This window comes from Microcoleus sp. PH2017_24_DOB_U_A, from assembly GCF_020738205.1.
Classification (GTDB): domain Bacteria; phylum Cyanobacteriota; class Cyanobacteriia; order Cyanobacteriales; family Microcoleaceae; genus Microcoleus.
In genome coordinates this window covers 1-44,597 of sequence record NZ_JAEQCT010000038.1, presented here as the reverse complement: position 1 = coordinate 44,597, position 44,597 = coordinate 1, and the positions used below count along the sequence as shown (strand labels likewise).

At 45.6% G+C, this 44,597-nt stretch carries 38 protein-coding genes; 21 read left to right on the top strand and 17 right to left on the bottom strand.

Annotation, left to right across the window (positions count from 1 at the left end; translation table 11 throughout):
* Positions 1-133 precede the first annotated feature (133 nt).
* The 4 genes from JGK07_RS11285 to JGK07_RS11270 all read right to left on the bottom strand — a co-directional run bounded on the left by JGK07_RS11285 (position 134) and on the right by JGK07_RS11270 (position 9,036).
* Positions 134-538: a four helix bundle protein gene (locus tag JGK07_RS11285; protein ID WP_293183875.1), complete on the bottom strand. Its 405-nt coding sequence runs from the start codon at positions 536-538 to the stop codon at positions 134-136.
* A gap of 73 nt (positions 539-611) precedes the next feature.
* Positions 612-3,626, bottom strand: a complete 3,015-nt coding sequence (locus tag JGK07_RS11280) for a peptidase domain-containing ABC transporter (protein WP_293191404.1) — start codon at positions 3,624-3,626, stop codon at positions 612-614.
* A 610-nt stretch (positions 3,627-4,236) separates the two neighbouring features.
* On the bottom strand, positions 4,237-4,986 hold the full coding sequence (locus tag JGK07_RS11275) for a peptidylprolyl isomerase (RefSeq protein WP_293183871.1): 750 nt from the start codon (positions 4,984-4,986) through the stop codon (positions 4,237-4,239).
* A gap of 126 nt (positions 4,987-5,112) precedes the next feature.
* Entirely contained in the window at positions 5,113-9,036 is a 3,924-nt protein-coding gene (locus tag JGK07_RS11270) for a glycosyltransferase (protein ID WP_293191402.1), read from the bottom strand.
* A 486-nt stretch (positions 9,037-9,522) separates the two neighbouring features.
* Here JGK07_RS11270 and JGK07_RS11265 point away from each other — a divergent pair, with 486 nt between their 5' ends.
* Positions 9,523-11,196, top strand: a complete 1,674-nt coding sequence (locus tag JGK07_RS11265; protein ID WP_293197815.1) for a methyltransferase domain-containing protein — start codon at positions 9,523-9,525, stop codon at positions 11,194-11,196.
* A 241-nt stretch (positions 11,197-11,437) separates the two neighbouring features.
* Positions 11,438-12,307, top strand: coding sequence for a calcium-binding protein (locus tag JGK07_RS11260; RefSeq protein ID WP_293197816.1), 870 nt, complete (start codon positions 11,438-11,440; stop codon positions 12,305-12,307).
* A gap of 127 nt (positions 12,308-12,434) precedes the next feature.
* Here JGK07_RS11260 and JGK07_RS11255 read toward each other — a convergent pair whose 3' ends face one another.
* The 3 genes from JGK07_RS11255 to JGK07_RS11245 all read right to left on the bottom strand — a co-directional run bounded on the left by JGK07_RS11255 (position 12,435) and on the right by JGK07_RS11245 (position 14,877).
* Positions 12,435-13,238, bottom strand: a complete 804-nt coding sequence (locus JGK07_RS11255) for an MOSC domain-containing protein (protein WP_293224584.1) — start codon at positions 13,236-13,238, stop codon at positions 12,435-12,437.
* A 217-nt stretch (positions 13,239-13,455) separates the two neighbouring features.
* Positions 13,456-13,755: a putative quinol monooxygenase gene (locus JGK07_RS11250; protein WP_293183860.1), complete on the bottom strand. Its 300-nt coding sequence runs from the start codon at positions 13,753-13,755 to the stop codon at positions 13,456-13,458.
* A gap of 444 nt (positions 13,756-14,199) precedes the next feature.
* Positions 14,200-14,877 carry a hypothetical protein gene (locus JGK07_RS11245; protein WP_293183857.1) on the bottom strand — a complete coding sequence of 226 codons (678 nt, stop codon included), beginning with the start codon at positions 14,875-14,877 and terminating at the stop codon, positions 14,200-14,202.
* Between the two features lie 263 nt (positions 14,878-15,140).
* On the opposite strand from JGK07_RS11245, the gene JGK07_RS11240 reads away from it, so the two are divergent.
* Entirely contained in the window at positions 15,141-15,623 is a 483-nt protein-coding gene (locus JGK07_RS11240) for a hypothetical protein (protein ID WP_293191394.1), read from the top strand.
* Between the two features lie 145 nt (positions 15,624-15,768).
* Here JGK07_RS11240 and JGK07_RS11235 read toward each other — a convergent pair whose 3' ends face one another.
* Positions 15,769-16,272 (bottom strand): hypothetical protein, encoded by a 504-nt coding sequence (locus JGK07_RS11235; protein ID WP_293183853.1) that lies wholly within the window; start codon positions 16,270-16,272, stop codon positions 15,769-15,771.
* 166 nt (positions 16,273-16,438) lie between these two features.
* Positions 16,439-16,588 carry a hypothetical protein gene (locus JGK07_RS11230; protein WP_293191391.1) on the bottom strand — a complete coding sequence of 50 codons (150 nt, stop codon included), beginning with the start codon at positions 16,586-16,588 and terminating at the stop codon, positions 16,439-16,441.
* 127 nt (positions 16,589-16,715) lie between these two features.
* On the opposite strand from JGK07_RS11230, the gene aroA reads away from it, so the two are divergent.
* Positions 16,716-18,071 (top strand): 3-phosphoshikimate 1-carboxyvinyltransferase, encoded by a 1,356-nt coding sequence (aroA, locus tag JGK07_RS11225; protein ID WP_293183851.1) that lies wholly within the window; start codon positions 16,716-16,718, stop codon positions 18,069-18,071.
* A gap of 216 nt (positions 18,072-18,287) precedes the next feature.
* Here the strand turns inward: aroA and JGK07_RS11220 are convergent, their stop codons facing one another.
* A complete protein-coding gene (locus JGK07_RS11220; RefSeq protein WP_293197819.1) occupies positions 18,288-18,722 on the bottom strand; it encodes a CAAD domain-containing protein in 435 nt (144 codons plus the stop codon).
* Positions 18,723-18,918: 196 nt separating this feature from the next.
* Positions 18,919-19,923 (bottom strand): 2-hydroxyacid dehydrogenase, encoded by a 1,005-nt coding sequence (locus tag JGK07_RS11215; protein WP_293197821.1) that lies wholly within the window; start codon positions 19,921-19,923, stop codon positions 18,919-18,921.
* Between the two features lie 244 nt (positions 19,924-20,167).
* Here JGK07_RS11215 and JGK07_RS11210 point away from each other — a divergent pair, with 244 nt between their 5' ends.
* Positions 20,168-21,172, top strand: coding sequence for an ion transporter (locus tag JGK07_RS11210; protein ID WP_293241855.1), 1,005 nt, complete (start codon positions 20,168-20,170; stop codon positions 21,170-21,172).
* Positions 21,173-21,310: 138 nt separating this feature from the next.
* Here JGK07_RS11210 and JGK07_RS11205 read toward each other — a convergent pair whose 3' ends face one another.
* From JGK07_RS11205 to JGK07_RS11195, 3 genes are all read right to left on the bottom strand, one after another.
* On the bottom strand, positions 21,311-22,045 hold the full coding sequence (locus JGK07_RS11205) for an ABC transporter ATP-binding protein (protein WP_293183842.1): 735 nt from the start codon (positions 22,043-22,045) through the stop codon (positions 21,311-21,313).
* Between the two features lie 147 nt (positions 22,046-22,192).
* A complete protein-coding gene (locus tag JGK07_RS11200; RefSeq protein WP_293183840.1) occupies positions 22,193-22,849 on the bottom strand; it encodes an energy-coupling factor transporter transmembrane protein EcfT in 657 nt (218 codons plus the stop codon).
* Entirely contained in the window at positions 22,842-23,768 is a 927-nt protein-coding gene (locus JGK07_RS11195) for an energy-coupling factor ABC transporter permease (protein ID WP_293197823.1), read from the bottom strand. Before JGK07_RS11195 ends, JGK07_RS11200 begins: the two co-directional genes overlap by 8 nt.
* Before the next feature lie 521 nt (positions 23,769-24,289).
* Here JGK07_RS11195 and JGK07_RS11190 point away from each other — a divergent pair.
* The 11 genes from JGK07_RS11190 to JGK07_RS11135 all read left to right on the top strand — a co-directional run bounded on the left by JGK07_RS11190 (position 24,290) and on the right by JGK07_RS11135 (position 36,784).
* A complete protein-coding gene (locus tag JGK07_RS11190; protein WP_293191387.1) occupies positions 24,290-24,922 on the top strand; it encodes a hypothetical protein in 633 nt (210 codons plus the stop codon).
* 196 nt (positions 24,923-25,118) lie between these two features.
* The gene (locus JGK07_RS11185) at positions 25,119-25,592 is read left to right on the top strand and encodes a hypothetical protein (protein ID WP_293191385.1); all 474 of its coding nucleotides are present in this window, start codon (positions 25,119-25,121) and stop codon (positions 25,590-25,592) included.
* A gap of 54 nt (positions 25,593-25,646) precedes the next feature.
* Positions 25,647-26,342 (top strand): hypothetical protein, encoded by a 696-nt coding sequence (locus JGK07_RS11180; RefSeq protein WP_293191383.1) that lies wholly within the window; start codon positions 25,647-25,649, stop codon positions 26,340-26,342.
* 202 nt (positions 26,343-26,544) lie between these two features.
* A complete protein-coding gene (locus JGK07_RS11175; RefSeq protein ID WP_293183830.1) occupies positions 26,545-28,443 on the top strand; it encodes a DUF3466 family protein in 1,899 nt (632 codons plus the stop codon).
* A gap of 303 nt (positions 28,444-28,746) precedes the next feature.
* The gene (locus tag JGK07_RS11170) at positions 28,747-29,181 is read left to right on the top strand and encodes a ferritin-like domain-containing protein (RefSeq protein WP_293153590.1); all 435 of its coding nucleotides are present in this window, start codon (positions 28,747-28,749) and stop codon (positions 29,179-29,181) included.
* A 391-nt stretch (positions 29,182-29,572) separates the two neighbouring features.
* Entirely contained in the window at positions 29,573-30,523 is a 951-nt protein-coding gene (locus JGK07_RS11165) for an FTR1 family protein (RefSeq protein WP_293183827.1), read from the top strand.
* Positions 30,524-31,818: 1,295 nt separating this feature from the next.
* Positions 31,819-32,556 carry a response regulator transcription factor gene (locus tag JGK07_RS11160; RefSeq protein WP_293153650.1) on the top strand — a complete coding sequence of 246 codons (738 nt, stop codon included), beginning with the start codon at positions 31,819-31,821 and terminating at the stop codon, positions 32,554-32,556.
* 524 nt (positions 32,557-33,080) lie between these two features.
* Positions 33,081-34,118, top strand: a complete 1,038-nt coding sequence (locus JGK07_RS11155; protein ID WP_293241858.1) for a chlorophyll a/b binding light-harvesting protein — start codon at positions 33,081-33,083, stop codon at positions 34,116-34,118.
* Positions 34,119-34,247: 129 nt separating this feature from the next.
* Positions 34,248-35,723, top strand: coding sequence for a chlorophyll a/b binding light-harvesting protein (locus JGK07_RS11150; protein ID WP_366516584.1), 1,476 nt, complete (start codon positions 34,248-34,250; stop codon positions 35,721-35,723).
* A 106-nt stretch (positions 35,724-35,829) separates the two neighbouring features.
* Positions 35,830-36,183, top strand: coding sequence for a hypothetical protein (locus JGK07_RS11140; protein ID WP_293186984.1), 354 nt, complete (start codon positions 35,830-35,832; stop codon positions 36,181-36,183).
* An 85-nt stretch (positions 36,184-36,268) separates the two neighbouring features.
* A complete protein-coding gene (locus JGK07_RS11135) occupies positions 36,269-36,784 on the top strand; it encodes a transcriptional repressor (protein ID WP_293186983.1) in 516 nt (171 codons plus the stop codon).
* Positions 36,785-36,816: 32 nt separating this feature from the next.
* Here the strand turns inward: JGK07_RS11135 and JGK07_RS11130 are convergent, their stop codons facing one another.
* Together JGK07_RS11130 and JGK07_RS11125 are read right to left on the bottom strand one after the other, a co-directional pair.
* The gene (locus JGK07_RS11130; protein ID WP_293186982.1) at positions 36,817-37,668 is read right to left on the bottom strand and encodes an Npun_R2479 family HD domain-containing metalloprotein; all 852 of its coding nucleotides are present in this window, start codon (positions 37,666-37,668) and stop codon (positions 36,817-36,819) included.
* A gap of 176 nt (positions 37,669-37,844) precedes the next feature.
* Positions 37,845-38,048 carry a hypothetical protein gene (locus JGK07_RS11125; RefSeq protein ID WP_293153605.1) on the bottom strand — a complete coding sequence of 68 codons (204 nt, stop codon included), beginning with the start codon at positions 38,046-38,048 and terminating at the stop codon, positions 37,845-37,847.
* 457 nt (positions 38,049-38,505) lie between these two features.
* Here JGK07_RS11125 and rpsL point away from each other — a divergent pair, with 457 nt between their 5' ends.
* The 5 genes from rpsL (at position 38,506) to rpsJ (ending at position 43,952) form a co-directional block, all read left to right on the top strand.
* On the top strand, positions 38,506-38,889 hold the full coding sequence (gene rpsL / locus JGK07_RS11120) for a 30S ribosomal protein S12 (protein ID WP_106150480.1): 384 nt from the start codon (positions 38,506-38,508) through the stop codon (positions 38,887-38,889).
* 272 nt (positions 38,890-39,161) lie between these two features.
* Positions 39,162-39,632, top strand: a complete 471-nt coding sequence (gene rpsG / locus JGK07_RS11115; RefSeq protein ID WP_006632196.1) for a 30S ribosomal protein S7 — start codon at positions 39,162-39,164, stop codon at positions 39,630-39,632.
* A gap of 339 nt (positions 39,633-39,971) precedes the next feature.
* Positions 39,972-42,044 (top strand): elongation factor G, encoded by a 2,073-nt coding sequence (fusA, locus tag JGK07_RS11110; RefSeq protein ID WP_293186980.1) that lies wholly within the window; start codon positions 39,972-39,974, stop codon positions 42,042-42,044.
* A gap of 101 nt (positions 42,045-42,145) precedes the next feature.
* The gene (gene tuf / locus JGK07_RS11105) at positions 42,146-43,375 is read left to right on the top strand and encodes an elongation factor Tu (RefSeq protein WP_293186979.1); all 1,230 of its coding nucleotides are present in this window, start codon (positions 42,146-42,148) and stop codon (positions 43,373-43,375) included.
* Positions 43,376-43,643: 268 nt separating this feature from the next.
* On the top strand, positions 43,644-43,952 hold the full coding sequence (gene rpsJ / locus JGK07_RS11100) for a 30S ribosomal protein S10 (protein WP_202798556.1): 309 nt from the start codon (positions 43,644-43,646) through the stop codon (positions 43,950-43,952).
* Positions 43,953-44,122: 170 nt separating this feature from the next.
* On the opposite strand, the gene JGK07_RS11095 is transcribed toward rpsJ, so the two are convergent.
* Complete coding sequence (locus JGK07_RS11095) at positions 44,123-44,494, bottom strand: PIN domain-containing protein (RefSeq protein WP_293186978.1); 372 nt, start codon at positions 44,492-44,494, stop codon at positions 44,123-44,125.
* Positions 44,495-44,597: the final 103 nt, after the last annotated feature.

Here is a 44,597-nt window from a genome sequence, read left to right as displayed (position 1 = left end):
GAATTGGGAATTGGGAATTGGGAATTGGGAATTGGGAATTGGGAATTGGGAATTGGGAATTGGGAATTGGGAATTGGGAATTGGGAATTGGGAATTGGTAATGGGAATTGGTAATGGGAATTGGGAGTTTTTTTTATTTACGATCGATATCAGATATTTTATCAATCATTTTTTCTTGCTTACCACCTATTGAGTTTAGATAAGCATTTAGCTTTGGCGACAAGTCATCAATTATTGGTTGGAATTTATTTACCTGTTCTATTCCCAACAATTTTCTAGCATATGCCAGTCTCAACAAACTGATTGTTTCATACAAAGAGCCTCTGGCAATCTTCACAAAACGCCGATTGTCTTGATAATTATACCTGCCCCGTCCTTCTGCAATATTAGCACAAACACTATCGGCTGCACGTACAAGTTGTTTCCCCATAGTATCTTTCGTAAAAAAGTCCCACTCTTTGACAATAAACCAAACCTGATTTGCTAGTTTTTCAGCCAACTTGTAAACATCCAAATCTTCAAAATCCGGTCTACTCATATCCCAACCCTCTATTACCTATTACCCATTACCTATTACCTATTACCTATTACCTATTCCCCATTCCCCATGATTATGTGTTCGATGACTCTTGTTGTTGGAATAGGCAGTAGTAACGCCCTTTCAGAGCCATTAATTCTTTATGAGTTCCGCGCTCGACTACAGAACCTTGATCCATCATAATTATTATGTCGGCGTTTTGGATTGTAGTCAGGCGGTGAGTAATGAAAAACACCGTGCGGCCGGCGAAAGATTCTGCTAAGTTGTTGCAAACTTGGCGTTCGGAATGGTAGTCCAAGGCGCTTGTAGCTTCGTCCAAAATCAGCAGTTTCGGGTTTTGCAAAATCGTCCGGGCGATCGCCAAACGCTGCCGTTGACCCCCAGAAAGCGACGCACCACGTTCTCCCACCACCGTATTGTAACCAGCGGGCAAGCCCATGATAAAATCGTGAGCTACAGCTAATTTCGCAGCTCGTACAATCTCATCCGTACTCGCATCGGGATTGCTCAGAGCAATATTTTCTTGGACAGTACAGTTAAACAGCAAAGTATCTTGCAGTACCACGCCAAGCTGACTGCGGAGCGAATATAATTCCACCTTGGCAATGTCATAGCCGTCAATAAAAATCCGGCCCGAAAGCGGGGCATAAAGACGCTGCAACAGCTTCATCGCCGTACTCTTACCGGAACCGCTTCCCCCCACAATTCCCACAAAACTGCCCTGGGGAAATTCCAAGTTCACATTCGCCAATTGCAGCGCGCCGCTCTCTAGGAATCGGAAGGAAACCTCTTCATAGGTAACCTGCCCTTGAATTGCCGGCAGCGGGATATTGCTCCGGTCTTCCTCGCTGGTTTCCGTGGGTTTGTCGATGATATCCTTGAGCATATCGATCGACATCGAGACCTCTTGGAAACTCTGCCACACGCTCACAAACCTGAGGAGCGAACCAGTCACGTTACCGGAAATAATTCGGAAAGCAATCAACTGACCCAAAGTAATGTCATTGCTCAGTACCAAATAAGCTCCCACCCACAACTGAGCCAAGTTACCCACTTGGTTTAAAAAACCACTAATCGTACCTGCCGTAGTCCCGGTCAGAATTGTTTTAAAACTGGCTGTAATATATTTTGCGTAACGGCTAGACCACTCCCAGCGGGATTTCAATTCAATATTTTGAGCCTTAACAGTTTGAATTCCGCTGACTACTTCCACTAGATAGGATTGAGAGTCAGCAAAACGCATATTTCTTTGTTTGATCAGGCGCAGCACCAGCGGATTGATCAGAACAATCATCAGCGCTAGTACCGGGACAACTGCCAAAGATACGAAGGTTAGTTTCACACTGTAGGAGAGCATCACGGCGACGTAAACCACCGAAAATACTGCATCGAGAACCACTGTCAGAGCGGTACCTGTCATGAATTCCCGAATCTGGCCCATCATGCTGAATTTGTAGACCAGATCTCCGACGCGCCGGTTGTCAAAATAACTCTGGGGCAGCCGGAGCAAGTGGTCGATTACCTCCGCACTCAATTTGACATCAATGCGGTTGGAAGTATCTACAAATAAGAAGGTACGCAAACCGTTGAGGAGTCCTTCAAATAGGGCAACACCTAACAGAAACGCACCCAAAATATCCAAGGTGTCGATGCTGCGCTGACCTAATACTTTATCAATAATTACTTGGCTGATTAAAGGGTTGGCAAGACCAAATAGTTGCACAAAAAACGAGGCGAGCAATACCTCAATAAATACTGTTTTGTGTTCCATCAGCGCCGGCACAAACCACCAGAAGCTGAACTGCTCTTTTTGTTCGACTTGCGGCTCTTGCAGCAGCAGGACTTCTCCCTGTTCTCCCCAGTCTTCTCTAAACTGAGGTACCCGCATCCGCATCAGCCCCTTTTCTGGGCTGGCTAGTACCAATTCTTGCTCGGTGATGCTGTAAACAATGGCAAAGCTATCTAGGAATTTAATCATGACCGGAGCTTTGATCCGGTTGATCGCATCTGCTGGCACTTGCGCCAATTGAGGGGTCAGGCCGATGCTTTGGGCGATCGCCCCACAGGCTTGCAGATTGATAACACCAGCGGTTTTTAACTGATTTTCTAGAACTTTGCGGATGATATCCCGACGAAATTTGATACCAAAATACTTGCTCAACATTTGGAAGCAAGCTAGCGGGGCATCTATTTGCCCTTTGGCGGGGAAAACTGGATATTTCCCCGCATCCTTTGGTGCGTCGATTTTGGATTCTGGGGGACGAGGTGGGGCGATGGGTACATCATCAAAAATGATGCCTCGCTTTTTCCCTAAGCCTCCTGTTCCTGTGTCTGTCTCGCCAGTTAAGGGATCTTCTAGCTCTGATGGTGATGCTGAGGGTTGCCGGAAGCCTACCAAGCGGGCACCGGCGCTGCCTTCTACTTTTAAGGATTTGGCTGCCTTTTCAACAGAGAAGCGGCTGCCGGTGGGAAACTCGCCCAAGACGCCGCTGCTGACTAGCCAAATTCGATCGGCATCTAGTTCGTTAGCGAGGTCTTGAGTTTTTTTGTTACCCTTTGGGACGTTGACAACTGTCGCGTCTTCCCAAGCTTGCCGAGTTAGTTCCTTGAGATCCGAAGTGCCGTCGGCTTGGCGCTGCAATTCCAGGCTCAACAGTTCAAACACTTCGCTCAAGGAAGAGTGAGCGTGAAAAGCTTCTCCAAATGTCGGCTGTTTTTCCAGTACACTCAGGAAATCTTCAGCAGGTAGGACGATCGCGATTACATCTGTAGAGGCGATCGCAGTTTCGCAGGGAACTCCCCTGAGCAAACCCGCCCAGCCGAGAATTTCCTGCGACTGCACCAACCGCAAACTGACGTGGCGTTGCGATCGCTGGTCAAAGCCCAGCAGCCGGGCCTGACCTTGATAGATAATTGCCACCTGAGTCGGCATTTTTTCGCGTTCAAACAGGGGTTGCCCCGTCCGGTAGCCCAGGAGTTGGCATTTAGCCACCAAGGCTGTTAGATCCGTCTCTGACAGTCGGTCAAAGGGAGGTGTTTGAGCTAAGAAATCCTGAATTTGGGTGAGGGAAACAGCGGAAGAAGTCATCCAATTTTCGATTTTTGATTTTTGATTTTTGATTGAAGAATTGAGCCTACAGCCTTTACCGTTCAATTACAGACGCGGATGAGAGGGGCTGTAGCGGGCATAAGTCATCCAATTTTCGATTTTTGATTGAAGAATTGAATCCACACATCAATCCAGAGTGTTTTTGTGACGATGCCAAGGTTTTTAAAGTCTCCAAGGATAAATCCGGGGGCCGATCGCCAAATTAGTTTCGGTCATCGGAAAATGTGCGTGGAAACCCCGTCCTTGTACAACTGCTCTATATTTGATACAATTTTAGTGGTCAACGACCCACCCGCGACGATGGAGACATAAACCCTAACACCAAAGTTTGCGAACAATCGCAACGGGGCAGAAAAATCGGTAGACCGGGAAAAGAGGACGGGGCAATGGTAAACATCCCTAGAATCAAAACAGTCAATCAGAATTCCTTTTGGGTTTTCGACACATAAAAACCGCTGGACTAGCGGGGTTAGTCTGGGGAGCGAACATAAGACCATAAAACTCCTTGTGGGTAGAGGCAGTTGCATTGAAGCAGAAACTCAAATCGTGAGGTTTGGGAATCCCCACGCCTTCAGGCGGGGGGAGGATGTCAAGATATTGAAGAGACGGAAGAGAGCGGCTGTAGCGGGCCTATTTGCGATATTTGTTCGGCGAGCCAGCTTTCAAAGAGTTCGTTAATCAGGTGCAGCCGCATCGATTCGTCGAGCTGGGCCGGCATGAACTTTTCTAGTCGAATAATTACCATCCATTCTGCCAGAGGACGCGGCGTCCAGAGTTGATTTGGCTGGCTGACTGATAAAAGTTTACTGATTGCCGGGTGAGGCTGACTGAGGGGTACTGGACCCAACAGGCCGCCAGACTTGGATTCGGGGCCTTCGGAGAAGTCGCGAGCTACTTCAGCAAAGGTTTGTTCCCCTTCGAGGATGCGGAAGTAAAGTTCGTTTGCCAGTGCTGGATTTTTGGTGCGTACCAGGGAATAGACTACGTGGTCTAGACTGGCTTTGCGGGTTAAAAAATAATTATCTACTTTAGGTCTCCAAGTCTCTTGCTTAAATTTTTCGATCAGCAAGGGCCTGACGGCCATCTCTTGAAGTTCTTCTTCTGTCATATTTTGACTCCGCAGCCAAGCTTCTCTGGCGTCGGGGGCTGTCAGTTGGTGCTGTACCAGAAAGTTCTCGACGGCGGATTTGCGTTCTTCGTCGCTGCAACTAAAGGATGCGATCGCTTGGTCGATGATTACACCCCGCAAGAATTGGGGCATCAACTGGTAACGCTTCAGGAGCGATGGCATATCCTGAGCTTGCAGTAATTTATCGCCTATTTGAAAAAGTCCTGTCATTTTTTAATCTCCAACTGACTTGCGCTTCCCCTTTTAATTTAGCTGTGGCAGGAAAAGAGCGACAACCACTAACCCCTCAATCTCCCGATGATAGCAGAGCGTTAAGAAACCTAGCGCTATAGCTGTCTATTTCTTGACGCTTTGCATCCAGACGGGGTTCCTTTCAAATAGTTTGCCTATTTGATGGGAGTAAGCGCGACTGTCGAGAATTTTGGGATTTGCCGCCATTGTTTGCTGGATTCGATCCCGATAGCGCCGGCGCAGTTCTGGGTTTGTTCCCAGTGCTGTACTCAGTTCTATATAAGAGTTCTCGCTATGTGCTACCAGTTCCGGAAGTTGTAGTTCTTCGAGGACTGCTGCAAATTGTCCCGATCGAGTTTTTTGCCCTTTTCTTGCCACTACAGGCAACCCGGCCAACAGCGGTTCAGCAAAGGGGCCGGCATCGCTGTATGGATAGGAGTCTAAATATATATCAGCCAATTCCAGACATTTTATGCAATCTGCACGATTTGATAGCGCTCGTATCACAACTACCCGCTTTTTGTCAATTCCAAATTCCCCGAAAGTCGATCGAATTTGGTGGTAAAAAGGCACCGTCGGATAGTTTTCGGTGCGCGATCGAAAGGGATACAAAACTAAAATAGAATTCGGTACACCCGCAATAATTTTTGCCCAAGTTTCTCGCAATTCTGGGATAATTGTCCGAGCCCGAGCACAGGACATGAACACTACAGATTCATCGGTGGCTCCCCAACTGCTGCGAGTCGGTTCAACGGTGGCAGGGGCTAACTCTACAGGATAGCTGAAACAAACTCCCGACCCTTCTAAAGTAATTAATTTTTCGCGATACTCTGGTGCATCTGCCGGCAAAGTCAAATCTCCGACAATCAAACAATCGATATTGCGGGCTGCGGTAGTGGCGGGAGTGGATGCAGCGGTAGCAATTTGCACCCGCGCCAGTCGGTGCAAGCACAGCAGCGCGCTGGGCCCGGAAGTGTCGGCGATATTGGTGCTAATTAGCAGAATATCTAAATCGTGCGATCGAATTTCCTGCACTTGCTGCGGCAAATCTTCCGAAAGTTGGACTAGCTTGTCGGCGCAACTTTCGCAATATTTCCCCAGTTGCTCATCTTGTACCTGGAAATGATACACGATAACTTCAAATTTGTCTCTGTCTAAATATTCAAAACCTGAAAGAGCAGCAAAAGTCTCAAATTCAGCACTAATTTTGTAGAGCAAAAAGCCGACTCTAACTTTAGTTCGTCGAGGTGATCTATCAGCAAAATTCCAGTCTATTTTAGAGCCAATATTTTTGAAGTGAAATTCCAGAATATCAGCTCGCTGGCTCAAGACATTGACCAGATTTTTGTCACTTAAATACAAAGCTTTGAAGCTAACACTTTGTGCCACAAAAGCCGCCAAATAACGCCAAACTTCCGAATCTGGAAAACTGGCGATATTAGCAGACACGTACTCGATTAGCTGCTGGAAATATTGAGAATATCTTTCAACCTCTCCCGTTTGTTGAAAGCAAGCCGGAGACTGAAATAGGAAATTCAAAAAATCGTCAAAAAACCACTGGGGAATTGCTGCATTTTTATACTCTAGCGGCAACTGATAAGCATCGCAGTACAGCATCGCTGCCAGAGAATATTGAATCTTATCAGCAACTTCCCCTGCTTCAGCAAGTTTAGAAGATAACTGCTGGACAAAACTTTGTTCCGACTCCGTTAAACTTTCATATTTGAGGCTGCTATCTAGGAGCAATTTATGAGCTTTCCCTGCTGCTTGCGAGTAAGCAGTTTCTAATGTTTCGGCGGTCAAATTCAGCCAATACTCAGCTAGCTGTTGGCGGTATTGGCGCATTTTTGCCAGAATAGACTGGTTTGATGGCAATTTTTTGTATTTTTCAACCAGTGCTGACAAGTCAGATATATTAGGCTGGGTTCTAGATACCAACTTTTGCCGGATTGTCTGTTTAATTTGTTGATTTAGGAAACTGTAATCAGGACTATTTAGGAGTTTCTTGTAAAATCTGACGACATCTTTATGATTTTCCCCAGCAGCGAAGTTTTTCCAGGTTTGTTGTTCGGGATGAATCCGCAGTGACGAAAGTTTTTCGTCTACAAACCCGACGTGATAGTTTCCCATGATCCGCCACCACATATCTAAGTCTACATACTGAGATAATCCTGAATCAAACAATCCTATTTCGCCAAAAACTCGGGCGGCAATTAATACGGTACTCGGTTCGCCAATTTTGTTGATGGGGTTGTTCAAGCAGTTAGCATCTGCTAGCAAGTCTTTTCCGGGCTGAATAGATTTTAAATTCGACCAACTTTTGTGCAAATCTTTGATTGATTGGGAAGCTTTCCGCAAAATTGGGTGAGATTCATCTTCAGCGATGGTGATGCCGCGCGGGGAGAAAACCATACCTATGTCTGGGTTTTGTTGGGCGGTGGCGACCATTTTGGCGATACATTCTGGTGCCAGCAAGTCGTCTTGAAACAGAAATTTGATGTATTCACCTTTGGCTTGCTGGATGCAGAAGTTCCAGTTTTGCGATAAGCCGTAGTTGCGGTGCAGGATGATGCGGAAGTCGGCGGATGTTTGCGATTGGAAGGATTGGGCGATCGCAATTGTGCGGTCTGTGGAGCCGTCGTCGGATACAATTAGTTCTATGTTGCGGTAAGTTTGGGCGATCGCGCTTTTGATTGTTTCCTCAATAAATGCCTCTCCGTTGTACGTCGGAATGCAAATGCTTACCAAAGGCTGCCAGCTTCGCAGTTCTACTTTTGATTGAATTTGTGGGTTTGACTCTCGGAATTCAGCTTGGGGATGAGATTGCTTCGTTCCTCGCAATGACAAGGAATTTTGATTGAATTGGGCCCAAATTTTTGCAGGCTCTGCTTTGACCATTCGTGACAGAGGCAAATTTTGAAAATTATCGGTAATCTCGGCAATATATTCGAGACGTTTTCTAATTTTACTCCCTGTAACTTGCGGGTTGAGTAAAGTCTGAATTTCCGCAGCAGCTACCACTCCAATTTTTTGAGATTCTTGGTAATTATTAAAAACATAGCCCATTAAATCAGCAGCGTGTCCGACATCCGGTTCGGCCCAAACATTGCCTTTTTTATAAGGCCCGCAATCTTCCTCGATTGGGACTAACTTATACTTAACTAAAAAGCTATTCCCAACATTCATAAATTCTGTATTTGATGAATAACCGGTGGCAATTACAGGCTTACCATAAAACATCGCTTCAGCCATTGTCAAGCCGAATCCTTCGCAGCGGTGCAGCGACACGTAACAATCGCAACTGTAAAGCAAACCGTTGATTTCATCTTTGGATAAATACCCGTCTTGATGTCTGATATTTGCAGAATCATCTATGGCAAAATTCAACAATTCTAAATCTTTGAGATTTTTGTCGGAGTTGGAAGATTTGATCAGCAATAATACGCGGTCATCTTCACCAAAAGCTGTTTTAAATGCTTGGATGACTGCCAAAGGATTTTTGCGTTCGATGCGGCTACAAAAGTCGAAGACAAACAGAAAAATAAATTTATATTTAGGTAAATGCAGTTCTTCCCTGCTGAGGGAAGGTGCAGGTAAAAAAATACTGGGCATGATTTTGATGACTGGAATTGGCGAAGCTTGAGAAATTGCTTCAGCACAAGAATTGCTGTAAGTCCAGATTTCGTGAAAGTGATTAAATGCTGGCTGCCATTCGCAGGGAAATGCGGGAAGTTCCCAGGCCCAAAAGCCGATATTGTATTTATTTTCAAAATAGCTGGAACCTCTATCTTTGATAAAAGTTTCAACTTCATCAGCGTTGACTTGAATTAGATTTACCGGATGGGGATTGTCTGGGCTAAAGTTTTGATATGTGGTGTCTTTTTTGCGGTGGGGACTGCGGGTAAAATTGTTGATAGCCAAGGTAATTCCGGCGGCTTCTGCGGCTCTGATGTTGGCTCTTACTCCTTCTCCTATTCCAAATTCGCCGTTGATGTAGCCGGCGATGTTAAGTCCTAAATTATAGTTCATAGTTTTTAATGTATTGAGCAAATTGTTGTGTTATTTTTAGCAAACAAGCTAAATTAATTGAGCGTGTTAGACAAGATTGCAAAAATCGGAAAATATCATGAAATCATCGGCGTTTATCTGTGTTTATCTGCCTGACATCTGCGGTTGAAGGATCGATCAAAGACTTATGCAAGAGGTATATTGATTCTGACAAAGGAGATAGGGGGTTGAGAGTAGATTATGATTTTGTTCAAAATTTGCTAATATATAGGAGGAATCTTTGCAGGATTGGTGAATAAGGTTTAAATGAACCGCAGAGGACGCAGAGAACCCAGAGTGAGAGAAGAGAGGGAAGAGAAAGAGTTGATAACTGAAAATTTAGTCCTTGACAAATGTGCCGATCGCCATTGTATACTGGCATCGCCATGCTAACCTTCGTCTGCTGGTCTGTTGACATGGATTGCTCTGCTTTATTTTACGGCAAACTAATCAGGAATTTTAGGGAAAGTGATCGATCGCGCCAACCACGACCTCTTCAAGCTGCTACCGCCGGATGCTAAAGTCATTGTTGAAATTGGCTGCGGTACTGGTTCTAGGGGCGAACACTACAAGCTGATCAATCCCCACTGTCAGTATATTGGCATTGAATGCGATCGCGAAAAAGCGAAAATTGCAGTCGATCGGCTAAACTGGGTGGCGGTAGCCGATATTGAAGAAATTGCGATCGCCAGTCTCGACATCGAACCCGGAACTGTCGATTGCTTGATTTTTGGCGACTTGCTACCCTATCTCAAAAACCCCTGGGAGATACTACAGCAGTACAGTGCTTTACTCAAGCCGGAGGGGCAAGTTTTCGCCACAATTCCCAACGTTCAATACTGGCGGCGCATTGTCAATCTGTTGCGGGGACATTGGGAAAATCCCGACAGCAAGATGCAGCACTGGTTTACCCTTGAAAGTATTAAATCATTATTTGCTCAAGCCGGATTGCAGGTTTACGAATTGCAAGGGAAGGGACACAAAACCGAAAATTTTGCCCAATTCCAGCAATTGCTGCATCCAATGGTGAAGGCGTTAGAGCTAAAATCCAGCGATTTTGCTACGGAAACTGGTGCTGAATATTATATTGTGCGATCGACCAAATCGACCGTGCAGCCGCGCAGACTGCTGATCCAAACCATTATTATGGCTCCTACAGGGTGCGATCGCGTGCGAGTTCTGGAACCGGACAAATTTAGCGCCACAATTCCCGGTGTCCGCACCGTATCGGGAGTGAAAACAGCAGCATTAATTACCGAGTTTCCGGGAGAAGAAAAAGTCTTCGTCTGGCAACGGACAATCATGCAATATCCGGCTTACATTCCCAAACTCAAAGAACTACTAAAACAAGACTATTTAATAGTAGCCGAAATTGACGACAATCCCGTCCGCCGCCGCGAATACGCAGACAATAATTACCTCAGCTATCGGGGCTGTCACTGCGTTCAAACTACCACAGAACCGCTAGCCAAAATTTTGCGTCACTACAATCATAATGTTGCCGTATTTCCCAATCAACTAGCCTATCTACCTCCGCCGCGAATCTATCCAGCAGAACATACCGTCACGATATTTTTTGGCGCGCTCAACCGCGAGAATGATTGGCAGCCAATTATGGCAGCACTGAATCGAGTTTTAGCTGCACACAAACACCTGATTCGAGTTAAAGTTATCCACGATCGCAGATTTTTTGAATCTTTGGAAATACAGCAAAAGGAATTTGAATCTTTTTGCAGTTACGAACGGTATCAAGAAATCATGTACAGTTGCGATATAGCTTTGCTGCCGCTCGTTGTCAACCCGGTTAACGAAATGAAATCTGACTTAAAATTCATTGAATGTGCGGCGCGAGGAGTAGCGGTTTTGGCGAGTCCCACAGTGTACGAACATTCGATAGTAGAAGGTGAAACCGGATTGATTTACAAACATGAAAAAGAGTTTGAAACTAAGCTAAATTCGCTGATTTCCGACACTTCTATGCGCCAGGAAATAGCCGCGAATGCTTACGAATGGGTGCGCGACAACCGCTTGCTGTGCGGGCACTACCGCGAGCGCCGAGACTGGTACTTGCAAATGCGAGATGAGTTGCCACGTTTAAACGCTGAGTTGCGATCGCGATTGCCTGAGTTGTTTACCGACTGAATGCGGTAAGATTTATAGGGGTTTTTGTGCAATACGCTTGCGATCGGACAAGACGGCGGATAAGACGGCGGTTGAAACCGCTGCTATACAAACGATGTCCGCCTCCGCGGACTCAAGAGAATAACGTAATTTTAACCGTCCAGTCTTCAACCTGCGGAGGCAGGTTTTGTCTGTATAAACGCGGTTTCAACCGCCCAGTCTTCCGTTTTATTGTTTAATTTTTAATTGTTGATAAACACAAATGCGAATCCTATTCACTATTGCTCACTTCTACAATCCCAGCGGCGACGGGAAACACGCTTCCCAACGAAACGATCCGCAACCGCGCATCAATGCTTTAACAGCTTGCGTGACTTCGCTGCAAGCTTTGTATGGCAAATCTCAGTGCATGATTGACATTGGCGAATGTGCCACTATCCCAGCAAATCAATCTCAAAAGCACGAAATCGATATTGTTGTTTGCACTACTCAAGGTTATCACCTTTTGCCTCAACTACCTGTGCAGCCGAGGTCTTTTATGCACCACGCTACCAAATGCGAACCGCTGCTGTTGGGGTTTGAGTGTCAGGCTGTTTTGCGTTCTTGCCTTAACAAATACGATTATTTCTGTTATTTGGAAGATGATTTAGTTCTCCACGATCCGTGGTTTTTTAGTAAATTAAATTGGTTTACTCATCATGGTGGACATGGAAATTTGTTGCAACCGAATCGCTATGAAGTATCGCCTCAAGGTGCTGTTTTTAAAGCATATATTGATGGTGATTTAGTGCCAGGAGCTACTGCTAAATTTCAAAATGTGGAGGAGCAGCCGCAGTTGGCAGGGAAAATTATGGAACAGCCAATCTCTTTTGAGCGGACTTTGAATCCTCATTCCGGTTGCTATTTTTTGAATGCGGAACAGATGGCTCACTGGGCTAAGCAGTCTCATTTTTTGGACAGAGATACTAGCTTTGTTGGCCCGCTGGAGAGTGCGGCAACTTTGGGAATTATGCGGACTTTTAGAGTTTATAAGTCAACTCCTGCTTATGCTAATTTTTTGGAAATTCAACATTTTGGAGTGAGTTTTCTGAAGTTAATTGGTAATAAGGTGCGGATTTCGGAGGAAGGGTGAGCAGCCTATTTGGGGCGGGCAAGATGCCCACCCCACAAGATCAGACGGCGGTTTCAATCGCTCGGTTTTATTCAACCCGCGGAGGCGGGTTTTGTCTGTATAGACGCGGTTTCAACCGCCCGGTTTTCTAGTAATTCAAATTATCGCCGATTTTAACTGTACCGCTGTTGATGATTTTGGCTAAAACTCCTGTTTGTGCGTGACCGAATTGTTGTTGTAGTAAACTGAGTAGGGGAATATCTCGATCGCCCGTTTGTGGATTTACTTCTACGTTGACACAGCGACCAATTCGTGCTGTAACTTCGATCCGTGCTGCACCTAATTGAAACTGTTTTCCGATTAACTCAAATTCCGACCAAGCTGAAACGCCCTCTAGCACAACGTTTGGGCGAAATCTGCCCACATCTATATTTTGCTGGGCGACTTCGGTTAATCGATCGAGTGTAGCTTGACTGAGGAGAGAAATATGTACCGGTTCTCGATCGGGATAACGAGTTTCCCCACTACTGTTACCGATTAACCGCAAAGGTGCAAACTGCGGGTGTCTCGCTTCTTTTGTTGGTTGAGTCGCCGCCAGATAGTCGGTAAAAAAAGTGCTGATGCGATCGCGCCCCGCTGTTGTGTTCGTTTCTGCTGACAACACTGCAACTCCTTGACGCTTGACTGTTAAAACAGCCGTTTCCGGTTGATAATGGCATTCCAAAGCTGCTAGCAGAGGCCAATCGTTTTGAACCGCCAAATATTTTTTGCTAATCCAAGACGCGCTATAGGCGGGCATCTTTGCACCTTCAAGATAATCTGTAAACAGCAGCGCAAAAGCGCGATCGCCCTTAATACCATGTCCTTTCGTTAAAGCAAACTCCGACATTGCTTGCGGTGTTAGCCCTTTAATTGGATAAGTAAATAACTGCTTGATTGTTGCTACTGTCATAAAAATCTCGGAAATTGCTACAATTTTAACTCTAACTCTTCTTCCACCTTTATTAAGGGGGTTTTATAGTAGCCATCATAGAAATTTAGGTACGTAGTTGGGCTTCAGCCCTCTTTATATGTATGTCTAAAGAGGGCTCGCATCCCAACTACGTACCTATCTGTTAGGGGGTATCGAAGATGTAGCAGACATTAATTTAACTCAACCTAAAAACCAATTAAGCTAACAATTCATAGCGGCGAATATCTGGAAGCGCAACTGCTAAACCGTCTAATTTCTTCACTGCGGCTTGAATGTGAGTTGAGGCGAGATGCTGTTCGAGCAAAGCTGCACTTTCCCACTCTTCAAGGAAGGTAAAATCTGTAGGATCGGCTTGATTTTGGAGAAGTTCGTATTTGATGCAGCCTTCTTCTTGGCGAGTTGGCTCCATAATGCTCAGCAGTAGAGATTTAAGTTCTGCTACTTTGTCGGGAAAGGCTACGAGGCGCGCGATTACTCGCAAGGTTGGTGTGGACATAGAAGAAAAAATGAACAGATATGGCGATCGAATTTACCGATATTTATCGGGCAAACTCTATTAAACAGGATTTTACATAAACTAACCTAAAGAGGTCGATCGGTCAACAGCGAGCATAATCTTTCCAGGACGCGATCGAGTTTCAAAAACCCCCTTTATTCCGAAATTCTTCGTTACCAACCGCAGAACTTCGTATAAACCCGGTTTCTTTGTATATTTGAACCCACAAGTAAGTCCACCTAATTAAATCTACAATACGGATCGCTAAAAAGCTTGCTGTTTATGTCTTTCTCCCTCTTCCAACTGTCAACTATCAACTGTCAACTATCAACTGTCAACTGTCAACTGTCAACTGTCAACAACTGTCAACTGTCAACTGTCAACTGTCAACAACTGTCAACTGTCAACTGTCAACTGTCAACTGTCAACTGTCAACTGTTCCGATCAATCTTTGGGATAAAATCGCTTGTTGTCTGTAGAATATTCCCAGGCGATCGCCTCCGGGTCTTTTTCGCTACTCCACTGAGCAAACTCTGGCTTAACTTTCCATTTGCCGATCGTACTTGCATGAACCTTGAACCTGCGGGAAAGTTCCGTTTGGGTAAAAGAGATTTTGGGCTTTTGAGGAGTCTTGGTTTGAGCAATCGGAAATAAATTTGGTTTTTTCTCTTGTGCTTTTTCCCGATTTGTGGGAGGCTCTTGAACAGCTATTGCGACATTAGGTGTTTCGCTTTGAGTGACAGTGGGGGCTATTTGAAAATAATACAAAATTCCGCCTTCTTCCGTTACTTGAAAATCGGCGGCAAACTCAAGAGCCCGTTCGTCGAGATATTCTTGAACCTTTTCTCCCGGGAGTTTCGCATTCATCGCCAAATCCAAGGCCGTAACTCGCCCTTGATTTTCCTTGATCAACCTGTAGAAAACCGAGTCTAAATGAGCGAGTCTGTGTTTTTGCTGCTGCTGGTAAAGCTTGTAAGCCCAAGCAACGCCCGCTGTGGTGGCGATCGCCCAAAACATCGTTCCCGACTCGAAACTGGCAACCGCCGTCAAGCAAATAGGCAAAAGCAGGGTAAGATATCCCCAAATGCTGCCCTTCTGTAGGTTATTGCTGTTTTTGACCATAGTTCCTAAACGGCTACGTAGTTTAGTTTAGCAGAGCGTGTCTGAAAGCCGCAGGAGTGTTTTGACAGTGGATATATCGATCGCCCTTGCCAAAAAACGGATACCGTTCGACGTACCCCTGTCAAGCGATCGCTCCCAATTTTAGACCCCAGTTAAAGCCCCCAGATTCAGATCGAGGAGTAAATCTCAAATCTAAAAATGGAAAATCGACTGAAACACTCTACTACAACATCCCATAATTTACTTTTTGCAACCGAGGATTCATGTACTTTTTTCGCAAACAAATTGCCATCCTGTTCGTAGTTGTTGCTTGCTGTACGCTGACGATTAGTTGCAGCGGCGATAACCGAACTGTCCAGTGTACCAAACTTATTGCAATTGTCACCAAAGGCAACGCTCTCATCAATTTTAAGAACGGCACCTACGATGCTGCAACGAGCAAGAACTTAGCTAAAGACTTGAACCAGACAGCTAAAGAAATTGAAGCTTTGCGAATCACAGATGCAACCCTCAAAGAAATTCAGGCGCCGTCGGTTAAATTTTTCGGGGAAATGGGTCAAGGAATCGGCGACATGGGCAAAGCTCTTGAGGCAGGAAATCGGGCTTCTACAAGTATAGAAGGTCGAGAGCAAATCAAAAAAGCTAAAGCGGATATTGTCCAAGCGGGACAGCGAGCAAATCAAGCAGCCAAAGATCAAGACGCTTTGACTGAAAAACTCATTAATTATTGTAAGAGCGATCGCTAAATAGGTAATTACAAAAACAACCAGAAAATCAATTATAATATCCAGCAAGATGTTATTGTTTTTGGCGATCGCCTACATCATAACCAATGACTTCTGACTAATTACCCATTCCCAATGCCCAATGCCCAATGCCCAATTCCCAAATTTAATGATGAATTTCTAGATTCAAAATATAGGAACCGAGTTGTACTTTTTCCGACCACAACTCATATTCTAACCGCAGGTGTTCCGGTTCCGGCTTTCCTGTCAGGGTCAAGTTGCGGGTGAAGTTTCGGAGGCGCAACTGTTCGGGAGTCGCCAGCGATTCGCCCTGAAGCCAATAACGGCTCAGGCCGTACATTCCGCGTTCCCAGCAGTGGCGGTAACTGTACTTGCCGTTTCCTTGCATCGTCATAATCACTCGATAGGGCGAAACTTCCAGCCACAGCAACCGGGGTTTTGTAGTTGTGGGCAAGATCGTAACTTGCTCGCCAGATGTGTCAGATGCGTCGGAAAATTGCCGATCGAGTATTGCTGGTTCGTGCAACAACAAGTGAAAGCGATCCCGGTCTTTTTGATACAGGGTACCAGCGGTTTCAACAACTGACCACAAAGGTAAATCTGTGGATACTAGCGATAAACTTACAGGCTTGCGATGATGCGTCAGCATAAATAAAAGTGTAGGAGTTATTGTGGTTCGGGCAGTTTGAGATTTTAGAGTTTTGATTTTAGATTTTAGATTTTAGATTATCTGGGCTCTAAATTCCGGAGCTTTTGGTAAAAAAATACAAAATCTACAATTCGCAGTCAGAAATATAAATTTGTTCAGTCCAAAGTCAATTATCCGATCGATAACTCAGAGCTGAACCTGAAATCTCAGCAGATATACGGACTGTAATTGTGAAATTCAGGTAAAACCCGTACAGTTGCATCTCCTCTCCCCTGTAGCCGATCGCAGTTTTAGCAAATAATGGAACTGTATCCACCTGCTCCCAACCCTTATGCAGTCTGTCATTCCCCAATCTAAAATTTAAAATCTAAAATCTAAAATGGTATGACTTATGACTGGGAAAAGGTTAGGATAGCTAACGCCGTCCCATCCTAGTCTATCTCATGCAAGCTGCCATTATAACTACTTCGCCCAAGAGCGAAAGTCAAACTTTAAGCATTCAAAAACCTGCCTCGGGCTTGTCGCTGCGAGGCAGGATTCGAGTTCCGGGCGATAAGTCGATTTCTCACCGCGCTTTGATGTTGGGTGCGATCGCCCGCGGTGAAACTACAATTGAGGGACTGCTGCTAGGAGAAGACCCCCGCAGCACTGCTAAATGTTTCTCCCTTCTGGGAGCCTCCGTTTCGGAACTCAACGAGGAACGGGTGACTGTCCGGGGCGTTGGAATTGGTGAGTTACAGGAGCCTCTGGAAGTCTTGGACGCGGGTAATTCCGGCACGACGATGCGGTTGATGTTGGGAATTTTAGCCTCTCATCCGGGGCGTTTTTATGCGGTAACGGGTGACAGTTCTTTGCGATCGCGCCCCATGTCACGCGTAATTAAGCCGCTGCAACAAATGGGCGCGCAAATTTGGGGTAGAAAGAGCAATTCTTTAGCTCCTTTAGGGATACTCGGACAGCAGTTAAAAGGGATTCACTACCATTCGCCGATCGCCTCAGCTCAAGTTAAATCCTGCATTTTGCTAGCCGGTTTGATGGCCCATGGAGATACTACAGTCACAGAACCCTCTCTGTCGCGGGATCACAGCGAGCGGATGCTGCGGGCGTTTGGAGCTAAATTGAGCGTCGATCCAGAAACTTGTAGCGTGACAGTCAGTGGCCCAGCGCAACTGCAAGGACAGAATGTAATTGTACCGGGAGATATTAGTTCGGCGGCATTTTGGCTAGTTGCTGGGGCGATCGTCCCAGGTTCCGAACTCGTAGTCGAAAATGTCGGTGTCAATCCCACTCGTACAGGTATTTTGGAAGCTTTGGAGATGATGGGGGCGGACATTGAACTGCAAAATCAGCGAGATGCTGCGGGGGAACCGGTAGCAGATATCTTGGTTCGCTCTTCCCCACAGTTGCGGGGATGCACCATTGCTGGCGACTTAATTCCCCGACTGATTGACGAAATCCCCATTTTGGCAGTAGCCGCAGCCTTTGCGTCGGGTACTACCATCATTCGAGATGCGGCCGACTTGCGAGTCAAAGAGAGCGATCGGCTCGCCGTGACTGCTGCGGAGCTCAACCGCATGGGAGCCCAAATTACCGAGTTACCCGACGGTTTGGAAATTACCGGGGGGACTCCTTTAACTGGCGCGGATGTTGACAGCTACACCGATCACAGAATAGCGATGAGTTTGGCGATCGCAGCCCTCAACGCTACAGGTATTACTAACATTCACCGGGCCGAAGCCGCTGCCATTTCCTACCCCGACTTTACCGCCACTTTGCAACAAGTTTGCCATCCGAATTGAGAGGGGGAGAGGGGAAGATTTGGAAAATATTCCCGGGAGTATGTCATTTTTTCAAAAAACATTTTTTTACAGTGCTGTCCCCGCTCGCGATCAGGGACAGCACTACATACAAATGCAAAACTGAGATGCTCTCAATATTCCCTTTTCCTTCTGTCAACCCTTCTCTAAGCGAGCTGTCAACTGTCAACTGTCAACTGTCAACTGTCAACTGTCTAATTAAGAATCTTGACCGACAACTTGTTCTTTTAAAGAATCAATTTCCGTCAACAACTCTTTGCGGCTAGTAGCATTGAGCAAATAGCGGTAAACAAACCAACCCGTATATCCGATACCAATCAACTCAAAAAATGGAGCTACCAAAGGGACATCATTAAGAGCATCTAAAACTCCCAGCGTTACCTTAATACTAATAGCGCCTGCCAGGATTAAACCAATAGTTATCAGAGGTTTTTGATATTCAACAAAAAAGGTTGAGAGATAAGCTGGAAGCTCGGACAAAATTGTGAGAATTTGATCTTTAATATCTTGGGACTGGCTCCCTGGAGTTTCTGAGGTCATTGTAGTGATGACCCCTGGCTGGTCACTCACTAGGTCTACTGTCACAACTTCAGTGATAGTTTGCGTGTCGTCAGAAAAGTTAGCTTGGGTCATGGGATAATTCCTCCGTTGTCAAGTAAAATTGCACGCTTTGAGTTGCTGCCAATATAATTATCTGGCAATTAGCAAAGCATTCAGGCTGCTGGGGCTAATTGATGAGATTAAGGCAGAGCTTCACCAATTGCAAGCAAAAATAACGATATGGGTTGATTTTAAACAATTGCCTCCGTTGACAAATCGCTCTTTTGACTCATTTTTTCACTTCCCTGAGGTCGATTTGATTGGGACAAGTGCGCCCTTGTTCAAAATCGGTGATATTGCCGATCGTGGTTTCAGCGATATTTTGCAACGCTTCCTCGGTGAAAAAAGCTTGATGTCCGGTAATCAGGACGTTGGGAAAAGTCAGCAAGCGCTGAAATACGTCGTCTTGAATCACCTGATTTGACAAATCCTCAAAAAACAGATCCGTCTCTTGTTCGTAAACATCTAAGCCGAGGTAGCCAATTCTACCAGACTTCAGTCCTTTGGTAACAGCTTTAGTGTCGATCAACTGACCGCGACTGGTATTGATCAACATCATCCCCGGTTTCATTTGCCCGATCGCCTCTGCACCGATTAAATGATAAGTTTCTGGTATCAGCGGACAGTGGAGGCTGACAATATCAGAGTTGGCGAACAGTTGGGCCAGCGCCACGTATTCCATCCCCAAGGCTAAGCAATCGGGGTTTGGGGAAACATCGTATCCCAGCAAGCGACAGCCGAATCCGTGCAGAATTTTGGCAGTTAGCGCGCCTATTTTGCCAGTTCCGACGATTCCCACCGTTTTACCGTGGAGGTCAAAACCCAACAAGCCGTCTAGGGCAAAATTCCCTTCGCGGACTCGGTTGTAGGCGCGGTGGATTTTGCGGTTGAGGGACAAAATCATTGCGACTGCGTGTTCGGCGACGGCGTAGGGAGAATAAGCGGGAACTCGGAGAAGAGTTAAGCCTAAATCGCGGGCTGCGGCTAAATCGACGTGATTGAATCCGGCCGATCGCAAAGCCAACAACCGAACACCATTTTGGGCGATCGCCTGGAGCGTTTTTGCATCCAAAGAGTCGTTAACGAAGGCGCAGACTGCCGGAAATCCAGCAGTCAGAACGCTAGTTTCCAGGTTCAGGCGCGGTTCAAAAAACACCAACTCGTGTTTGTCGGCGTTGGCTGCTGTCAGAAAAGTGCGATCGTAGGATTTGGTGCTGAATACGGCTACCTTCATGATGTTTGCCTGCAAATCCAGTAATAGTTGGCGATTCCTTCCAGATTAACTCTAAATTTTACTAAAATGCCGTTGCCCCAAACCACCCACTTTCCCCGATCAATATGGAGTTTTGCAACGAAAACATCTCTGAAATAACCAGATTTTTAGCCCTCCTCACAAATCCTACTGACGTTTTCAAAAAAACTTCTTAAGCTATGGTAAAGGGCGAGCATGAATTGCTAATTGTTTAGGAGAAACTCAGGTGCAAAAACAACTCAGACCAATAATTCATGAAATCTTAGAAGGTTCAGAGCGTAGCAATTTATACAGCTTAGCAGGCAATATTATTATCACTGGTTTGATTCTGATAAATGTTGCAGCTTTTATTGCTTCTACTTCCCCCAGTTTCTCCCAAGAACAAAAAAGTATTCTAGAAAAGATCGAAATTGTTGCATCCTTAGTATTTACAATAGAATATGGTTTGAGGCTGTGGGTATGTACAGTAGATCGCAGATATAGCCACCCGCTTTGGGGAAGATTGAGATACAGTCTGACACCACTAAGTCTAATAGATTTAGTTTCAATATTGCCATTTTTTACAGTGCTGTTATTTCCCGAGTTAAGCTTCATCAATTTAATTCGCCTGTTGCGTTTGTTACGGCTGCTAAAAATGAGCCGTTATTCACACTCAGTGCGAACTATGGGAGCAGTATTGTACGCAAAAAAAGAAGAATTAATCGCCACAGCTTTTGCAGTTTTCATTCTGTTAATATTTGCCTCTAGCATCATGTATTTTGTTGAATACGAAGCGCATCCCAAAGCTTTTGGGAGTATCCTCGATTCAATGTGGTGGGGAGTTGTGACATTGACGACTGTCGGCTACGGCGATATTTATCCTATCACTCCTTTAGGTAAATTTTTAGGAGCAATTTTAGCATTTTTGGGAATCGGGATTTTTGCGCTACCCGCAGGGATAATTGCTTCTGGTTTTTCCGAGGAAGTGCAAAGGAGAAAACAGGAAAGAATTGGGGCAAACTTAGACCAATCTGCTAATTGTCAATCGGTACCAATGCTGGGGGAAGTCGAGATTGGTTTTGAACAACAGCAAAGGGCGATCGCGCTTTACGTCGAAAGTTCCGCCGACTTAATGCAAATGTGCATCAACTCGGCGAAACAGAAATTAGGAAGTCATATTGAGAATGAAGAAGTTCTTCGGGATTTAGCTATTCATCTGTACAACGAGACTGTTCGCAAATTCCAGCTTTAATCAAAGCCATTGACAGTTGACAGTTGACAGTTGACAGTTGACAGTTGGTTCAAATTACCAATGACTAATGACTAATGACTAATGACTAATGACTAATGACTAATGACCAATGACCAATGACTAATGACTAATTACTAATTACCAATCTGGCGGTAAATTGTAATATTCAAGAGTCGATCGATCTTTGAGCAATTCTTGAGTTTGTTCATCCACCCGAATCTGACCATCAGCCAAGACTAACGCCCTTTGAGTCGTTTTCCCAATCCAGTTCAAATCGTGGGAAGCGATCAAAATTACCTCGATCGGCAATTGCGACAAAACCTTAGCCAAATGCCTCCGCCACGACGGATCTAGTCCATTTGTAGGCTCATCCAAAATTAAAATTGCCGGCTCTAATGCTAAAATTGCAGCTAATGCTGCCAACCTTCTTTGACCCCCAGAAAGCTCGTGGGCCGAACGGTTGGCAAATTCAACCAAACGGAATTCGTCTAATAGTGCTAAAGCCCGATCGCGCGCAACTCCCTCTGGTACTCCATAATTGCGTGGCCCGAACATCACATCCTCTAAAATAGTCGGCATAAATAGCTGGTCATTCGCATCTTGAAAACAAAATCCAATCTGCTTACGCGCTTCCGATAAAGTTGCCTGTTCCAGCTTAGTTCCCTGCACTCTCACCTCGCCAGATTGTGGCATTTTTAAGCCGATTAAATTTTCCAGCAAAGTGCTTTTTCCAGCGCCTGTCAAACCAAGTAAGGCAACTCTTTCTCCCGGTTGTAAGGTGAAGGAAATTCCTTGCAATACAGGTTTTTGCTGCGGATATCCGAATACTAAGTCTTGTACTTCGATTGTTGGCACAACTTTGAGATTAGTCAATTTTATTTACCTCAATTTTAGGATTAAGAGTATTTAGCCGCAGAGACCGCAGAGGGCGCAGAGAGGGAAAGAGAAAAGGAAGAAGCAAGAGGGAAGAAGTAACAATTACCAATTACCAATTACCAATTACCAATTACCAATTACCAATTACCAATTACCGTAAGAAGCTATTGTTAATCCGGCTGCGGTTAAAATCGTGACTGTCAGCCAGAGTCGCTCTTTTGGTGTTGATTTTGAGTCGGCGGGCAAACTGCCTTTGTAGCCACGAATCATCATGGCTGCGTGGACTCTCTCGGCGCGATCGAGACTTCGCAAATAAAGCGCTCCTATCATCGAAGCACTGGCGTATCTCAGCCATCCCACGCTACCCGACAAACCTCGCAGTTGAGCGGATCGTTTCATCCGGTTGACTTCTGCGAGCAATATTTCTAAGTATTGTCCAGCTAAAAGCACAATCTCTTGTAAGCCTGCTGGTAGGGGCAATCCTTTCAGGGCAATTCCGAAGCTGTGTGGCGGCAAAGTTAGCAGAAAACTGTTCATAACTAGCAAGCAAATGAGGGAACGCAGCAACAGAAAACTCGCTCGTTCCCAACCTTGTGGTAGCACTAATAAGGAGAGGAAAATTAATTCTGCTCCTAATAGTTGCAGCAGGGTTCGCAGCGGTGCTTTCAGCCAAAGTGACCAAAAAAGTGCGATCGCCCCATAAATGCCCAGCCACAGCCAAGCACCTGTCTTCATAAAACCAATCCCAATCACAATTGTGAGAGACAGTCGCAATCGAAAAGGTATGGAAAGTTTAAGCATCTTTAGATTTCACCAACTGAGCAATCCCAAAAGCCGTACCGAAACAAATAGCAGAGCCTAAAACTCCAGCAATGCTAGTACCTATTGGTTGTTCTTCTAATCCTTTAACACCGTAACCAGCGAGAGGAGTTGGAATCTCAATCGCCACAGCTTCTTTATCTTTAAAACCGTATTGTTCTGCTACCGCTTCTAACCCATCAGGCCAACTTGAAGCAAACAATGAAAGCACGCCACTAATTAATAACACCCCAATTACTGGCACTAACCATTTCTGTAATTGTGGCTGTTCTCCTGGTAACAAATCCGGCCGTACTTTCACGAGATAAGTTAAAACACCGCCTGTAATTAGCCCTTCACCAATCCCAATTAAAATATGAATACCTACCATTGCTGGCAATGCGATATTCAGCTCTACTGTGCCCGAAATTGCCAATTCAATCGCCACACAAATCGAAGCAGCAACAACGCTGAGAGCGGCTGCAATCCCCGCAGCTAGCGGCAAACGATTTCTGGAACCTCCCAATAGTTGCTGCAATGGCTGCAACAGCCACCAACCCACCCAAATTCCGACTAGCCCCATATTAAAAATATTCGCTCCCAGTGCGGTGATGCCCCCATCCGCAAACAAGACGCTCTGAATTATAAAAACCGTACTCATCGCCAGAGTTGCCGCCCAAGGGCTACCCAAAACCACGGAAGCTAGTGCGCCTCCCAACAAGTGCCCGCTGGTGCCACCTGCTACAGGAAAGTTAATCATCTGGGCCGCAAACACAAAAGCCGTGGTTAAACCCATGACTGGAGCTTGTCGCAACCCAAGACTGGCGCGGGTTCGATTTAGGGCAACTGCAATAAATGCTGCGCTTGCTATGCCCGTGGCAATTGCTACGGGCGGTGAAAGAAAACCATCAGGTATGTGCATCGATATCTCCAAAACATGAGAACTCCCAACCTTTTAGTCAACTATTTTTTACAAAACTTTACAATCCCCTCTGGGGGGATTTTTGCCGATTTTGGTTTCAGAAGCCACGTATTATCGGCTTTTTGATAACTATTATCAATAATTCGCGATCGACCTGGCAGTAAAATCCCTGAAGAATCAAGCTTTGACGCAAATCTTAAAATAAAATTAACAAAAGACTAAAAGTCAATAATGTCCCTTATTATCTGTTCTTGAGAATTAGTTGCATTACTTGCTTTCTAAAAGAAGCGGTAGAAATGCCGAGTAAGCAGTAAAAGTAAAAGTTTTGGGTGCTCTAAAAACTAAAAAGCCGGATTCTATTGCTAGTTAATGTCCTTTTAGCAGTATTTTAAGGCGATCGATCGCGTGAATGTGCGATCGACTCCTCCGCACGGCTTGTATTCTCAAGAAAGTCAAAATACTAATGCAACTATTCTCAAATACGTTCCCGAACAATCCAAACTCAATGAGGCCCGATAGCGGTGCAAAATTCAATCGAAAAATCAACTACCGATTTAGTTCCATCTGAATTTCCCAGACAATTAGATATTGCTCAAGTTTCTGTCTACGGGCTGAGCATTTTATCCGCTGGTTTATTTCTGTTTATGCCTTTCGTTAACCTACTCCATCCCAGCCCTTGGCAGCGATGGATGGGAACCATTCACGGCATGGGTTCAATGTTGGCATTAGTAGTCATGGCTTATACCGGACACTTAGCATTTCCCTTGCTACGGGGAGTCGGTAAAATCTTGCCACAAATGCGTACATTAGCCTTTTGGTCAACTCTTTTGAGTTTTTTAGCCATTGCTACCGGCAACTTATCATATATGCGCTATCGAGCAGGCGCAGATTTTGGCGGAGCTCGTGCTTGGCTGAAATCAAACTCGCCTTTAGTCCAGTACATTTTGATGGAATATCACGAATTTACCGTGCTATTTACATTGCCATTAGCAGTAGCTTGTACCTGGATTTTGTGGTACTACGGCGACTCAATTTTAGACAAAAAAAATCGCCCAGTTTTAACAGCTACTTGTGTAGCTTTGATGGGAATCATGTTTTTTGCAATGGGCGGCATGGTGAGCGGACTTGGTGTTGCCAAAATTCGCGCTCTCTAGTAAATAGTTAGTTTATCTAAGATTTTGCACTATTCGCAATAATCTTTTTATGTGCGGGCTAGAAGCCCACCCCACAAGAAAATTTATTTTTTGTGGAACAGGCATCTTGCCTGTTGACATAGAATATTTTTCTGCGGTTATTTGACACTATTAGCAACAGCTAATGAGCAATTCCCAAACTTAGGAGATTTTAGCAATGACCAGACAATTATCCCGCCAAAATCATGCGGATAATGAACCTTTCTACGGGAAATTTTGGAATAATTTAAAACGATTCCCGAAAAGCTTAGCTGAGGGAGCCGAAACTCCGCCTAGCAATTCTGGCCCGGCTGCTGCTGCATTAATTAGTGCTGGCATTGGCTGTTTTGTCATGATGGTAACTCACCACTTGTCCGACACATCCAAAGCCACAGAAAAAATTGTTTGGAATATTGGCAGTTGGATTCCCGGAAGCAAGAGTGATAGCGAATTGTGGGGAAATATCGGCAGTTACACGGGCAAAGAAACTATGTTACTTGTTGGCTGGCTTATCAGTTGGCCAATACTGTATGCGATTTGGAAGAATAAGAGTGTGAAAAGCCGCACCATATTTTTCTGGATGTTTGCTTTGTTAGTAGCTTCCACAGCTATGTCTTGGCATCCTTTATTCCCCTATTTGCCGTTAATTTAAGTAATACGAGGTTTGATGATGGAAACAAAAAGTAAGCCACTCCCGGCGAGGGAGATGCACAAATTCGTTTGGGGTTGTGTAGGAGTTTTTACACTTGTATGCGTGACTTATCCAATTGCCATGTGGCGCGTCACTCAAATGGAAAAGTTTCGTGGTATTTACGTCAAGTCTTTGACAATTGAGGGGAAAGATCCCGCTAAGGTAGCAGATGTTAATGCTGTTGCTAATAAACCGGCGGAGCCAGCTATGGCGACTAGCACAACACCTCCGGCTTTAGCTGTTGATAGCACAAAAAAACTGCCTGAAAAGTCTCCTGAAATTGCACCTGTTGCTAATAAGTCTCCTGAAACGGCTATTGCGAGTAGCCCTACAGATAAGACTGTCCAAGCATTGCCTGTGTCAGCAGGTAAGCAGGAAGTTCAGGCGGTTGAGGTCACTAATCAGACAGCGGAAATTACCGATCGCACCAAACTAGATGAGTTAGCTCTCAAAGTGTACGATCGCATAAATCAGACTTGGCAAGCTACTCCCACATTCACTCAAAATCTAGTCTATCGAGTCACTGCAAGTCAAGACGGGGCGATCGGCAACTTCGAGCCCCTCAACCAACCAGCCAAGGATTACACCCAAGAAACCCCCCTGCCAAATATGCTGAAGTCTTCCCAGACAGGCAGCACCAAGGCGACAGTACCCGCAGCTAAGTTTACGGTAGTATTCGCTCCTAGCGGAGTATTGGAAGTTAACCCGTAAAACTAATATTAGTCATTTACTGGATAGGGCGAACCTTTAGTCATTGCAAAAGGTTTGAGATTTTTCCAGTGCGGCATCGACTCAATTCTCATCAGGTTTTTTCGAGATTATAGCATCAATCTTGATCCCAAAGTCTAACTTCAGGGTGTAGTTTTACACGCGCTCAAATACAACCCAAACATACATATCAAAGGAGTTTCTAATGGTTCCCGATAACTTGTTGAATACATCATTTCCCCTGTTTCCCAATACTGCTATTGCAGACTTAGGAATATCCAGTGACTTGTCGCAGTTGAATAGTCTGATTGCAAAGTCGATTGGCTCACCCAGCACCCTCAATTCAGAAAGAACCGCCAGCGAAATTAAACTACTAGATAATGACAGCCTAATCACAGGCGATGGCAGCGGTACACTTTTTGCAGGCACTGGTAAAGACATCATCAATGCCGGGGCAAAAGCCACCAGCATCTTCGCTAGCGAAGGTAATAAAAGCATCGTCGGCAGCCCAGGTGACGATACCATCTACGCTCAAACAGGCAATGACATCATCAATGCCGGAGAAGGTAACAACCGCGTCTTCGCAGGCAAAGGCAACAACCGCGTGGTTACAGGTAGTGGCAACGATTTCGTCACCGCAGGTAGTGGCAACGACCAAATCTACACCGGTGCCGGCGATGACAACATCAACGCAGGCGACGGCGATAACTTGATCAAACCAGGAACTGGCAACGATACAGTTTCCCTTGGCAATGGTAGCGATCAAATCGTTCTCGAAGCAGGCCCTGGTTCCGTTACCATATCTGGATTTAATGGGAGTACAGATAAACTGCGCTTAGGCGGCAGCCTCGCGGGCCAATTCCTCTCCTTTGTCACCGAAATGGGCAACACCCTAATCAAAGCCGGAGATGACTTGTTGGCAACCATCAAAGACGTAGCTACGGGAGTACAAAAAGCTCTCCTTTCCAACGATATCCCGCTGTACCGCTACCAGGCTATTGACCTAGGTTCGATCGCACCCACAGGCAATGCCACCCAAGCTAATGCTATTAACGACAAAGGACAAATAGTTGGTCGTTCCCAAACCACCGAAGTAAGTGGCACAGGCTTCCGCAATCAAGGATTTGTTTGGGAAAATGGGGAGTTCAAGCCACTGACTAGCACTGGCATCAAAAATGGCGGCGGTGACAATACCGGAAAAGAGGTTACTCAGCGCGGTGGTGGCGGCTTTACTGCGGCCATCAATGATCTAGGTGCGATCGCCGGTACAAGCGATGAATTTGCCGGTCGAGCCACAGACCGCGGCTTGCTGTGGCAAAGGGAGGCTGGTGGCGATTACACCCTACAAATCACCGATTTGGGTGGTGTTGAAAGCTACTTCTTCGACATCAACAACAAAAACGAAATTGCTGGCCGCCACATCTACGGGCCCGGTTCTACCTCAACAGCCTCAAATCGCACCCGCGCCTTTTATTCAAGCGAAGGTTTCATCAACCCCCTGCCAGATTTGGGCGGTGACACAGGTAGAGCGGTTGGAATTAACAATAAGAGTGTAATTGTCGGCGAAGTTGACAGTGACGGACTCAACGACAAGACCGTAAACACTGCGGCGTTGTGGGAAAAAGGCGCAGACGGTAAATATAAACTAACCAACCTCGGCACCTTTGGGGCAGAACAAGCCACTCTCCGTGACATCAACGATAGCGGTCAAATCATCGGTAGTACGAGCGGTGGCACTGGGGCTACAGCCACAAGCTCACCCTTCCTCTTGCAAAACGGTCAAAAAATCAACATCGGCAGCCTTGGCGGTGCAACCGGTGCCGCCGCTGGCATCAACCAATTCGGTCAAGTGGTCGGCGTCTCCCAGAATTCGAGCCTTCAAAACCGCGCTTTTGTCTGGAACAACGGCACTATCAAAGACTTGAACAGTTTGATCCTCACAAATCCGAGCTTTGGCGGCTCGAATGTGACATTAACTAACGCTACTGGCATCAATAACTTTGGCGATATTTCTGCCTATGGCAGTTACACCTACAGAGATGCGAAGGGCGTAAACCAAACAGGAACTCGCGCTTATCTGCTGAAGGCATTGGTGACGACTTAAATAATCAGTCGAAGTACAAACGCAGATACTTTTTGGGTATCTGCGTTTTTCTGTGTGCATGTGGGGTTAAAAAATTCCTTTATTTCTGATAATTATAATAATTATCAGAAATGTCAAAAATGCTAAGTTAAAACGATGTACTGAGGGCGGGAGCGATCGATAACTTTTTCCTCTTCCAATCGAGACATTAGCCGCGTGACGGTAATCCGAGTTTTGCATTCGATATTGCTATATTGCTATTAAATTAAAAAATGTGATATTATGACAACTGCTCTTGACTGCATCTTAGATCGAAAATAGCAAATGAAAGAACTCGACGAGAAAAAAACCCAAGAACTGCTATGCACCATCATGGAATGGGAACTAGCAGGAGTAGTGCGCTACACCCACTATGCACTAATGGTGACAGGGCCAAACCGAATTCCCATCGTGCAGTTTTTTCAAGCACAAGCAACCGAATCCCTACTCCACGCCCAACAAGCCGGAGAAATTTTAACAGGTTTAGACGGACATCCCAGCCAAAAAATTGCCCCCATCGAAGAAACATACAAACACTCCATCAAAGACTTGTTGGAAGAAAGTTTAAATCACGAGAAAAAAGCGCTTAAAAAGTATAAATCCTTACTAGAAGTCGTCACAGACTCCAGCGTTTATCTCGAAGAATACGCCCGCACTCTAATTGGACAAGAAGAATTGCACCAAGTGGAACTCAAAAAAATGCTGCGGGATTACAGTTGATTTAGTCATTAGTCGTAGGGTGCGTCGGTACAAAGAATCACTCAAAAAAAATAGACAATCTCAAAGCGACGCACCTTACCATTCGTCATTGTCATTAGTTACTCCAGAACCGCCTTAAGAGTATCTATAGCGTATCTAGCTCTCATATTCGCGGACGTTGTTGGGAAGAGATCCCTATACGTTCAAGGGTTATAATAACCTGTCAGTCATACCTCATCTTTTTGAGAAAGGCTATAAGTCCTTCTCTTAGTTTCTATTCCTTCACGCCCTAGCGCTTACGCGCGGCTTCGCCTAACGCGCCTTCGCGGATCAATAAATTGATATTCTGCCAGCGCTAAAATAAAAGTTGCTAAAGACTAAACACTAACTACAAATTAGCAGTTATCAAAAAATGAACTTTACTGAAGCCATCCCAACCTTTGTAATTACTCTCCGTGAAGGCGTAGAAGCCGCCTTAGTCGTCGGAATTGTCCTAGCTTGCTTGAAAAAAGCCGACCAAACTCACCTCAATTCTTGGGTTTATGCAGGTATCGCAGCCGGCATTGCTGCTAGCGGTTTTGTCGGTGTTTTATTCAATGGATTGCTCGCAGCACTATCAACATCAAATCAGCCTTACGCACCCGTAATTAAACAGCTATTAGAAGGCGTATTGGGAATTTTTGCGATCGCCATGCTAAGCTGGATGCTAATTTGGATGACTCAGCAAGCCCGCTTTCTCAAAGCCGAAGTTGAAGGCGCACTTACCGCAGCTTTAAAATCAAACACGAATGCTGGCTGGGGCGTATTCGGCTTGATTTTTATCGCCGTACTTCGCGAAGGTTTTGAAACAGTTATATTTATCAGCGCTCAATTTCAACAAGGTTTAACTCCAGCTTTAGGTGCTGTGGGCGGTTTGCTTGGGGCTGCAATCATTGGTTCCCTAATTTTTAAATGGGGTGTCAAAATCGATATCCGCCAGTTTTTCAAATTTATGGGAATCTTATTATTGCTAATCGTCGCCGGTTTAGCAGTCTCTGCACTCAAACATTTTGACGCCTCCGCTGCCATTTTGTCCCAGACGGATAGCCAGTATGCAGCAATTTGTGTTTTTTACGATCGCACTGCACAACTCCACTCTTGTATTTTAGGCCCGATGGTGTGGAATGTAGCGGGAGTTTTGCCCGATCGACAATTTCCGGGAGTGATTCTCAAAGCGCTCTTTGGATACCGCGATCGAATCTATCTTTTGCAAGCTGTTGGTTATACAATATTCTTACTAACAGTCGGCGGTCTTTACTTCCAAAAATTAACCCCTCAACCGACTCTTCCTACCAAAAATACTCAGCCTGCTCCCCCTCAGTAGCCTTAGCCTTGCTAGCAGTTTTTATCCTTTGCTTGGCTGCTCCAAGGGCGATGTTCAGTTGACAGTTGACAGTTGACAGTTGACAGTTGACAGTTGACAGCACTTGACAAAGGAAGGAAGAGGATTGGAGTAATGAATCGTCTTCTTTTGATTTCTCAAGGGCGATCGGGCGGGCGGGCTTTCAACCAATTCTTTATGGTAAAAAAATAATTGAAAAAAAATCACCCCAAATTTTCAGGTTGCGGGATTGATTGTTTGACTTATGTATGATACTATTTGATAATGGGAATATTTTTTATTTTTTTGATAAATACTTATATTTCAATTATTAAATTATACAGTCAATAGCCCTGAAAAGCAAGTGGCAATCCTCAAAAAAAAGAAAGTTTTTTAACTAAACTTAACAAAATTTTAAAAGTTAACAGTTAGCCGTTAACAGATGTCTCAAAGACCGGGCTTAAGTGGTACAGCATTTAAGCAGTATATTTCAATGACCCGTTATCGAGTCGCCAAATCCTCTATCCGAATTCCCCTATATGGCTCGATCGCCACAGACAATCTCTGGCACCCGCAGTAGCTTACCCTTAGCGCCATTGCCTGAAGTCGCAGGCAAACCCAGAAGAAACAGGAAGCTGTTCTTGCCGGCAAAAAATCGACTCCCAGCAAGATTTTTGGCGAACAGTTTTCTGATATGCGCTCAAGAGGGCTTATAATTAGTACAAGAATATTTACAGAACCCTAAAAGTTCTTAATGAACCTTATAATCCTTAGTCAGGAACTCCGAGGCTCAAGCCACTGAGCTTGTAAGAAATTGCAAGCTGTTCTGACCAGACCCCTCTTGGGAGGAGACGTTATTTAGGTCACGACACCGGCGAATGCGACGCCAGTTTTCCGCTCTGTCACCTGCGATTAAACAGTTTTAAAGTCACTGAAACAGTGTCGCAGGTCTAACAAGCCTTTATAACCAGGTCGAGGCGAACATTACCCCGGAAGGGAGGCTCCATCAGGAGCGAACATTATGCGTACAGGGTTGCAAGATTTGAGATGGTAATTGTCCCATTGAAAGTACATTACAAAAGTACACCAGACTCTTGCAACTCCAAGGCGGTAATGGTAAAGATTCAAGGCGGTTGAAATCGCCTGGTCATTTTCCTCTCAGGTCTTTCATACCCTGAGTTTCCCACTTACCGAGTTTTTTTATGAAGCTTAAAATTAAAAAATTGCTCCTTAAAGTTACCTGGAACCCCCAGAAGGCTGTAGCCTCCGCCATCTGGTTAGCGGTGAGATAAATGATGATGCCTCGGATACTTGTTATTGATGATGACGCGGCGATCGCCGAACTCGTAGCCGTCAACCTAGAAATGGCTGGCTACGAAGTCACCCAGGCAGAAGACGGCATCAAAGGTCAGGCACTAGCAATACAAATGCTCCCCGACCTGATCATGCTAGACCTGATGCTGCCTAGAGTAGACGGATTCACAGTGTGTCAGCGATTGCGGCGTGACGATCGCACCGCCGACATACCCGTCTTGATGTTGACAGCCTTAAGTCAAACTCAAGATAAAGTAGAAGGCTTCAACTCCGGCGCCGACGATTACCTGACCAAACCCTTTGAACTAGAAGAAATGCTGGCACGAGTGCGAGCCTTGCTGAGGCGCACAGACCGCATCCCCCAAGCTGCCAAACACTCAGAAATCCTGAATTACGGCCCGCTAACTCTTGTCCCCGAAAGGTTTGAAGCTGTTTGGTACGTTAATACCGTCAAACTGACTCACCTAGAGTTCGAGTTGTTGCACTGCTTGCTCCAGCGCCACGGTCAGACAGTCTCTCCCAGCGAAATTCTCAAAGAAGTCTGGGGTTACGACCCCGATGACGATATCGAAACAATTCGCGTACACATCAGACACCTGAGAACCAAGATGGAACCCGATCCCCGCCATCCTCGGTACATCAAAACCGTATACGGCGCGGGTTATTGCCTGGAGTTGCCCAGCAACGAGCAAGTAGCTGAAGAAAGTAAATCCTCTGCTTGAGCTAGCACCTCAGATTAATTCCGGTTGTACTGCAATGATAGAGGAGACGGCAATGCCGTGTCCCTACCCAAAATAATATTGTAGGGACACGGCACTGCCGTCTCCTCATCTCGGCTAATCAAAATTCGGATGCTACCGAATTTGATATCAAATGCAACAAGCAATTAAATATCTAGCTAAAAAAGCCTGGGAACACTTGTTCTCAGGCTTTTGAGTTGAAATATCCACTCCTGTCTATTTCTGCACCTTACTAAAATTCTTTATCAATAAATCTAGACATATTTACTTACTGCAAATCTACACCAGTAATGAAAATAGTCATAGCCGATCGGCATAACTCCACAAAATCCTTGCTACGCAATCTTTTCGGCAGCCTTGTTACATATCTCAACCAAACTTAATGATAATCTTTAGCAAAAAGACTTGACTAAGCCAGCAAAATTGTTGATTATCTATATCAATAAGCTGCACAAGCTTAAGACTCAATTGACATCTTTCTCAAGAGGTGACTCGCCGTGACAAACATGGCAAAAACATCCTTCCCAGCCGAAGGAGAAACCTTCCCCTGGTGGGCCGGCAACGCCCGCTTAATCAACCTTTCGGGTCGTTTGCTAGGTGCTCACGTCGCCCAAGCCGGTCTCATCGTCTTCTGGGCGGGAGCCTATACCCTGTTTGAGCTTTCCCGGTTCAACCCAGAATTGCCCATGTACGAACAAGGTTTAATTCTGCTACCCAACCTAGCCAGACTCGGCTTAGGTGTCGGTGCCGGAGGCAAAATTGTTGATACTTATCCGTACTTTCAGATTGGTGTTGTACACCTAATCAGCTCAGCCTTTCTCGGCTTCGGTGGCATCTTCCACTCCCTCAAAGGAGAAGCCACCCTCGAAGAAAGAACTCCTTTCTTCGGCTACAAATGGGAAGACAAAGAAAAAATGACCACAATTTTAGGCATCCACCTAGTTTTGTTAGGTATCGGAGCCTTCTTATTGGTGGCCAAAGCAATGTATTTCGGTGGTTTGTATGATACCACGATCGGGCAAGTGCGGGTGATTTCGGAACCCACATTCGACCCAACTGTGATTTTCGGCTACCTATTCGGCGCAGGTGGCAAAAACTGGATTGCCTCCGTCAACAACCTCGAAGATGTTGTCGGCGGCCATATGTGGGTAGGAATTCTCTGCATAATCGGCGGGTTGTGGCACATTCGCACTCAGCCTTTTGCTTGGACAGAAAACCTGTTCGTCTGGTCAGGAGAAGCTTATCTCTCCTACAGTCTTGGCGCTTTAGCCTTAATGGGTTTCATCGCCGCCTACTTTGTCTCAGTCAACACCCTGGTTTACCCAGTAGAATTCTTCGGCCCAGCCTTAAAAATTGGCATCCAGCAATATCCCTATTTCGATAGTGGAGAAGTTTTGACTTCTCGAACTTGGCTGGCAAATTCTCACTTCTGGTTAGCCTTCTTCTTCTTGCAAGGACATATTTGGCACGCCCTCCGAGCAGCGGGATTTGACTTCCGCAAAGGCGAAGTCGTCAACCAAGTTGCAGCGAATGCAGCGAGTTAACCCAGAATTTACGCGCGGGGGTCAAAAACCCGGTTTCTGCACCAACATTTCTCGAAAAAAGCGACGACTTTTGTGAGAAACCGGGTTTTTTGGGCAACTCCAATTCACCGAAATTAGAGGAAAGCGAAAATGCAAGCAATAGCTGAACCGAATTTAAAACCAGAACTGGAAAAGCCAGAAAACGAGTACGGCTGGTGGGCTGGTAACGCCCGTTTCACAGAATTGTCAGGACGAATTTTAGGAGCTCACGTCGCTCACGCAGGTTTGATTGTACTGTGGGCCGGGGCGATGACTCTGTTTGAAATTTCCAATTTCAACCCGCAGCAGCCCATGTACGACCAAGGTTTAATCCTGCTGCCACATTTGGCAAGTTTGGGTTTGGGAGTAGGTAAAGGTGGTCAAATTGTTGATATCTATCCCTATTTTGCGATCGGAGTTGTGCATTTAATTAGCTCCGCAGTTCTTGGTGCCGGCGGCCTTTATCATTCCTTGCTCGGCCCGAAAGTATTGCCACAAAACAACACTTTCTTTGGTTCCTTCGGCTACGACTGGGAAGACAAAGATAAGATGACCAGCATCATCGGCATTCACCTATTACTATTAGGTGCTGGTGCTTGGCTGCTAGTCGCAAAAGCCTTATTTTGGGGAGGTCTTTACGATCCCCACGTCGCAGATGTACGAATAATTAGCGAACCAACCCTCAATCCCATTCGCATTTTTAGCTATCTCTTCCCCGTATACGGCCCCGAAGGAATGGCAGCAGTTGACAACTTAGAAGATGTGATCGGCGGTCACATTTATGTCGGCTTGCTCTGCATCATTGGCGGTTTCTGGCATATCTTCACCAAGCCTTTTGCCTGGGCCCAGCGAGTGTTGTTTTGGTCGGGAGAAGCTTACCTTTCTTACAGTTTGGGCGCTTTGGCTTACATGGGCTTTTTGGCTGCCTACTTTGTGACAGTAAACGACACTGTTTATCCAGAGGTTTTCTACGGCCCTGTGGGTTTAACCGGCCCGGAAGCCACAGTAGTTTCTTCGCGGACTTGGCAGGCAACAAGCCACTTTATCTTAGCGATTCTGGCGCTTTCCGGTCATATTTGGCACGCCCTGCGGGTACGGACAAAAGCAGCAGGATTTGATTTTCGATCGGGCGAATTTGTAACGGCAACTCCTGCTATGGTTCCAGTTGCAAGTGCAACGACAACCGTAAGTTTTTCTGACACGACTGTAACTTTTTTGCGGAATTTGCCGATTTACCGCAAGGGATTGTCTCCCATAGTCAGGGGATTAGAAGTTAGCTTGGCTCACGGCTATTTCCTGGTAGGAGCTTTTGCAGTATTGCTGCCTTTACAAGAAAAAGGTTTAGCACCTCTGGCAGGATTGCTGGCAACTCTGGCATTAGTCTTGATTTTGGCAATAGGCCTCTCGATTTACGAGAATCGGAACATCGAAGCAGGTAAAGTTCTTTACTGGCACAAAACGCCGGAAGATTGGAGTTTATTCCGGGGCGGTTTTGTGATCGGAGGTACGAGCGGAGCTTTCCTTGCTTATTTGCTGCTAGACAATTTTGCTGGCATTGATGCAATTTTCCGAGGTGTTGTGAACTGAACTCAAAATAGAATCTGAATCGAATTTAAGCAAGAAACAAAGTTCAACTTTCTTGCTTAAATTGGCTCAGTTCTGGATTTGTATATACTGTTGAGAAAATCACCCTATGACTGTTTTTATTTGCTGTTTCTGTATCGGGACTTTGATGGTTCTGTTTTTGTGGAGTATTTCGGTAGCGCTGCGAGAAGGATTCTATCAAATTCGGCGACTGCATCAAATTCCGTGTTCGGATTGCGAGTTTTTTACTAATGACTACCGTCTCAAGTGTACCGTGCGGCCGTGTGTTGCTTGTACTGAAGATGCGATCGGCTGTACCGACTTTGAACCGAAAACTTGTTTTGCCAATTCTTGTCAACAACATTGCTCTAAGCTTCATAAACCTTACACAGAAATACCGACAACTAATCCTTCAGTTACACCTTTAGCAAGAGGGAAAAGCGGCTATAGCCCTCAATTATGAATTGCGAACAATTTGTAGGGGTAGTGCCCCCGTGCCTACCCTCCTCTCCTCTCCTAGATAACTAAATCCTTCTGCCTTCACAAATATGAATTTATACAGTGCTAACTCACTCAAAGTCGAACTCAACCAGAGGGGCTGTCGCCTGACTCCCCAGCGAGAAACTATTTTAAGCGTCTTTCAAAATCTACGGCAAGGCAATCATTTGAGTGCAGAAGAGTTATATAAAACTTTACAGAGTCAAGGAGAAAAAATTGGCTTATCTACTGTATATAGAACATTGCATTTATTAGCCAGAATTGGGATTTTGCGCGAACTAGAATTAGCAGAAGGACACAAACATTATGAACTAAATTTGCCTGAATTACACCACCATCATCACCTGGTTTGCATTCAGTGTCACAAGACTTTTGAATTTAGCGATGAATCGATTTTTAAAATTGGGAAAAAGCAAGTTGAAAAAGCTGGTGTAGAATTGCTGGATTGTCAGTTAACTGTGCGTGCTGTTTGTTTTGAAGCGCTGCGGGAGGGATGGCCTTCTTTGATACCTAGCAATTGGTTATGTCCTCAATACCATTCGGAAATGGAGAGTGAAGTTCTTTAGGGGCGGTGGCTGTGAGCTCCCGCCCTTGGCAATCAAGCAACCTCTGAATCGAAACGTTGGTGTTCCATCCGAAATACGTTGGCGTACAAACTAGCAACAATCTGTTTGCCTTCCTGGGTCAACTGCAAATAACCGAGAGATTCGCTAATGTGAGGATAAATTCCACTCCAGTAAAACTTAGAGTAGCTTTGGAGCAAGTCGCCCGGATGTCGGTATCCCAAAACTTTAGTAGCACCGCTTTCTTCCAATTCGTAAAACAGCGCGCCAATTTTTTGTAAATATTGTGGGTTGCTGAGCTGACCTATCAAGTCAGCACCGCGAACTAAACTAGAATAATTACCTGCATCTTGGTCAATGTTGCCGTCAAGCACCGAGAAACGAGTCTGTTCTATGTTCTGCTTGATTATCTCAGCATTAATTAGCTTGTGGTTGCCGAAGCGCTCGTCAATGAATAGTTTTGCTCTGTCAACTCGGTAAGGAGATAAACTAGCCGCTGTTGCACCAGGAGCAAGTGCAATTCTCATGCCATCTTTTCCGGTAGCATACAATCCTGCTGATGCTTGGTCTTCTCGGCAAACTCCTTTGACATATCCGATATCTTGGCACAGCAAAGAAATGATGAAGTGCAGCCAATTTTCACACGAGACTCCGCCCTTGCGAATGTGTTTTCCCCGCAAAATTTCTTGACCGACCAAGGTAATACAAATGGCGTGTTCTGTATTGTGATAAAGAGCGTCGCTGCTTGCAATGTTTTCTAACGCCATTGCCCCCACCCAGGCAATAATGTCGGCATAGTCGGATTTGTAGCCTCCGTAAGTGCGACTATATCCATTTTCTAGTTGTTTGATGAAAGCTTCGATCAGCAGTTCTGTAGAATTAAACATACCCTGTCCTTTTCCTTGAATATTGCCTGTCAAGTGTGGTGAGTCTTATTTGAGTCTCTATATAATATAATTTATATATGATTTTATGGATGAGATTTTAACTCAAAACTGAAAACTCACTCACCTGCGTTGTTGGCGCTTGCCTTTGGAGGTAATATCAACACTCCAAACGCCACTTAGTCCATGACTAAAAGCCATCCCCGTCGGACTGCATAGAGCAGTCTGCTAACAATTTTTAGCTCGTCTGAACTTTTTAAAGTCTCAGAATTAATTTCGTATTGAATTTGGTGGAACACCGTCCGATCTATCTTACCGGATTTCCAAATATTCAAGTAAAGTTCGGAAATTGTACTTTCAGGAATATAAGTTTTGGTTTTCATCTGCGCTCAACTAAATGTATATTGCTTATTATCAGGTAATTTTATATAACTTTATGTGATGTCGATCTCTCTGAGGCTGTGATGCGAGCGGCTGTGATGCGATCGCACGGTAGAGTTGATGGGCGTCTCCGAAAAATGGTGGTTCGATATTTCGCGCGATCGATTTTGCACCACTGCTGTGACCCTCTTCAAAGTTGGGCTTCAATATATAATGCCACATATGTATTGGTACGACGGGCGATCGCCGCATCCCAACTTCGAGCAAACAAGCAAGAAAGTTCGCCCGCCGTGGAAATTTCTTGCCAAAAAAACTCGAGTCGTGTACTATATAGAGTCTGGTATCCTCACTTACCCATAATTATTTTCATTTATCCCGTCCCCACACAGGGGAAGGGACTTTCAGTGCGGATGCCGCCAAATCACTATATTCAGCAAAAAGCTAGAAATGCCGTAACTCATGCCCACTATTCAGCAACTCATCCGTTCAGCACGGGAACAAACGCAGAAAAAAACCAAATCGCCAGCTCTCAAGAGTTGCCCCCAGCGCCGCGGAGTTTGCACCAGAGTGTACACGACCACCCCGAAAAAACCCAACTCGGCGCTGCGGAAAGTGGCTCGGGTACGGCTGACCTCTGGTTTTGAAGTGACAGCCTACATCCCCGGCATCGGTCACAACTTGCAAGAACATTCGGTAGTAATGATTCGAGGCGGTCGGGTAAAAGATTTACCTGGAGTTAGATACCACATCATTCGCGGTACATTAGACACTGCCGGCGTGAAAGACCGCAAGCAAGGTCGTTCAAAATATGGGGCGAAGCGTCCTAAAGCAGCGAAGAAATAAGACTTCAACAGTTGACAGTTGACAGTTGACAGTTGACAGTTGACAGTTGACAGTTTAAGAGCGACCTCTACCTAGAAGGAAGAGGATTGGAGTAATGAATAGTCTGATTTTAACTTCTCCCTCACTCGTGTTCCGGCTTTCAACCAATTCTTTCTGGTAACTCGCATCCTTGAGGGGTGGAAAAGCCAAACTTTCGATCGTCCGCGATCGATAATATCTGAGTTCAAAACCCCAAATTCAATCATTCAAAATCAAAAATCGCAAATAGAACTATGTCTCGCCGCACAGTTATTCAAAAACGTCCAGTTCCTCCAGATCCAACCTACAACAGCCGGTTGGTAAGCATGATGGTGAGACGGATCATGCAGCACGGCAAAAAATCCGTGGCCTCCAGCATAGTCTACGACGCCCTGAAAACCATCCAAGAACGCACAGGAGCTGAACCGTTAGACTTGTTTGAAAAAGCAGTCAAAAACGCTACACCCCTGGTAGAAGTCAAAGCCCGCCGGGTAGGTGGCGCTACATACCAAGTGCCGATGGAAGTACGTTCCGATCGCGGAACCACCCTCGCACTCCGTTGGCTGATTAGATTTGCCCGCGCCCGCACAGGCCGCTCAATGGCAGCTAAACTGGCTAACGAACTGATGGATGCAGCCAACGAAACAGGCAGTGCTATTCGCAAGCGCGAAGAAACACACCGTATGGCAGAAGCTAACAAGGCTTTTGCTCACTACCGTTACTAATTGCCAAATCGTCGGGCATGGAGAAGAGGTCGATCGCGCGGCATAAAAGCATCGGGCGATCAATTGAAAAGTGTAAATTTTGAGTATTGAGATTGCTTCTCCAGGGACAATGCTGCCGGCCATTCGTGAAGCAAACTCAAAACTCCCAAAGTAAAAATTCACCCGGTCTCTGAATCCTCCATGTCGCATCCTTAATATTTTTGTAAACAAATGTTGCAAAAAATATTAAAATGTAACAATACGCTCCATATACTTATGTTCTAAGTCGGTAGCGATGGCAAACAAAGTTATTATGTAGTATAGTTGTATTATAGCAACACAAACTCCAAGGAGGTAGCTGTGGCACGTATCGTCCCGCTAGAGAAAACTCGCAACATCGGCATCGCCGCCCACATTGACGCGGGCAAAACAACAACAACAGAAAGAATTCTGTTCTATTCTGGCATGGTTCACAAAATGGGTGAAGTGCACGATGGAACAACAATTATGGACACGATGGCGCAAGAGCGAGAGCGGGGAATTACGATTACTGCTGCCGCTATCACCACCACTTGGAAAGAGCACAAAATCAACATCATCGACACTCCCGGACACGTAGACTTCACTATCGAAGTAGAACGTTCCATGCGAGTGCTTGACGGAGTGATCGCAGTATTCTGCTCGGTAGGTGGAGTGCAACCACAATCGGAAACAGTTTGGCGACAAGCCGATCGGTATAAAGTACCGCGAATCGTGTTTGTCAACAAAATGGATCGGATGGGCGCGAACTTCTACAAAGTCTATGCTCAAATTTGCGATCGGATGAGAGCGAACGCTGTACCCATCCAAATCCCGATCGGCAGTGAGGAAAACTTCCGGGGAATTGTAGACATAGTGCAAATGAAAGCCTATATCTACAAGAACAACACGGGCACTGATATCGAGGAAGTAGAAATCCCCGATGAAGTCCAAGAGCTAGCGGCCCAATATCGCACCAAGCTGATCGAATCCGTAGCAGAAACCAGCGACGCCCTTACCGAGAAATACCTCGAAGGTGTAGAACTAACCGAAGACGAAATCCGTTTGGCCCTGCGCCACGGTACTGTCCAAGGTACGATCGTCCCCATGCTGTGCGGTTCGGCATTCAAAAACAAAGGCGTTCAGTTGTTGTTGGATGCAGTCATCGACTATCTGCCGTCGCCCTTGGAAGTTCCCCCAATTCAAGGACTCCTACCCAACGGCGACACCGCAGAGCGCTTTGCCGACGACAACGCCCCGCTGTCAGCTCTGGCATTCAAAATCATGGCAGACCCCTACGGTCGCCTGACCTTCCTCCGCGTTTACTCCGGTGTCCTCAAAAAAGGTAGCTACGTCCTCAACTCCACCAAAGACAAAAAAGAGCGGGTTTCTCGCCTAATTGTACTCAAAGCGGACGATCGGATAGACGTAGAAGAACTCCGCGCCGGAGACTTGGGAGCAGCCTTGGGTCTGAAAGACACCTTCACAGGCGATACCATCTGTGAAGAAGGCTCCGAAGTGATTCTGGAGTCCCTGTTTATTCCAGAACCAGTCATCTCGGTAGCGGTGGAACCCAAAACCAAACAAGACATGGAGAAGCTCTCCAAAGCCCTCCAGTCACTCTCCGAAGAAGACCCCACCTTCCGAGTCAACGTTGACCCAGAAACCAATCAGACAGTCATCGCCGGCATGGGAGAACTGCACTTGGAAATTTTGGTAGACAGGATGCTGCGCGAATTCAAAGTAGAAGCCAACGTCGGTCAGCCGCAAGTAGCCTACCGCGAAACCATTCGCAAATCCGTCCGCGCCGAAGGTAAATTTATCCGCCAAAGCGGCGGTAAAGGTCAGTACGGTCACGTGGTGATCGAACTAGAACCTGCTGAAGAGGGAACCGGCTTTGAATTTGTCTCCAAAATTGTCGGTGGCACTGTACCGAAAGAGTACATCAATCCGGCAGCACAAGGGATGAAAGAAGCCTGCGAATCAGGTATTCTAGCAGGATATCCCGTGATCGACCTCAGAGCTACTATGGTAGACGGGTCTTTCCACGATGTAGACTCTTCAGAAATGGCATTCAAGATCGCCGGTTCAATGGCAATCAAAGAAGCCGTGATGAAGGCGTCGCCTGTGCTGCTAGAGCCTATGATGAAGGTAGAGGTTGAAGTTCCCGAAGATTACATCGGGAACGTCATCGGAGACCTCAACTCGCGTCGGGGTCAGATCGAAGGTCAAGAGACGGATCAGGGAATTGCCAAAGTTTCTGTAAAGGTTCCACTAGCAGAAATGTTCGGTTACGCTACTGACATCCGCTCCAAAACCCAAGGTCGAGGCATCTTCACAATGGAATTCAGCCATTACGAAGAAGTGCCGCGAAATGTGGCTGAAGCCATTATCGCTAAGAACAAAGGGAACTAATGATTTAAGGTTTTAGATTTTGGATTTTGGATTGAATCCAAAATCTAGAATCTAAAATCTCAAGTCTAAAATCGCTAAAAAAAACAAGGAACAAATCGAGAATGGCACGCGCAAAATTTGAACGGACTAAACCCCACGTAAACATCGGCACAATCGGTCACGTTGACCACGGCAAAACAACTTTGACCGCGGCGATTACGATGACTCTCTCTGCACTAGGTCAAGCAAAGGCTAAGAACTACGCCGACATCGACGCTGCGCCCGAAGAAAAAGCACGGGGTATTACGATTAATACCGCTCACGTAGAATACGAAACCACAGGTCGTCACTACGCCCACGTGGATTGCCCCGGACACGCTGACTATGTGAAAAACATGATCACCGGTGCTGCTCAAATGGACGGCGGCATCCTAGTAGTGTCAGCGGCAGACGGCCCCATGCCTCAAACTCGCGAACACATCCTGCTAGCTAAGCAAGTTGGTGTTCCCAGCTTGGTTGTCTTCTTGAACAAGGAAGACATGGTGGATGACGCTGAACTGTTGGAACTGGTAGAACTGGAAGTTCGCGAACTTTTGAGCTCTTACGATTTTCCTGGCGATGACATTCCCATCGTGACTGGTTCTGGCTTGAAAGCTCTCGAAGCGATGCTTGCTAACCCCAAAACCAAGCAGGGCGAAAATGAGTGGATTGACAAGATTTACAAGCTGATGGAAGCAGTAGATGCTTACATCCCTACTCCAGAACGCGAAATTGACAAGCCTTTCTTGATGGCAGTTGAAGACGTATTCTCGATTACTGGTCGGGGTACTGTGGCTACTGGTCGGATTGAGCGCGGCAGTGTCAAAGTAGGCGAAACTGTCGAAGTGATTGGTCTTAAGGACACTCGCAGCACTACGGTGACTGGTGTGGAAATGTTCACTAAGTCCTTGGATGAAGGCTTGGCCGGCGACAACGTGGGTCTACTCCTCCGGGGTATTTTGAAGGCTGATATTGAAAGAGGCATGGTAATTGCCAAGCCAAAATCCATCAGTCCTCACACTCAGTTTGAATCTGAAGTTTACATTCTGAAGAAGGAAGAAGGCGGCCGTCACACGCCATTTTTCTCTGGCTACCGCCCTCAATTCTACGTCCGTACAACTGACGTAACCGGTACAATCATGCAGTTCACTGCTGATGACGGTTCGGAAGCTGAAATGGTGATGCCTGGTGACCGGATCAAAATGACTGTAGATCTGATTCACCCGATCGCGATCGAACAAGGAATGCGCTTCGCAATTCGCGAAGGCGGCCGCACCGTCGGCGCCGGCGTTGTTTCCAAAATCCTCAAGTAGGAATCCGCTAACAGCCCTGATAGCAGAAAAGCCACCAAATGTCAATAGGCTTTTCTGCTATTTAGTGAGTAGTTAGTAGTTATTGGTTAGTAGTTATTGGTTAGTAGTTAGTGGTTAGTAGTTATTGGTTGGTAGTTATTGATTAAATATTCGATAATAAAGAACAAATAACAAGTAACAAAGAACAAATAACAAGTAACAAAGAACAAATAACAAAGAACAAAAAATAAACAGAACCTAGAAAATTAAAGAAACCAAAATGGCAGCTATCCAACAACAAAAAATTCGCATTCGCCTCAAAGCTTTCGATCGCCGAATTCTCGACGCATCTTGTGAAAAGATTGTAGATACAGCAAATCGGACAGCAGCTACTGCGATCGGCCCGATTCCCCTACCGACAAAACGACGGATTTATTGCTTGCTGCGATCGCCCCACGTAGACAAAGATTCTCGCGAACACTTTGAAACCCGCACGCACCGTCGCATTATCGACATTCACCAGCCTTCTGCTAAAACAATTGACGCTTTGATGAAATTGGATTTGCCAGCCGGCGTAGATATTGAAGTCAAGCTGTAGATTGACAGTTTGGGAAATAACAAGAGAAGGAACAATGGAAAAATACATTGTTCCTTTTTTTTATCAAATTCTTTAAGTTACAATCCTCAGTATTGATTCACCAAAGCAGAATTCATTTCTGGAGAATTCCGGCGCAATGCTTTGTAACCGTTATTTTATTATAAATCCCATCACCAGATAATAGAGATGACACCTGAAGCCGTAATATTTCGATCGCACGTCAACAACGCAACAGTTTCACCTCGCTCTTGCAAAATCATTGCGGTTGCGACAATTTGGCGATCGTGCATTTCATTAATGTTCAATAAGCTGAGCGTTCGATCGACGATAGTTCGATCGAGTGGATAAACTGTGATTCTGGAATCGCTATTAATCACATTAAACAAGGCATTTACAGATGGAATTGATGTTTTTCCCCGCTCTACAATCCATGCAGCTTCAGCAAGAGCGATCGCGGGTAGAACAAGCTGACTGTCCAAATTAGAAAGAATGGCTTGGGCTTGAGTCCCCAATCTTTGATTTCCTTCGAGAAACCAAATCAATGCGTGGGTTTGAAACTGTAACTTAATTTATGGACAAAGCTACCCATCCTTGACTATTTGGGTAGCTTTGTCCGCAACTCGGGCGATCGCACGAGACTATTTG

Bases quoted from the DNA above. Each gene is read 5' to 3' on its own strand.
- JGK07_RS11285 (WP_293183875.1), bottom strand. From the start codon at position 538: ATGAGTAGACCGGATTTTGAAGATTTGGATGTTTACAAGTTGGCTGAA.
- JGK07_RS11280 (WP_293191404.1), bottom strand. From the start codon at position 3,626: ATGACTTCTTCCGCTGTTTCCCTCACCCAAATTCAGGATTTCTTAGCT.
- JGK07_RS11275 (WP_293183871.1), bottom strand. From the start codon at position 4,986: ATGACAGGACTTTTTCAAATAGGCGATAAATTACTGCAAGCTCAGGAT.
- JGK07_RS11270 (WP_293191402.1), bottom strand. From the start codon at position 9,036: ATGAACTATAATTTAGGACTTAACATCGCCGGCTACATCAACGGCGAA.
- JGK07_RS11260 (WP_293197816.1), top strand. From the start codon at position 11,438: ATGCGAATCCTATTCACTATTGCTCACTTCTACAATCCCAGCGGCGAC.
- JGK07_RS11255 (WP_293224584.1), bottom strand. From the start codon at position 13,238: ATGACAGTAGCAACAATCAAGCAGTTATTTACTTATCCAATTAAAGGG.
- JGK07_RS11250 (WP_293183860.1), bottom strand. From the start codon at position 13,755: ATGTCCACACCAACCTTGCGAGTAATCGCGCGCCTCGTAGCCTTTCCC.
- JGK07_RS11245 (WP_293183857.1), bottom strand. From the start codon at position 14,877: ATGGTCAAAAACAGCAATAACCTACAGAAGGGCAGCATTTGGGGATAT.
- JGK07_RS11240 (WP_293191394.1), top strand. From the start codon at position 15,141: ATGTACTTTTTTCGCAAACAAATTGCCATCCTGTTCGTAGTTGTTGCT.
- JGK07_RS11235 (WP_293183853.1), bottom strand. From the start codon at position 16,272: ATGCTGACGCATCATCGCAAGCCTGTAAGTTTATCGCTAGTATCCACA.
- aroA (WP_293183851.1), top strand. From the start codon at position 16,716: ATGCAAGCTGCCATTATAACTACTTCGCCCAAGAGCGAAAGTCAAACT.
- JGK07_RS11220 (WP_293197819.1), bottom strand. From the start codon at position 18,722: ATGACCCAAGCTAACTTTTCTGACGACACGCAAACTATCACTGAAGTT.
- JGK07_RS11215 (WP_293197821.1), bottom strand. From the start codon at position 19,923: ATGAAGGTAGCCGTATTCAGCACCAAATCCTACGATCGCACTTTTCTG.
- JGK07_RS11200 (WP_293183840.1), bottom strand. From the start codon at position 22,849: ATGCTTAAACTTTCCATACCTTTTCGATTGCGACTGTCTCTCACAATT.
- JGK07_RS11195 (WP_293197823.1), bottom strand. From the start codon at position 23,768: ATGCACATACCTGATGGTTTTCTTTCACCGCCCGTAGCAATTGCCACG.
- JGK07_RS11185 (WP_293191385.1), top strand. From the start codon at position 25,119: ATGACCAGACAATTATCCCGCCAAAATCATGCGGATAATGAACCTTTC.
- JGK07_RS11180 (WP_293191383.1), top strand. From the start codon at position 25,647: ATGCACAAATTCGTTTGGGGTTGTGTAGGAGTTTTTACACTTGTATGC.
- JGK07_RS11175 (WP_293183830.1), top strand. From the start codon at position 26,545: ATGGTTCCCGATAACTTGTTGAATACATCATTTCCCCTGTTTCCCAAT.
- JGK07_RS11170 (WP_293153590.1), top strand. From the start codon at position 28,747: ATGAAAGAACTCGACGAGAAAAAAACCCAAGAACTGCTATGCACCATC.
- JGK07_RS11165 (WP_293183827.1), top strand. From the start codon at position 29,573: ATGAACTTTACTGAAGCCATCCCAACCTTTGTAATTACTCTCCGTGAA.
- JGK07_RS11160 (WP_293153650.1), top strand. From the start codon at position 31,819: ATGCCTCGGATACTTGTTATTGATGATGACGCGGCGATCGCCGAACTC.
- JGK07_RS11155 (WP_293241858.1), top strand. From the start codon at position 33,081: ATGGCAAAAACATCCTTCCCAGCCGAAGGAGAAACCTTCCCCTGGTGG.
- JGK07_RS11150 (WP_366516584.1), top strand. From the start codon at position 34,248: ATGCAAGCAATAGCTGAACCGAATTTAAAACCAGAACTGGAAAAGCCA.
- JGK07_RS11140 (WP_293186984.1), top strand. From the start codon at position 35,830: ATGACTGTTTTTATTTGCTGTTTCTGTATCGGGACTTTGATGGTTCTG.
- JGK07_RS11135 (WP_293186983.1), top strand. From the start codon at position 36,269: ATGAATTTATACAGTGCTAACTCACTCAAAGTCGAACTCAACCAGAGG.
- JGK07_RS11130 (WP_293186982.1), bottom strand. From the start codon at position 37,668: ATGTTTAATTCTACAGAACTGCTGATCGAAGCTTTCATCAAACAACTA.
- JGK07_RS11125 (WP_293153605.1), bottom strand. From the start codon at position 38,048: ATGAAAACCAAAACTTATATTCCTGAAAGTACAATTTCCGAACTTTAC.
- rpsL (WP_106150480.1), top strand. From the start codon at position 38,506: ATGCCCACTATTCAGCAACTCATCCGTTCAGCACGGGAACAAACGCAG.
- rpsG (WP_006632196.1), top strand. From the start codon at position 39,162: ATGTCTCGCCGCACAGTTATTCAAAAACGTCCAGTTCCTCCAGATCCA.
- tuf (WP_293186979.1), top strand. From the start codon at position 42,146: ATGGCACGCGCAAAATTTGAACGGACTAAACCCCACGTAAACATCGGC.